General features: G+C 66.5%; 49 protein-coding genes and 1 tRNA gene (1 of these 50 only partly in view). 20 read left to right on the forward strand and 30 right to left on the reverse strand.

Features of this window, described 5'->3' with window-relative positions; translation table 11 throughout:
• Nucleotides 1–171: 171 nt before the first annotated feature.
• Nucleotides 172–597, reverse strand: a complete 426-nt coding sequence (locus FG91_RS16130; RefSeq protein WP_037516884.1) for a CBS domain-containing protein — start codon at nt 595–597, stop codon at nt 172–174.
• A 122-nt stretch (nt 598–719) separates the two neighbouring features.
• Here FG91_RS16130 and FG91_RS16135 point away from each other — a divergent pair, with 122 nt between their 5' ends.
• Both FG91_RS16135 and FG91_RS16140 read left to right on the forward strand, forming a co-directional pair.
• Nucleotides 720–1,028: a hypothetical protein gene (locus tag FG91_RS16135; protein WP_037517312.1), complete on the forward strand. Its 309-nt coding sequence runs from the start codon at nt 720–722 to the stop codon at nt 1,026–1,028.
• Complete coding sequence (locus tag FG91_RS16140) at nt 1,018–1,410, forward strand: acyl-CoA thioesterase (RefSeq protein WP_037516887.1); 393 nt, start codon at nt 1,018–1,020, stop codon at nt 1,408–1,410. Before FG91_RS16135 ends, FG91_RS16140 begins: the two co-directional genes overlap by 11 nt.
• Nucleotides 1,411–1,418: 8 nt before the next feature.
• On the opposite strand, the gene FG91_RS16145 is transcribed toward FG91_RS16140, so the two are convergent.
• The 6 genes from FG91_RS16145 to hisS all read right to left on the reverse strand — a co-directional run bounded on the left by FG91_RS16145 (nt 1,419) and on the right by hisS (nt 8,813).
• Nucleotides 1,419–3,002 (reverse strand): DUF4139 domain-containing protein, encoded by a 1,584-nt coding sequence (locus FG91_RS16145; protein ID WP_037516891.1) that lies wholly within the window; start codon nt 3,000–3,002, stop codon nt 1,419–1,421.
• A gap of 10 nt (nt 3,003–3,012) precedes the next feature.
• Nucleotides 3,013–4,398 (reverse strand): DUF4139 domain-containing protein, encoded by a 1,386-nt coding sequence (locus FG91_RS16150; RefSeq protein WP_037516894.1) that lies wholly within the window; start codon nt 4,396–4,398, stop codon nt 3,013–3,015.
• A 76-nt stretch (nt 4,399–4,474) separates the two neighbouring features.
• Nucleotides 4,475–5,392 carry a DUF4167 domain-containing protein gene (locus FG91_RS16155; protein ID WP_037516896.1) on the reverse strand — a complete coding sequence of 306 codons (918 nt, stop codon included), beginning with the start codon at nt 5,390–5,392 and terminating at the stop codon, nt 4,475–4,477.
• Between the two features lie 276 nt (nt 5,393–5,668).
• Nucleotides 5,669–6,493 (reverse strand): peptide chain release factor N(5)-glutamine methyltransferase, encoded by an 825-nt coding sequence (prmC, locus tag FG91_RS16160; protein ID WP_037516898.1) that lies wholly within the window; start codon nt 6,491–6,493, stop codon nt 5,669–5,671.
• Nucleotides 6,486–7,553, reverse strand: a complete 1,068-nt coding sequence (gene prfA / locus FG91_RS16165; protein WP_037516900.1) for a peptide chain release factor 1 — start codon at nt 7,551–7,553, stop codon at nt 6,486–6,488. Before prfA ends, prmC begins: the two co-directional genes overlap by 8 nt.
• Nucleotides 7,554–7,556: 3 nt before the next feature.
• On the reverse strand, nt 7,557–8,813 hold the full coding sequence (hisS, locus tag FG91_RS16170) for a histidine--tRNA ligase (protein ID WP_037516903.1): 1,257 nt from the start codon (nt 8,811–8,813) through the stop codon (nt 7,557–7,559).
• Nucleotides 8,814–8,908: 95 nt separating this feature from the next.
• Here hisS and FG91_RS16175 point away from each other — a divergent pair, with 95 nt between their 5' ends.
• Nucleotides 8,909–10,843, forward strand: coding sequence for a M61 family metallopeptidase (locus FG91_RS16175; RefSeq protein ID WP_037516906.1), 1,935 nt, complete (start codon nt 8,909–8,911; stop codon nt 10,841–10,843).
• Between the two features lie 210 nt (nt 10,844–11,053).
• On the forward strand, nt 11,054–11,590 hold the full coding sequence (ppa, locus tag FG91_RS16180; protein WP_037516908.1) for an inorganic diphosphatase: 537 nt from the start codon (nt 11,054–11,056) through the stop codon (nt 11,588–11,590).
• On the opposite strand, the gene FG91_RS16185 is transcribed toward ppa, so the two are convergent.
• The 4 genes from FG91_RS16185 to FG91_RS16200 form a co-directional block, all read right to left on the reverse strand.
• A complete protein-coding gene (locus FG91_RS16185; RefSeq protein ID WP_052187763.1) occupies nt 11,587–12,519 on the reverse strand; it encodes a mechanosensitive ion channel family protein in 933 nt (310 codons plus the stop codon). The genes ppa and FG91_RS16185 overlap by 4 nt on opposite strands.
• A gap of 4 nt (nt 12,520–12,523) precedes the next feature.
• On the reverse strand, nt 12,524–13,729 hold the full coding sequence (gene metC, locus FG91_RS16190; protein ID WP_037516910.1) for a cystathionine beta-lyase: 1,206 nt from the start codon (nt 13,727–13,729) through the stop codon (nt 12,524–12,526).
• A 69-nt stretch (nt 13,730–13,798) separates the two neighbouring features.
• Complete coding sequence (sseA, locus tag FG91_RS16195; protein WP_037517317.1) at nt 13,799–14,641, reverse strand: 3-mercaptopyruvate sulfurtransferase; 843 nt, start codon at nt 14,639–14,641, stop codon at nt 13,799–13,801.
• A 187-nt stretch (nt 14,642–14,828) separates the two neighbouring features.
• On the reverse strand, nt 14,829–16,169 hold the full coding sequence (locus FG91_RS16200) for a hypothetical protein (protein ID WP_037516912.1): 1,341 nt from the start codon (nt 16,167–16,169) through the stop codon (nt 14,829–14,831).
• Nucleotides 16,170–16,300: 131 nt separating this feature from the next.
• Between FG91_RS16200 and queF the strand changes: the two genes are divergently transcribed.
• Both queF and FG91_RS16210 read left to right on the forward strand, forming a co-directional pair.
• Nucleotides 16,301–16,771 carry a preQ(1) synthase gene (gene queF, locus FG91_RS16205; protein WP_037516914.1) on the forward strand — a complete coding sequence of 157 codons (471 nt, stop codon included), beginning with the start codon at nt 16,301–16,303 and terminating at the stop codon, nt 16,769–16,771.
• 46 nt (nt 16,772–16,817) lie between these two features.
• A complete protein-coding gene (locus FG91_RS16210) occupies nt 16,818–17,228 on the forward strand; it encodes an acyl-CoA thioesterase (RefSeq protein WP_037516918.1) in 411 nt (136 codons plus the stop codon).
• Between the two features lie 58 nt (nt 17,229–17,286).
• On the opposite strand, the gene FG91_RS16215 is transcribed toward FG91_RS16210, so the two are convergent.
• On the reverse strand, nt 17,287–17,523 hold the full coding sequence (locus tag FG91_RS16215; protein ID WP_037516920.1) for a hypothetical protein: 237 nt from the start codon (nt 17,521–17,523) through the stop codon (nt 17,287–17,289).
• A 75-nt stretch (nt 17,524–17,598) separates the two neighbouring features.
• Nucleotides 17,599–18,885, reverse strand: a complete 1,287-nt coding sequence (locus FG91_RS16220) for a cytochrome P450 (RefSeq protein ID WP_037516924.1) — start codon at nt 18,883–18,885, stop codon at nt 17,599–17,601.
• A 125-nt stretch (nt 18,886–19,010) separates the two neighbouring features.
• Between FG91_RS16220 and FG91_RS16225 the strand changes: the two genes are divergently transcribed.
• Entirely contained in the window at nt 19,011–21,710 is a 2,700-nt protein-coding gene (locus tag FG91_RS16225; RefSeq protein WP_081940642.1) for a M1 family metallopeptidase, read from the forward strand.
• Nucleotides 21,711–21,727: 17 nt separating this feature from the next.
• On the opposite strand, the gene FG91_RS16230 is transcribed toward FG91_RS16225, so the two are convergent.
• The 7 genes from FG91_RS16230 to hflK all read right to left on the reverse strand — a co-directional run bounded on the left by FG91_RS16230 (nt 21,728) and on the right by hflK (nt 28,432).
• Nucleotides 21,728–22,180 (reverse strand): hypothetical protein, encoded by a 453-nt coding sequence (locus FG91_RS16230; protein ID WP_037516926.1) that lies wholly within the window; start codon nt 22,178–22,180, stop codon nt 21,728–21,730.
• Nucleotides 22,177–23,772, reverse strand: a complete 1,596-nt coding sequence (locus FG91_RS16235; RefSeq protein ID WP_037516929.1) for a helicase HerA-like domain-containing protein — start codon at nt 23,770–23,772, stop codon at nt 22,177–22,179. The genes FG91_RS16230 and FG91_RS16235 overlap by 4 nt, the downstream gene beginning before the upstream one ends.
• Nucleotides 23,773–23,877: 105 nt before the next feature.
• Nucleotides 23,878–24,255, reverse strand: a complete 378-nt coding sequence (locus FG91_RS16240) for a RidA family protein (protein WP_037516931.1) — start codon at nt 24,253–24,255, stop codon at nt 23,878–23,880.
• A gap of 57 nt (nt 24,256–24,312) precedes the next feature.
• Complete coding sequence (locus FG91_RS16245; protein WP_037517322.1) at nt 24,313–24,681, reverse strand: VOC family protein; 369 nt, start codon at nt 24,679–24,681, stop codon at nt 24,313–24,315.
• A gap of 120 nt (nt 24,682–24,801) precedes the next feature.
• Nucleotides 24,802–26,295, reverse strand: a complete 1,494-nt coding sequence (locus FG91_RS16250; RefSeq protein WP_037516933.1) for a trypsin-like peptidase domain-containing protein — start codon at nt 26,293–26,295, stop codon at nt 24,802–24,804.
• Nucleotides 26,296–26,423: 128 nt separating this feature from the next.
• Complete coding sequence (gene hflC, locus FG91_RS16255) at nt 26,424–27,275, reverse strand: protease modulator HflC (protein ID WP_037516935.1); 852 nt, start codon at nt 27,273–27,275, stop codon at nt 26,424–26,426.
• Nucleotides 27,275–28,432: a protease modulator HflK gene (gene hflK / locus FG91_RS16260; protein WP_081940643.1), complete on the reverse strand. Its 1,158-nt coding sequence runs from the start codon at nt 28,430–28,432 to the stop codon at nt 27,275–27,277. The genes hflC and hflK overlap by 1 nt, the downstream gene beginning before the upstream one ends.
• A gap of 91 nt (nt 28,433–28,523) precedes the next feature.
• On the opposite strand from hflK, the gene FG91_RS16265 reads away from it, so the two are divergent.
• From FG91_RS16265 to phbB, 8 genes are all read left to right on the forward strand, one after another.
• Nucleotides 28,524–29,513 (forward strand): Mrp/NBP35 family ATP-binding protein, encoded by a 990-nt coding sequence (locus FG91_RS16265; protein WP_037516937.1) that lies wholly within the window; start codon nt 28,524–28,526, stop codon nt 29,511–29,513.
• The gene (locus tag FG91_RS16270; protein WP_037516940.1) at nt 29,513–29,935 is read left to right on the forward strand and encodes a CoA-binding protein; all 423 of its coding nucleotides are present in this window, start codon (nt 29,513–29,515) and stop codon (nt 29,933–29,935) included. Before FG91_RS16265 ends, FG91_RS16270 begins: the two co-directional genes overlap by 1 nt.
• The gene (locus FG91_RS16275) at nt 29,932–30,528 is read left to right on the forward strand and encodes a hypothetical protein (protein WP_037516943.1); all 597 of its coding nucleotides are present in this window, start codon (nt 29,932–29,934) and stop codon (nt 30,526–30,528) included. Before FG91_RS16270 ends, FG91_RS16275 begins: the two co-directional genes overlap by 4 nt.
• A 50-nt stretch (nt 30,529–30,578) precedes the next feature.
• The gene (locus FG91_RS16280; RefSeq protein WP_037516945.1) at nt 30,579–31,292 is read left to right on the forward strand and encodes an SIMPL domain-containing protein; all 714 of its coding nucleotides are present in this window, start codon (nt 30,579–30,581) and stop codon (nt 31,290–31,292) included.
• A gap of 89 nt (nt 31,293–31,381) precedes the next feature.
• Nucleotides 31,382–33,670: a xanthine dehydrogenase family protein molybdopterin-binding subunit gene (locus FG91_RS16285; protein ID WP_052187765.1), complete on the forward strand. Its 2,289-nt coding sequence runs from the start codon at nt 31,382–31,384 to the stop codon at nt 33,668–33,670.
• On the forward strand, nt 33,667–34,638 hold the full coding sequence (gene hemH / locus FG91_RS16290; RefSeq protein ID WP_037516948.1) for a ferrochelatase: 972 nt from the start codon (nt 33,667–33,669) through the stop codon (nt 34,636–34,638). The genes FG91_RS16285 and hemH overlap by 4 nt, the downstream gene beginning before the upstream one ends.
• A gap of 94 nt (nt 34,639–34,732) precedes the next feature.
• Nucleotides 34,733–36,277, forward strand: a complete 1,545-nt coding sequence (locus FG91_RS16295; RefSeq protein ID WP_037516951.1) for a DUF1963 domain-containing protein — start codon at nt 34,733–34,735, stop codon at nt 36,275–36,277.
• Between the two features lie 104 nt (nt 36,278–36,381).
• Nucleotides 36,382–37,104 (forward strand): acetoacetyl-CoA reductase, encoded by a 723-nt coding sequence (gene phbB / locus FG91_RS16300; protein ID WP_037516954.1) that lies wholly within the window; start codon nt 36,382–36,384, stop codon nt 37,102–37,104.
• Between the two features lie 194 nt (nt 37,105–37,298).
• Here phbB and FG91_RS16305 read toward each other — a convergent pair whose 3' ends face one another.
• Nucleotides 37,299–38,054, reverse strand: a complete 756-nt coding sequence (locus FG91_RS16305; protein ID WP_037516956.1) for a helix-turn-helix domain-containing protein — start codon at nt 38,052–38,054, stop codon at nt 37,299–37,301.
• 112 nt (nt 38,055–38,166) lie between these two features.
• Between FG91_RS16305 and FG91_RS16310 the strand changes: the two genes are divergently transcribed.
• Nucleotides 38,167–38,412, forward strand: coding sequence for a ribbon-helix-helix domain-containing protein (locus FG91_RS16310; protein WP_037516958.1), 246 nt, complete (start codon nt 38,167–38,169; stop codon nt 38,410–38,412).
• On the opposite strand, the gene FG91_RS16315 is transcribed toward FG91_RS16310, so the two are convergent.
• The 3 genes from FG91_RS16315 to FG91_RS16325 form a co-directional block, all read right to left on the reverse strand.
• Nucleotides 38,397–39,254 (reverse strand): ATP-grasp domain-containing protein, encoded by an 858-nt coding sequence (locus tag FG91_RS16315; protein WP_037516960.1) that lies wholly within the window; start codon nt 39,252–39,254, stop codon nt 38,397–38,399. The genes FG91_RS16310 and FG91_RS16315 overlap by 16 nt on opposite strands.
• Nucleotides 39,254–43,951 carry an NAD-glutamate dehydrogenase gene (locus FG91_RS16320; RefSeq protein WP_052187767.1) on the reverse strand — a complete coding sequence of 1,566 codons (4,698 nt, stop codon included), beginning with the start codon at nt 43,949–43,951 and terminating at the stop codon, nt 39,254–39,256. Before FG91_RS16320 ends, FG91_RS16315 begins: the two co-directional genes overlap by 1 nt.
• A gap of 175 nt (nt 43,952–44,126) precedes the next feature.
• Nucleotides 44,127–45,476, reverse strand: a complete 1,350-nt coding sequence (locus FG91_RS16325) for a hypothetical protein (RefSeq protein ID WP_235212069.1) — start codon at nt 45,474–45,476, stop codon at nt 44,127–44,129.
• Between the two features lie 374 nt (nt 45,477–45,850).
• Here FG91_RS16325 and FG91_RS16330 point away from each other — a divergent pair, with 374 nt between their 5' ends.
• On the forward strand, nt 45,851–46,291 hold the full coding sequence (locus FG91_RS16330; RefSeq protein WP_037516963.1) for a DUF983 domain-containing protein: 441 nt from the start codon (nt 45,851–45,853) through the stop codon (nt 46,289–46,291).
• On the forward strand, nt 46,248–47,651 hold the full coding sequence (locus FG91_RS16335) for an aminotransferase-like domain-containing protein (RefSeq protein ID WP_052187769.1): 1,404 nt from the start codon (nt 46,248–46,250) through the stop codon (nt 47,649–47,651). The genes FG91_RS16330 and FG91_RS16335 overlap by 44 nt, the downstream gene beginning before the upstream one ends.
• On the opposite strand, the gene FG91_RS16340 is transcribed toward FG91_RS16335, so the two are convergent.
• From FG91_RS16340 to FG91_RS16365, 6 genes are all read right to left on the reverse strand, one after another.
• Nucleotides 47,648–49,057: an efflux transporter outer membrane subunit gene (locus FG91_RS16340; protein ID WP_037516964.1), complete on the reverse strand. Its 1,410-nt coding sequence runs from the start codon at nt 49,055–49,057 to the stop codon at nt 47,648–47,650. The genes FG91_RS16335 and FG91_RS16340 overlap by 4 nt on opposite strands.
• A gap of 153 nt (nt 49,058–49,210) precedes the next feature.
• Entirely contained in the window at nt 49,211–52,402 is a 3,192-nt protein-coding gene (locus FG91_RS16345) for an efflux RND transporter permease subunit (protein WP_037516966.1), read from the reverse strand.
• A 164-nt stretch (nt 52,403–52,566) separates the two neighbouring features.
• Nucleotides 52,567–53,838, reverse strand: coding sequence for an efflux RND transporter periplasmic adaptor subunit (locus FG91_RS16350; RefSeq protein ID WP_037516968.1), 1,272 nt, complete (start codon nt 53,836–53,838; stop codon nt 52,567–52,569).
• 462 nt (nt 53,839–54,300) lie between these two features.
• On the reverse strand, nt 54,301–54,921 hold the full coding sequence (locus FG91_RS16355; protein WP_037516971.1) for a TetR/AcrR family transcriptional regulator: 621 nt from the start codon (nt 54,919–54,921) through the stop codon (nt 54,301–54,303).
• A gap of 63 nt (nt 54,922–54,984) precedes the next feature.
• Nucleotides 54,985–55,365 carry an OsmC family protein gene (locus FG91_RS16360; protein WP_037517334.1) on the reverse strand — a complete coding sequence of 127 codons (381 nt, stop codon included), beginning with the start codon at nt 55,363–55,365 and terminating at the stop codon, nt 54,985–54,987.
• A gap of 406 nt (nt 55,366–55,771) precedes the next feature.
• A tRNA-Cys gene (locus FG91_RS16365) sits at nt 55,772–55,845 on the reverse strand.
• A 266-nt stretch (nt 55,846–56,111) separates the two neighbouring features.
• Here FG91_RS16365 and FG91_RS16370 point away from each other — a divergent pair.
• Complete coding sequence (locus tag FG91_RS16370; protein ID WP_037516972.1) at nt 56,112–56,774, forward strand: protein-L-isoaspartate O-methyltransferase family protein; 663 nt, start codon at nt 56,112–56,114, stop codon at nt 56,772–56,774.
• Between the two features lie 36 nt (nt 56,775–56,810).
• A protein-coding gene (locus FG91_RS16375) for a TolC family outer membrane protein (protein ID WP_037516975.1) crosses the window boundary here: on the forward strand, nt 56,811–57,516 show its 5' portion. Its footprint extends 791 nt past the window's final position; 706 of the gene's 1,497 nt are visible here — the first part of the coding sequence; its start codon is at nt 56,811–56,813; its stop codon lies off the right edge, out of view.

A 57,516-nucleotide genomic window follows, 5' to 3' on the forward strand; every position in this document is an offset into this window, starting at 1 on the left:
ATTCGGGTGCGAATCTGGCCGACGAGGGCGTTGTTGCCGGCGTTCGGACACCAATCCCGGCGATTCGACTCAGCGGATAGTCATCCGGGGCAGATCGGAGTCTCCGCCGGTCACCGACGGAGCCTCCTATATATAGAAGAAGGGAAAGGGCGGCCCGGCAGCGCGCGGCTGTTACGACGCTATATAGTCGCGCATCGCCGCGGCCTCGGCCTCGATCCGGTCAATGCGATATTTGACCAGATCGCCGATCGATATGAATCCGACGAGTCGGCCGCCGTCGACCACGGGCAGGTGGCGAATGCGCTTTTGCGTCATCTGTGAGAGCGCGCCGATCACCGCCATGCTCGGATCGCACGTCACCGGCGATTTGGTCATCACCTCGTCGAGGCTGCGGTCGAGCGTTTCGGGACCATAGGAAGAAAGAAGCCGCACGATGTCGCGTTCGGAAAAGATGCCGACGATCGAATCGCCCTCGACCACCGGCACTGCGCCGATTCGATTCTGCGCGAGCAGGTCGACCACCGTCCGCACCGTGTCGCGCGGCCCCGCCGAGATGATTGCCCCGGTCCGTCCCTGAAGAATCGCTCCGATCGTCATAGGTGCCGCTCCCGTCTCTATCTGTTGCGGGGTCAGCCTAACATGATTCGCTTGGCGAACGAAACGCCCCGGCGCCCGCGATGGCGCTTGGCCGCGGCAGCGGCTTGGTTCATGGAAGCACCATGGTCAAACGCTCTCCCCTCGACAATCGCGACACATCGAATGTCGCCTGGGCGCGCTATCGCCGCCTGATGAAGGGCATGGCGCTGGTCTCGCTGCTCGCCGTCGTCGGCGCGCTCGGCTGGCTGCGATTTACGATGGGCGAGGCGCTCACCATTCATATGATCATCGCGACCGCGGCCGGCGTCGGCCTGTCGGTCATGCTCGGCGCCGCGCTTATGGGACTCGTCTTCCTGTCGAGCGGCAGCGGCCACGACGAATCGATCGAAGACCCTTTTGAAAACGACCCGGATATGAACAATGACCGATAAGCCTGAATCCGACTGCCCGCGCGACCCGATATTGCGCGTCGTCCCCCGCCCCGCCGACATCAACGCCAACGGCCATATCTTCGGCGGCTGGGTATTGAGCCAAATGGACATCGCGGGCGGTATCGTCGCCGGACGCGAAGCGCAGGGCGCGGTCGCGACCGTCGCGATCGAGACGATGGAATTTATCGCCCCGATCCTGCTGCGCGACATCATCTCGGTCTATGCGCACCTCGAGCGGCGCGGGCGCACGTCGATGGGTATACGAATCGAAGTGATCGCGACGCGCGACGGCGGCCGGACCGAGGAGCGTGTGACCGAGGGGCTGTTCACCTTCGTCGCGCTCGACGAGAATCACCGGCCGCGGGCGCTGCCGCCGATCTGAACGGCGGCTCAGCCGCCTTTCATCTTTTGCCGGAAAGTCTGAACGAGGCTGTCGTTCGCGGGAACGCGCACGCGCCACACCCAGCTGCTGCCCCGCCGTTCCCACCCTTCGGGCGCGGGATCGAGCGCGAAGGGAATCAGAATCTCGATCTCCGCATCGAAGGGCCGGGCGTTGGTTATCTTGACCTGCCAGAGCTTGTAATCCGGATCGGAGTCATTCTTCACAACGGTCAGATACTGCACCGCCGGACTTAGGCCGAGGTCATAATCGACGCGTTCGTCCTTTGCCTTGTCGCCGATTTTTGCCTCACCGACGAGCAGGCGTCGCCCGCCGATCGTTTCAAAAACCGTTACCGCACCGGCGGGCAGCGCAAGGCCCAATCCATCGGACTCGCGGTTCTGCACACGCAATTGCATGGAGAGGGGCTGAAGCCGGTTCGCCATGAAATCATGGAGCGTCGCCGCATAAAGCTGCTCGACCGCGACCTTGTCCTTCGCGAGCAGCGCGACCTGCTTCTGCCCCTTCGCCGACACATCGACGCGAAAGGGGATGCGATAGAATTTGAGGTCGCCCAGATCCTCGGCCGGCGGCGGGGGGGGTGGAGGCGGCGCCGGGGCGGCCATCATCGGCGGTGGAGGCATCCCCCGCCGATCGCGGCGCGGCGCCGTTACGATCACCTCGGCGGCGGCACTCTCATCATAGCTCTGCTCATACTCGATGATCGGCGGCAGCTCCCACAGGGGATGCGTGCTCGTGATGTCCATCGGCCAGCATTTGAGCACCAGCGGCCCCGGGGTGCTGCGCGGCAGCGGCGGGCTGTACATCTTGTTGAGGCGGCCCGCGATCACGTTGAGCTGCGCGCCCGGAAAACTCGTCACCCCGCCGTTCGCGACAGTGATCCAGCCGGTCAGCCCCAGCGTCTTTCCGTCGGTGCCGCGATCGGCGACATAATTGGCGGCCCAGTCGAACCCTTCGGCGAGATAGAGGAGCTGCACCTTCACCGTCCGCGCCGCCTTGCTCTCGACGAGCACCGACAACGTCGGCTTGGCCGAAAGATCCCTGGGCACGCGAGGATAGAGCATCCGTTCGGGAAGGCCCGAACAGGCGAGCGCCTCGACCCCGGCCGCGGTCTGGACGATCACCCCGCCGTTCGGCCCCGACTGGATCACCGCGTCCTGTTCGACGACCTTTCCGGTGGCGAGGCTGGTGCGCCGCAAGGTGACGCTACGCTTGAGATAGGCATCGACGAGCCCCGCGGGCGACAGCAGCCGCGCATCGCGATTCTTTTCAACGACGCCATCAGGCAAGCCGCTGAGCACCGCGGTTTCGGGCAGCAACCCCTCGGCCACGCCTTCGAATCGCAGCACCGACATCCCGGCGGGCAGCGTGACGGTGCGCGTCTCGGTGATGAAGGCGAAACCCTGCGGCCAGTTGGGGTCGATCGGCCCGCCGCCGCGCGACGGCGCGCGATAGACGGTGACCGCGGCATCGTCGATTTTGGTCGACACGGCGATCGGAGCCGAAGCCTGTGCAAACAAAGGCGCCGGCGCCAGCAGCGCCGCGACCCACAGCAGCAGCGGCCAGGCCCGCATCGCTTGGACCTCAGTAACGCGAATCGAATGTGACGGTCAGGTCGACCTTGCCGTTCGCGGGCACAGGCACCTGCCATTCGACGCGGTCGGCCGAAATGCGTTCGCCCTTCAGGCTTTCGTCGCTGATCCGGACGTCGCCATAGAGCCCGTCCTGTGCAAGCAGCACCGTCACCGGCGAAGGCCGCGCGTTGCTGACGATGTACTTCATCTTGGTCACCCAGCGCGAATCGCCCTTGCGCGTGCGCGACACGACGGTGGGCTGGACCTTCACGTCGAAGGCATCGCCGGTGCGCAGCGACATGGCCGAGCCCATCGGGGTATGACCGATGGCATTTTCGCCGATGAACTGCGGATCGCCGCGCGCGTCGCGCATATAGACGCGAATCGTGCCCGCGGGCAGCTGGTCGCCGAGCCCGCCCTGCCGTGAGGTCGAGAAGCGCAGCACGCTTGCGGTGCTGACCGGCTCGTTGTTGCTGCCGAGCCAGCGATTGACATATTCATAGGTCGAGCGCGCGGGCGCGCCCTTCACGTCGAGGAAACTCACCTGCTTCTGCTGCGCGTTGGCGATCGTCGTCCGCTGCGCGAGCGGATAGAGATAATAGTCGCCGAGCCGTTCGCGGTCGTTCGATTCGGTGCCCGCCGAATCCATCGCGCCGCTCATCTGGCGGAAACCGCCGCCCCCGCCCGGACTGCCCGCGACAAGCAAGGTGCGTGCATTGCTGAAGGTTGTGCCGGTGCTGTTGGTCAGCGTCACCCAGCCCTGAATATCCATCGCGCCCTTCGCGGCGTCGAACAGCGCGACATAGTCGGCGGTCCAGCCAAGGTTCGGGGTGAGATAGGACAGCCGCGCCGGGACGGTTCCCGCATTGGCGGCATCGACCGTCACCGACAGCGTCGGGCGCGCGCGCAAATTGGGCGGCAGCCGGTCGAACACCGCGCGCACCGGCAGGCCGTCGTCGCGCAGCACCTCGATCCGCTCGCCAATCTGGAGCACGATGCCGCCGTTCGCCGCGAGCACCTTTGCGCGCTCGGTCCGTTCGGCACCCGTCGCGGGGTTGGTGCGCACGAGGGTGATCGACTGGCCGACCGCCTTGTCCATCAACTTGTCGGGGGTGAGCAGGTCGAAATCGAAATTCTGTTCGACGATCCCGATGCCGGGGCCCGAGAGCGTCACCGTTTCGGGGCGGATGCGCGCCGACACGTCGGGGAATTCGATGCGGTTGCGCCCGGCGGTGACGCTGAGCTGGCGATCGTCCTGCACAAGCGACTGGCCATTATTATAGATGGTGACCGCGACATCGCCCTGCGCATTGCCGGTCGCGGCGTCCTGCGCGAGGAGAGGAGACGACGTCCCGCCGACGAGCAGCGGCAAACAGGCCAAGCCCAACACGCGCATAAAAAACCTCCCCGCAGGATATCCCGCGGGGAGGCTATGTCATGCGAATCGGAAAAACCAGCGTGAAATCGCTGGCTTATTCGGCCGCTTCAACGTCGGTGTTGCGCGTCGCCAGCGTGCGGCGCGTGCGGCGCGGCTTGGCGGCGGGCGCTTCGTCCGCGGCATCGCTTTCGGCGCTGCGTTCGGGACGGCCGATCGCGGGCGGCAGAACGGCGGTGTCGATTCCGGCATTGCCCCCAAGGTCGCTATTGTCGGCGCTGTCTTCCTGACGCGGGCGGCGGGCCGGGCGGCGCGCGGGACGCGGAGCGGGTTCCTGCTCGGCGGCTTCTTCGCGCACGGCGGGAGCCTCGCTACGATCGTTCCGGTCGTCGCGGGCCTCGTCCTCGTCGCGGTTGCGAGCGGGACGGCTGCGCGCCGGCTGGCGGTTGCCGCGATTGTCATCGTCGCGGTTGCCGCGCGGTTCGCGATTGCCGCGATTGTCGTCGTCGCGGTCGCCGCGCGGTTCGCGGTTGCCGCGATTGTCGCGCTGGCCGCGGTCATTGCGGTCGCCCCGATCGTTACCACGATCGTTCCGCTCGCCGCGGTCGTCGCCATTGTCGCCGTCGTCGCGGCCGGTGTCGGCTTCGAAATCGCTGTCGGTATCGTCGTGGCCGTCGAAATCCTCGACGCCGCGAATCTCGCGGCTGCGGTCGTGGCTGCGTTCCTGTCCGTTCGCCGCGGCCTTTTCTTCCTGCCGGGCGCGGAAATCGCTCACGACGCGGAAATAATGGTCGGCGAACTGCAGATAATATTCGGTCTGGACCCGGTCGCCAGCAAGCTGCGCGTCGCGCGCGAGGTTGCGGTACTTCTCGATCATCTGGGCGCCATTGCCGCGTGCGCGGCTGTCGATGCGGTTGGCCTGGTCGACACCGCCGCGCCCACCCGACTGCGGCCGATTATTGTTGTTGCTGTTGTTGTTACGGCCGCGACGGCGACCGTTCTGTCGGTTGTTCATGTTCAACTGAGACATCCTGTCGATAAGCTAATAAGCTACGCCAACCCCTTTTGGCCGACCGCGCCACCCGCGCGTCGTGCCCGCGCTCCTTGCGCGGTTCTTGCCCTTTACCGCTTGCACCGGACCCCACGGTCCCGCACCAGCATCGTAAGTGGGAAGCAGACCAGCCGGACCAGTATCGATGCTGTTCGCATCGCCAAAGGGACCCCGATCAGGTCTGTGAGCCCGCCCCTACCGCGCTTTTTAGCGGAAACCAAGCAAATTCTTGTAGGGCCGTCAGGCGCGGGTCAGCAAAAGCGCCCTGTCGCGGCCGCCCAGATCCTGTCTGCAGGCGACCATGAATCCCGCGGTTTCGGCGAGCTCACGAACCGAGATATGTTGCGTGTGCCCGATTTCAAGGGCCGCGAGCCCCCCGGGCGCCAAAAGGCGCGGCAAATCGGGAATGATCCGCCGATAGTCGTCGAGCCCGTCGGCCCCGGCGAAAAGCGCGCCCGCGGGCTCGTGACCGGCGACATCGGGCATCAGGGCTTCGGAATCGGCAATATAGGGCGGGTTGCAGAGGATGAGGTCGAACTGGCCATCGATTCCCGCGCCCCAATCGCCGACCCGGAATTCGCTGCGATCCGCCAAACCCAGCGCATCGGCATTGGCGCGCGCATAAGTCAGCGCCACCTCGCTCGCGTCGATCCCCAGCCCCGTCGCGCGCGGCCATTCGGCCAGCGCCGCATGGAGCAGGGTTCCGGGTCCGGTGCCCAGATCGAGCACATGGCGCGGCGCGCCATCTCCGAAATGCCGGGCCGCCGCTTCGATCAACGTCTCGCTATCCGGCCGCGGAATCAGCACGCCAGCGCCAACCGCCAGCCGAATCGTCCAGAAATCGCGGTAGCCGACGATATAGGCGACCGGCTCGTGCCGCAGCCGCCGTTCGATTAGCGCCGCGAAACCCTCGGGCACGGCAAAACGCGCCGGATCGAGCAGCAGCACCTGCCGCTCGGTCCCGAGCGCATGCGCCATCAACAGTTCGGCATCGAGGCGCGGGGTGTCGGACACCGCCGCCAGCCGCTGCGCCGCGTCGCGCAGCGCGGACGCAACGTCAGTCACCCAATCCCGCCAGCCGCTGCGCCTGATCCTCGGCGATCAGCGCGTCGATCAGCTCGTCCATCGCGCCTTCGATGATCTCGGGCAGGCGGTGGAGCGTCAGGTTGATGCGGTGGTCGGTCACGCGCCCCTGCGGGAAATTATAGGTGCGGATGCGTTCGGAGCGGTCGCCCGACCCGACCATCGACTTGCGCGCCGACGCCTCGGCGCTGTGGATCTTCTCGCGCTCGAGGTCATAGAGCCGCGCGCGCAGCACCTGCATCGCTTTCGCGCGGTTCTTGTGCTGGCTGCGCTGGTCCTGCTGGATCACGACAAGGCCCGACGGGATATGCGTGATGCGGATCGCCGAATCGGTCGTATTGACGTGCTGCCCGCCCGCTCCGCTCGCGCGGTAAATATCGATCTTAAGGTCGCTGTCGTTGATCGCGACGTCGACTTCCTCGGCCTCGGGCAGCACCGCGACCGTCGCGGCGCTGGTATGGATGCGGCCCTGACTTTCGGTCGCGGGCACGCGCTGGACGCGATGGACGCCGCTCTCGAACTTCAATTTGGCGAACACGCCCTGCCCCGTCACCGACGCGACGACTTCCTTGTACCCGCCCATTTCGGCCTCGTTCGCCGAAATGACTTCGACCTTCCAGCCCTGCCCGTCGGCGTAGCGGCTGTACATGCGCAGCAGGTCGCCCGCGAACAGCGCCGCCTCGTCGCCGCCGGTCCCGGCGCGGATTTCGAGCATCGCCGCGCGCTCGTCGGCGACGTCCTTGGGGAGCAACCTGATCGCAAGATCATGCTCGGCAGCGGGCAAAGCTTCCTCGACCGCCGCAAGCTCCTCAGCCGCCATCGCCTTCATTTCGGGATCGGCGAGCATTTCGTTCAGCGAGACGATTTCGCCGCGCAGCCGCACGACTTCGCGCGCCGCGGTCGCGACGGGCTCGAGCTCGGAAAACTCCTTCGACGCGGCGACAAAATCGGCGGGCGCCATATCGCCCGTCGCCATACGCGCTTGCAACGCGGCGTGGCGTTCAATGATGGCGTCGATCTGTCTTTCGGAAACATTGGTCATGACTTAGATGTCCGACCAATCGATTCCATCAAGAGCCTTCTCCGCCCGGAATTCATCGTGGGTGTCGCGGAGGCGTTTATTTATCCGGATACCCTCGTTCGATAGATGCACGATCTCATGCGGCCCCATTTTGGCAGCCTTATCGTATCGCTTCTTTGGCGAGCCAGTGACCACCAGCTCCGTCGAAAGGCCATTCGCACGAAGAACGGCCGCTGCTTTAACGGCCCTCATCAAATAGGCGTCGTCTTCAATCACCACAGCCACTTGGAGCTCTGAAAGCTTCGGCTCTTCCAGCAACATCGCCAGCCGCTCGATCCCCGCCGCCCAGCCGACCGCCGGGGTCGGCGGTCCGCCAAGATTCTCGATGAGCCCATCATAGCGTCCGCCGCCGAGCACCGTGCCCTGCGCACCCAGCCGGTCGGTGACGAATTCGAACGCGGTGTGGCGATAATAGTCGAGCCCGCGCACGAGCCGCGCATTGCGCTCCCATGCGACGCCCGCGGCATCGAGGCCCGACGTCACAGCGCCGAAGAAGTCCTGCGCTTCGCTCGTCAGATACGCGTCGATATCGGGCGCGCTGTCGGCGATCGGGCGGTCCTTCGGGTCCTTACTATCGAGAATGCGCAGCGGGTTCTTGTCGAGCCGCGCGAGGCTGTCTTCGCTCAAATCACCGCGATGCGCTTCGAAATGATCGACCAGCGCCCCGCGCCACGCGTCGCGGCTTGCCGCATCACCGAGCGTATTGAGCGTCAGCGTGACGCCCTCGCTGATGCCCAGCTCTTTCAACAGCTGGTCGGCGAACACCAGCAATTCGGCGTCGACGAGCGGGCTGTCGCTGCCGAGCACTTCGGCGTCGAGCTGGTGGAACTGGCGATAGCGCCCCTTTTGCGGGCGTTCGTAGCGGAATAGCGGGCCGTGCATCGCGACCTTCAGCGGCGCGAACTGCTGCCAGCCATTGGTGATATAGGCGCGCGCAACCCCCGCGGTGAATTCGGGGCGCAAGGTGATCGATTCGCCGCCGCGGTCGTCGAACGAATACATTTCCTTCGACACGACGTCGGTGGTCTCACCTAATGACCTCGCGAACACCGCGGTCGGCTCGATCACCGGCACTTCGATGCGCTTGAAGCCATAGAGGCGGCGCACGCGTTCGAACGTGTCGACGACGTGCGCGAAACGGTCGGCGAAATCGCCAAGCATGTCCTGGGTGCCGCGTACCGCCTGCGGCGTCGGGATTTTCGCGCTTTTGTCCTTGCTCATGGCCGGCGCATCTAATGGTTTTTCGTCGAAAGGCAAAGTGCGCTTGCAGAGCCGCCGCTGGACCTCGCCCACGTTTCGCGGCAGAGGTGCTGCCCATGAAAAAAGCACTGTTCGTCGCAGCGGCGGCCATCGCCGCACCCATCGCCTTTTCGCCCGCCACCGCCCAGGACGGCAACAGCCGGCCCCAGCCGGTCGTCCAGCCACTGACGATCCCGCTGCCCGCCGACAAGCCCTATCCGGGCCTAATGCAGCTCAAGGTCGACGCGACCGACTTTGCGCGCGGCATCTTCCATGTGCGACAGACGATCCCCGTCGCGAAGGCGGGCAAGCTCACCCTGCTCTATCCCGAATGGCTGCCCGGCAAGCACGCCCCGCGCGGCGCGATCGCCGAAATGGCGGGATTCAAGGCGAGCGCTGGCGGCAAGCCGCTGATCTGGACGCGCCAGCCGACCGACGTCTACGCCTTCGACGTCGATGTGCCCGCGGGCACGAAGAGCATCGACGTCACCTTCGACTTCCTGTCGCCGACGCGCACGAGCGAAGGCCGCGTCGTCGTGACCCCGGCGATGATGAACCTGCAATGGGAACAGGTCAGCCTCTATCCTGCGGGCTATTTCACCCGCGCGATCCCGGTGCAGCTCGAAGTGACGCTGCCCGATGGCTGGACCGGCGCGTCGGCGCTCGACGGGCTCAAGGTTTCGGGCAACCGCTACAGCTTTGCCCCGACCAATTATGAGGTGCTCGTCGACAGCCCGATGTTCGCGGGGAAATTTTTCCGCAAATGGGACCTCGGCAACAAGGTGACGCTCAACGTCGTCGCCGACGAGCCCAAATATCTCGAGGCGAGCCCTGATCATATCGCGCGCCACGCCGCGCTGGTGTCCGAAGCGATCGCATTGTTCGGGGTGCGGCATTTCGACCGCTACGAATTCCTGCTCGCGCTCACCGAGGAACTCGGCGGCATCGGGCTCGAACATCATCGCAGCAGCGAGAACAGCCGCGCGACCGACTATTTCACCAAATGGAACGACAATGACAGCGAGCGCGGGCTGCTGCCGCACGAGCTGACGCACAGCTGGAACGGCAAATACCGCCGCCCCGACAAGATGTGGACCCCCGACTATCGCACCCCGATGCAGGACAATCTGCTGTGGGTCTACGAAGGCCAGACGAGCTTCTGGGACCTCGTCCTCGCCGGCCGGTCGGGGATGCAGTCGAAGGAGATGGTCCTCGCCGAATGGGCGACGAACGCCGGCAATTACAGCGTCCAGCCGGGGCGCCAGTGGCGTTCGGTCGAGGACACGACGCTCGACCCGATCATCGCGGCGCGCAAACCCAAGCCCTTTGCGAGCTGGTCGCGCAGCGAGGATTATTACAACGAAGGATCGCTGATGTGGCTCGACGCCGACATGCTGATCCGCCAGGCGACGAACAATGGCAAAAGCCTCGACGATTTCGCACGCGCCTTTTTCGGCGGGCGCGAGGGCGACTGGGGGCAGGACACCTATGATTTCGACGATGTCGCCCAGGCGCTGAACGCGGTCCATCCTTATGACTGGGCGAGCTTCCTGCGCGAACGCATGCAGGCGAGCGGGCGGCCGGCACCCACCGGCGGGATCGAGCGCGCGGGATACCGCCTCGTCTGGCGCGACGCGCCCAATATCTATGACCGCGACCGCATGGCGCAGGCGAAAAATGCCGACCTCACCCATTCGTTGGGGCTGACGATCGACAAGGACGGCGTCGCGACCGGCATCTTGTGGGACGGCCCGGCGTTCAAGGCCGACATCGTGGGCGGCACGAAGATCGTCGCGGTCGACGGGCTGAGCTATAGCCGCGAGCGGATCGAGGCCGCGATTCGCGTCGCAACCGACGCCAAGACCCCGGTGCGGCTGCTCGTCGAACGCGGCGGGCGCTATCGCAACATCGAGATCGGCTATCACGCCGGGCTGCGCTGGCCGCATCTCGAGAAAACCGGGAGTGGCCCCGACTGGTTCGACCGGCTGCTGGCGGCGAAGCGCCAACTCTGAAATCCTCCCTGCCGCGCAGCGGTGGGGAGGGGGACCGTTCGCGAAGCGAATGGTGGAGGGGGGGCGCCATACCCCCTCCGTCAGCGCTTCGCGCTGCCACCTCTCCATGCCTGCGGCACAGGGAGGATCTTGCACGCCCTTCGCCCCTCGACTTTTGGCTCTTTCCGGCGCTAAAGGCGCGCGCGATTCAAAAACACAAAAGGATCTCCCATGCGCATCGACCTGATTCCCGCCGGCGACAGCCCGCCCGACAGCCTCAACGTCCTGATCGAAGTTCCGATCGGCGGCGAGCCGGTGAAATATGAATTCGACAAGGCGAGCGGCGCGCTGTTCGTCGACCGCTTCCTGCACACCCCGATGCGCTATCCCGCCAATTATGGCTTCGTGCCGCACACGCTGGGCGAGGACGGAGATCCGCTCGATGCGCTCGTCGTCGCGCGTTCGCCGATCGTCGCGGGCGCGGTGGTCAAGTGCCGCCCGATCGGCGTGCTGATGATGGAAGACGATGCCGGCGGCGATGAGAAACTGCTCTGCGTGCCCGTCAACAAGACCTTTCCTTATTATGCCGATGTCGCGAGCTACACCGACATGCCGCCGATCGTGCTCCAGCAGATCGAGCATTTCTTCACCCACTATAAGGATCTCGAACCCGGCAAATGGGCGAAGCTCAACGGCTGGGGCGATGTGAACGAGGCGAAGCGCATCATCGTCGAGTGCATCGAGCGCGCGAAGAAGATCGGTTTCTAATTCTTGTCCGTGGGCGCCGGGTCCATATCCGGCGCCCCGACAATGTGCACGTCCTGCCGCGGATAGGGGATGCGAATTCCCACTTCCTTGAACCGATCCCAGATCCCCAGGAACACCTCGCCCTGGATATTGCCGAGTCCCGCCTCGGGGTCCGAAATCCAGTAGCGCAGCTCGTGCTCGACCGCGCGTTCCCCAAATGCCGTGATCCACACCGCCGGTTCGGGCTCGTTCAAAATGCGCGGGTTCGTCATGGCGGTTTCGACGATCAGCCGCTGCGCGCGCCTGAGGTCGCAGTCATAGGGAACCGGCACGCGCATCCGCACGCGCACCTCGGGGCTCGCATAGCTCCAATTTTCGACCGGCTGCGTCATCAGCAGTTCGTTCGGGATCAGATGTTTCTTGCCGTCGCGGGTGACGACATTGACCGCGCGCACGCCGATCTTCGCAACGCGGCCGACATTGGGCACCCCGCCGGGCAGCGCCGATCCGCCCATCGAGCTCCCGTCGCCGACGACGATGATGTCGCCCGGCTTGATCGACCGGTCCATCAGCAGGATGATCCCCGCGATCAGATTGCCGACGGTCTTCTGCAGCCCGAAACCGATCGCGAGGCCCGCCGCGCCCGAAAAGACCGCGAGCGCGGTGAGGTCGATGCCGAGCAGGTCGATGCCGAAAAGCAGCGCAAAGACGAACAGCGCGATCGCGATCAGCTTTTCGGCGAGCAGCCGCTGCGTCGCATCGATCTGGGTATTGCGGCGGAGCAGCCATTTGATCGAGCGCAAGATGATTCGGACCGCCAGATACAGCAGCACCGCGACGACGATCGTCGAGAACAGCCCATAGAGCGACAGCCGGTACGAGCCGACATCGATGCCGATCGCCTTCAGCGCCTCGATCGTGCGGAGAACGCCCTCGGGCAGCCCGTCCATCAGCTTATCCGGCCATCGCGGCAAAGCCGCGTTCGAGATCGGCGATCAGGTCGGCCGGATCCTCGAGCCCGATCGACAGGCGGACGAGCGGATCGGAATCGGTCCATGTCGTCGCGGTGCGGATAGTCTCGGGGTTGCTCGGCACGACCAGGCTTTCATAGCCGCCCCAGCTGAAGCCGATGCCGAAATGGACGAGCGAATCGATGAAACGCGTCCGCGCGGCCTCGTCGACGCCCTTCAGCGTGAAGCCGAACAGCCCGCTCGTGCCGGCGAAATCGCGCGCCCAGATCGCATGGCCGGGATCGCCGGGCCGCGCGGGATGGAGCACGCGGCCGACCTCGCTCCGCGCCGCGAGCCAGTTCGCGACCGCCAGCCCATTCGCACCGTGGCGCTGCATCCGCACGTCGAGCGTGCGCAGCCCGCGCAGCATCAGCGCGCAATCGTCGGGCGAAACCGCCTGCCCAAGCTGATACGCCGCCTGCCGCAGCCGCGGCCACACCGCCTTCGTCGCGGTCAGCGAGCCCATCATCGCGTCGCTGTGCCCGCCGACATATTTGGTGAGGCTCATCATCGTCACGTCGACGCCGTGCGCCAGCGCCGGAAACAGCAAGGGCGTCGCCCAGGTATTGTCGAGCATCGTCAGCACGCCGCGCGCGCGCGCAACGCGGGTGATTGCGGGAATATCCTGCACCTCGAAGGTCAGGCTGCCCGGCGATTCGAGGAAGATCAGTTTCGTCTCGGGCCGAATCAGCTCGGCGATTCCCGCGCCGACGAGCGGGTCATAATAGGTCGTCTCGATACCGAGGCGCGCGAGCATGCCGTTGCACAAGGCGCGCGTCGGCTCATACGCGCTGTCGACCATCAGCAGGTGATCGCCCGGCGACAAGAGCGCGAGCAGCCCCGCCGAATTGGCCGCGACCCCCGACGGATAGAGCAGGGTGCCCTCGCCCCCCGGCTCCATCCCGGTCAACGCATCGGCGAGCGCCCACACCGTCGGCGTCCCGCGCCGGCCGTAATAGAGCTTGTCGTGCGTCGCGTGGCCGCGCGCCTTCAGGTCGGCGATATTGTCGTAGAGGATCGTCGAGGCGCGCCACACCGGCGGATTGACGACGCCGCCGCCCAGCCGCGGATCGCCGGTCCATTCGGGGCGCCGCCCGCCCTGCACGAGTTTCGTCGCAGGGCGGAGGCTGTCATCGTCGTTTTTGCTCATCCCCGCCTTGTTAGCGGAGCACCGGCCAAAATCCACCCTTCGACACGAAGGATATCGGGGCCGGGTCGGTCAGGCCGCGCCGGTCGCCTTGGGCGTCGCGGGGTCGGCGCCCCATTCGACCCAGCTGCCGTCGTAAACCGCTACGTCATCCTTGCCGAGCAGGTGCGCGCCGAAGGCGACGACGGTCGCGGTCATGCCGCTGCCGCAGGTGGTGATGACCGGCTTGTCGAGATCGACCCCGGCGGCGTCGAACGCGGCCTTCAGATCGTCGCCGCGCTTCCACGTGCCGTCGGCGTTGAACAGCTCGCCGTGCGGCAGGCTGCGCGAATTCGGAATATGGCCGGGCGCGACGCCCGGACGCGGGTCGCGCTCCTCACCGGTGAAGCGCGCCGCGGGACGCGCATCGACGACCTGTTCGGCGCCGCTGTCGAGGTTCGCCAGCATCTGGTCCTTGGTGCGCACCGCCTTCGCATCGCGCCACACGGTGAAGTGGCGGTGGCGCAGCGTCTGCTTGCCCATCTCGAGCCCGCGGCCTTCGGCCTTCCACTTGGCGAGGCCGCCGTCGAGCAGCGCGACGTCATGCGCGCCGAACAGCTTGAGCAGCCACCAGCCGCGCGCCGCGCTCTTGAGCGGGCTGTCGTCGTAAAGCACGATGCGGCTGCCATCACCAAGGCCGAGCGACTGCATGCGGCTCGCAAATTTCTCGGCCTGCGGCGCCATATTATCGACGTCGCTCGACGGATCGGTCAGTTCGGCGAGGTCCATGAACACCGCGCCGGGGATGTGGCCCGCCTCATATTCGGCGCGCGCGTCGCGTCCCTCGTCGGCAAGGAATTTCGTCGCATCGACGACCCGCAAGTCCGATGCCCCCAGTTCGCGTTCCAGCCAGTCGGTTGAGACCAAGGCGTCCATGTCATGCTCCTGTTGCGACCGGCCGGGAACTTGTTTTTCCTGTCCCTCGCCGGCCATCCTGCTGTGGCTCTGTTCTTTTCTGGGGGAATAGCAGCCTATGCCCCCACCCGCGCTTTTTCAAGCGCAGTCGATCCTGCCCCAGCCGATGCTGCACCGCAACAAAAAAGCAGTGCCGTTTTGAGCCAGACTATTGGGCGCGCTTAATGGCGGTCGCGCGCGCGCCGGGACGATCGACGGCGTAAGCGGCGCGGTCGAGCGGCAGCGGCGCGAGCTTTTCGCTCCCGCTCGCACCCTGTTCGCGGCCGATGACAAAGCTGCCGGCATTCTGGCCGAAGGCGTCGCCCTCGCCATCCCAATGATAGGTCACGTCGAACGCGATGACGGGGACGAGCATCGGCTTGCCACCGATCATCAGCGGCTCGATCGCGGCGCGCGGCAGCATGACCTCGGTCGACAATTCCTCGCCCGCGCCCGGCGCGAGCATCATATCGTCGCGCAGCACGCTGCCGCCCGCGCCGTCGAAGAAGCGGGCCAGCACTGGTTCGGTCATCGCCGATCCCTGGTTGAGCGCGATGCGGACCATCAGGCCGGTCGCCGCGGTCGCCCCTTGATTCACAAGGTGAAGCGCAAAGCCGACCGCCACATGATCGGCGGCGAAGCGGATGCTGCGGATGTCGAGCGCCATGCTGATGATCGCACGCTTTTCGGCCGCGGGACGCGTGACAAGCGGCGAAGGCGCGGGCCGCTCGGGCGGCGCAAGCGGCGCGCGCGCAGGCTGGGGTGCGGCCGGGCGCGGCGCCACCGGCTGCATTGGCTTCGGCGCGGCGGGCTTTGGCGAAACGGGCGACGCGGCACGCTGAACCGGCGGGGTCGGCGCCGGGCGCGGCGTCTCGGGCGTTTCGTCGATGGCCGGGCCGGCCGGCGCGGCGCGGCGGCGCCAGTACCAGAAACCGGCGCCCGCCGCTGCCAATAAGGCAAGCACCCACGCCCAGACCGGCGTGCCCGACGGCGCATTCGCGGGAGCCGCCGCGACCGGCGTTTCGTCGGCGGTGACGGGCGCGGCGTCCGTCGCCGTGGCAGCGGGCGGCGCGGCGGTCTCAAGCGGCGGTAATGTCGGATTGTCGGTCGCGGCGGGCGGCGCCGGGCTTGCGGTTTCCGGCGCGGTCGTGCGCGGAGCCGCGATCGCGGGGGTATCGCGCCGCGTCGGCGCCGGCGCGGGTGTCGGGGTGGCCGTCGCGGGCTGGGTCGGGGCTACGCGCGGCGGCGCCATCGGCTGCGTCGGTGTCGGCGCGGGGGTCGGCGTCGGCTGGCCGCGGCGCTCGCCCGGCGCCACCGGCGGCAGGCCATTGTCCGACGGGCCCTGCACGCCCGGCGTCCGCCCGTCGTCGGCGGGCGGCGGCAGGCGGAAGTCGATCGGGCGGGGCGAGGTTGTGGTGTCTTGCGCGCGCGCGGGCACCGCCGCGCTCAGCATCGCCGCCACCAGCGCGAGCGTCGCCACCTGTTCTCGCCCGAAGTTACGCACCGTCATCTTGTCCGCGATCCCACACTACCCATATCTCGCACACGCCGCTGAATTGGCGCTGAACCCTGCCGCCAGCCGTCGCCCTTGGACAATTGGTCCCGGATGACATCGGCCGCGCTGCGCACTAGAGCCTTTCCATGACCGATTCCACCCCTACCCCGCTCGCGCCGAAACATCTCGGCCAGTCCAGCGAACTTCCTGCCTCGCCCGAGGCCGCGGTTCTCGACTATGTCCCCAATCCGCGCGCCGGCGAGCTCTATCTCGTCCGTTTCGCCGCACCCGAGTTCACCTCGCTCTGCCCGGTGACCGGCCAGCCCGATTTCGCGCATCTCGTGATCGATTATGCGCCCGGCGAAACGATCGTCGAATCGAAGAGCCTGAAGCTGTTCCTCGGCAGTTTCCGCAACCATGCGGGGTTCCACGAGGATTGCACCGTCGGCATCGGGCGCCGCCTGTTCGACGAAATGCAGCCCCGCTGGCTGCGCATCGGCGGTTACTGGTATCCGCGCGGCGGCATCCCGATCGACGTCTTCTGGCAATCGAGCGCGCCGCCCGCCGACCTGTGGCTCCCCGACCAGGGCGTCGCGCCCTATCGCGGGCGCGGGTGAAAGATTCATCTTTCCGTCACAAAATATTGACATTAGTGTCAGCGATATGACCGCCGCTTCCCTTCCGCACGACCATGCGATCGCCGTTGGTGCCGACCAGATCGATTTCATGGGACATGTGAACAACGCCCACTATTTGAGCTGGGTGCAGGAAGCGGTGCTCTCGCACTGGCGACACATCGCACCGCCCGACGCGGTCGCGGCGCATCTGTGGGTCGCGCTGAAGCACGAGATCACCTATCGCCGCCCCGCCTTCCTCGACGATCAGGTCATCGCGACCGTCATCCTCGAAAAGGTGCAGGGCGCGCGCGCCTTTTACGAAACGATCATCAAGCGCGGCGAGGATGTGCTGGCCGAGGTCAAATCCTCATGGTGCTGCATCGACGCCGAAACGCTGCGTCCCGCGCGGCTCGCGAGCGACGTCATCGCGCGCTTTTTCCCGAGCGAGAAGGTCTAGGCTTCGGGCGTGAAAAGGCCCCCTCCTTGCGGGGAGAGGGCCATTCCCTGCCGCGAATTTACGGGCTTACCGGCTCGTCGTCATCGTTGCCATCGACCACCAGCCAGATACCGCCGGCAATGATCGCAAGCCCGAGCAGGATCGCAATCCAGCTCGCGCCTTCGAGTTCGTTCTGACCCTCGGTAACGGACCCCGCACGGGCAGCGTCCAGCGCGGGCGCAGCCGACGCGGCCACCGGCGCAAAGACCATCGACGTCGCCGCGAACGAGATCGCGGCCTTCTTTAAGAGATTCATCGCAAACTCCTTTTTTGACCGGGCTTGAAACGCCGGCCAACGGGCAATGGTTCCGCGGTACCGCGCCAGATGGAGCTAGGCGGCCGCGAACCGGATCGGCAGACGCTTCAATCCGCCGACGAAAACCGATTCGACGCGTGCGGGCTCGCCCGCCAGTTCGAGGCTTTTCAGCCGCGGCAAAAGCTCTTCCATCAATATGCGCATCTCCATGCGCGCGAGATGTTGGCCAAGGCAGACATGCGCACCGAAACCAAAGGCGATCTGCTGATTCTTCTCGCGGTCGGGGTCGAAGGCGAAGGGACTGCCGAACACCGCCTCGTCGCGGTTGCCCGAGACATAATTGAGCATCAGCCAGTCGCCCTCGCGAATCGTCTGCCCGCCGATTTCGACATCTTCCCTGGCGCTGCGCATGAAATGCTGGACCGGCGTGGTCCAGCGGATCGCTTCCTCGATCAGTCCCGCCTTGTCGCTGTCGGCGGCGCGAAAACGCTCGAAGAGCGCCGGGTTCTTCGCGAGCTCCATCATCGCGCCAGCGGTCGACGCGCTGGTCGTGTCGTGCCCCGCGGTCGCGACGATCATATAATAGCCGGCGAGTTCGCGGTCGGGGATCTGCTCGCCATTGATCGTCGCATTGGCGATCACCGTCGCGATATCCTCGCGCGGGTTGGCGCGGCGTTCGGCGGTGAGCGCGCCGAAATAATTTTCGAAATCGGCGATAACGTAATTGAGCATCGCGATCGCCTGTTCGGCGCTGGTGATCGCCTCGCGGCTGCGGTTCAGCTCGGGGTCGGTCGGGCCGAACAATTGCTGCGTCAGCATCAGCATGCGCGGCTCGTCCTCGGGCGGGACACCCAAAATGTCCATGATGACGCGCAGCGGATAATGCGCCGCGACGTCGCGCGCGAAATCGCATTCTCCGCCCGCTTCGAGCATATGATCGACGGTTTCGCGCGCCAGTTGGCGGATGCGATCCTCGACGATCTTCAAATTCTTCGGCATGAACCAGCTCTGCGTCAGCAGCCGATATTTCATATGGTCGGGGGCATCCATCTGGACGAGTGAGCGAATGAGATGCCCGTCATTGTTCGGCGTCGCCGCGCGCGCCAGCGCCTCACCGTCGCGGTTGGTGAGCACCGTCGGACGGATGCCGTTCGCGAAACGCTGCGGGTCGCGGCTGATCGCCATGATGTCGGCATGGCGCGTCACCAGCCAGAAAGGGTCGTGGTCGCGATTCTCGGCGACGCCGAGCGGCATGTTCGCGCGCGCCCAGGCGAGCTGTTCGTGCAGCGGATCCCAATTGCCGTATGCGACGGGGTCGACAACGGCGGCGGCTACCTCTCCAGGCAATATAGGTTTTGTCATGAAACCAAAGCTGCCTGATCGCGTGCCGTCTGTCGAGCCTCGACGACCGCCTGCCGAAAGGGGGCGTTGCGGGGGCTGGCGCATGCGCCTAGCCCGGACCGCAAATCAAACCGGGGATCGCAATCATGAAATATTCGACTCGCCATTTGCTTGTTGCCGCCGTGTCGTCGCTCAGCCTTGCCGCCTGCGCCGCGCAGCCGGGGATTGAATCCCCTTCACCCATCGCCGCGGCGCCCGCGCTCACCGGCGCGCCGCTCGACACGAGCGTGCCGAGCCAGCTGCCGCGGATCGCGCGCGCGGTCCATTACGACATCAGCGTCACGCCCGACGCCAAGGCGCTGCGCTTTACCGGCGAGGCGGGAATCGACCTCGAACTTTACGAACCCTCGGCGACGCTGACGCTGAACGCACTCGACCTCAGCTTCGCGAGCGCGAGCCTGACCGACGCCGACGGCAAGGCGATTCCGCTGACCGTCGCGATCGACGCCGCCACGCAAACGGCGAGCTTCACCGCCCCCGCGCCGCTCGTGCCAGGCAAGTATCGCCTGGCAACGCGCTACACCGGGGTGATCAACACGCAGGCGAACGGACTTTTCGCGCTCGACTATCCCGACAAGGTCACCGGTAATGAGGTGCGCGGGCTGTTCACCCAGTTCGAGGCGCCGGACGCGCGGCGCTTCGTCCCGAGCTTCGACGAGCCGAGCTACAAGGCGACCTTCACCCTCGCGGCGACCGTTCCCGCGGGCGATCTCGCGGTGAGCAACATGCCCGTGGCGAGCGAAACCCCCGTCGAGGGCGGCAAAAAGAAGGTCACTTTCCAGATCTCGCCCAAAATGTCGTCCTATCTCCTCTTCTTCGCGACCGGCGATTTCGAGCGGCTCGCGGCAAAGAGCGCGAGCGGCGCCGAAGTCGGCATCGTCGCGCCCAAGGGGTCGGGCGAGCAGGCGCGCTTCGCGCTCGACAGCCTCGGCCCCCTGCTCGGCTATTTCAGCGACTATTTCGGCCAGCCCTATCCGCTGCCCAAGCTCGACAATGTCGCGGGGCCCGGCCAGTCGCAATTCTTCGGCGCGATGGAAAATTGGGGCGCGATCTTCACCTTCGAACGCATCCTGCTCGACGATCCGAAGATCACCAGCGATGCGACCCGCCAGCAAATCTACTCGACGCAGGCGCACGAGGTCGCGCACCAATGGTTCGGCGATCTCGTCACCATGGCATGGTGGGACGACCTCTGGCTCAACGAAGGCTTCGCGAGCTGGATCGAAACCAAGGCGAGCGACCATTTCCATCCCGACTGGCAGCCTTTGCTCGACCGTGTCGACGGCCGCGAACGCGCGATGGGGCTCGACGCCTTTGCGACGACGCACCCGATCGTCCAGACGATCCGCACCGTCGAGGATACCAATCAGGCGTTCGACGCGATCACCTATCAGAAGGGCGAGGCGGTGATCACGATGCTCGAAGCCTATGCCGGCGAGGACGTGTGGCGCGATGGCCTCCGCAGCTACATGGCAAAGCATAAATATGCGAACACGCGCACCGACGACCTGTGGAACGCGGTCGAGGCCGCGGGCGCGAAAGGGCTGACCGCGATCGCGCATGATTTCACCAACCAGCCGGGCATCCCGCTGCTCCGCGTGGGCGGTGTGACCTGCGCCGGTAGCAACACGACCGTCCAGCTGACGCAGGGCGAATTTTCGCGCGATCGCCGGCAGAGCATCGACGCCGAGGGCCGCCGCTGGCAGGTGCCCGTCCTCGCGCGCGCCGGCAATGGTGCGGTGGCGCGGCAGGTGATCGCGGGCGGCACCGGCACGCTCACCCTGCCCGGCTGCGGCGCGGTGCTGCTCAACGCCGGCCAAGCGGGCTATTACCGCACCCTTTATTCGCCCGCCGCGCTCGCCGCGCTCCGCGGCGATTTCGCAAAGCTGGCACCGATCGACCAGCTCGGGCTGCTCGGCGACAATTTCGCGCTCGCTTATGCCGGCTACCAGCCGATGGGCGCCGCGCTCGACCTACTGGCGGCTGTGCCGCGGGATGGGAACCAGAAGCTGCTCGGCGACGTCGCGGGGCGTTATGCGGCCCTCTACGACATGTTCGACGACCAGCCGGCGGTACAGAAACAGATCGCCGCGCGCGGCACCGCGGCGCTGAGCCCGGCGATGCAGCGGCTCGGCTTCGACGCGCGCGCGGGCGAGCCCGCGCTCGACAGCATCCTCCGCTCCGATCTGCTCAAGGCGCTCGGGACGCTCGGCGATGCGAAACTGCTCGCCGAGGCGCGGCGCCGCTTTGCGCTGCTCGACCGCGATCCCGCTGCGCTCGACGGCCCGCTGAAGTCGCGCTGGCTCGGCATCGTCGCGGCGAATGCGAGCGACGCCGAATGGACCAAGCTGCGCGGGCTCGCGAAGGGGTCGAAATCGGCGGTCGAGCGGATCGCCTTCTATACCCTGCTCGGATCGGCGAAGGACGAAGCCCTTGCCAGGCGCGCACTCGCCCTCGCGCTCACCGACGAACCGGGCAAGACGGTCAGCGCCGGGATCATCGATGCGGTCGCCCGCAATCACGCCGAACTGGCGGTCGATTTCGCGCAGGCGAATCAGGCCGCGGTCGACCGGCTGATCGACGCCTCGGCGCGCGCGCGTTTCCTCGCGGGATTGGCGGCATCATCGAACGATCCCGCGATGATCGCGAAACTCGAGCGGATCGCGGCGCCGCTACCCGCCGACGTCCGCAAGCCCTATGACAAGACACTCGCCAGCCTGAAGGAGCGCAGCATCAGCCGCCCGCGCATCAAGGGCGAAATCGCCAGCTGGCTGAAGGCGAAGTAACGAAAGGCCGCGGCCGGTCAGTCGGCCGGCTGCGGCGTTCCGACCGGCATCGCGCTTTCCCATTCGGCGCGCGCGCGGCGGATCATCGCCTTGAGCGCCCCGGCGTGGCGCTGCCACGCAGCGGCGGCCTCGCCGTTCCAGGTTGTCCCCGCTGCGGCGCCCAACTCTGCGACCGTCATGTCGATGAAGGCGTCATATTCGGCGATCGGCAGCGGCCCATAGGCGCGGTGGGTGAAGACAAGCTCGGCGACGAGCGGCCACACCCAGCCTTCGCCCTTCGCCAGCCCGAACATCATCTGAAGCGTCTCGTCGGTCATCCGCCGCGACGAGGCGTCGACAACCATGAAGCTCGCGCGGCGTTCGGGGAAGGCGGCGAAGAAGCGCTCGAACAGCGCGTGGCGAATGTCGATGCCGGCGTCGGCGACGGCCGTCAGGCTCGCCTCCATCCGCGCGGCATCGGCTTCGCTCACTTGAACAGGCTGCCCAATATCCCGCGCATCAGCTGGCCGCCGAACTTGCCCGCAACCTGCCGCCCGAGGCTGGTCGCCGCCGAGCGCGCCGCCGACTGGACCATTTTTTCGGTCATCGACGGCTTCGCGGCTTCGCGCGCCGCGGCCTTTTCGAGCCGCAGCCGCTCGCGTTCCTCGGCCGCCTTGCGCTTCGCCTCTTCCTTTGCGGCGATCGCCGCCTGCTTGTCGGCCTCGACCTGCGCCTTCGCCTCGATCGCCGCCGCCTGCGCCTGCTCGGCCTTGACGGCGAGCAGTTCCTCGGCGCTCTCGCGGTCGACGGCGGTGTCATATTTGCCCTCGACGGGCGAAATCGACTTGATGATCGCGCGCTCCTTGGCGTCAAGCGGGCCCGCGCGCGAGCAGGGCGGCTTGATCAAGGTGCGTTCGACCGGCGACGGCGCGCCGTCGGCCATCAACAGCGACACCAGCGCCTCGCCGACTTTCAGCTCGGTGATCTCGCGCGCGACATCGACCTTGGGATTGGGGCGGAAGGTTTCGGCCGCCGCTTTCACGGCCTTCTGGTCGCGCGGAGTGAAGGCGCGCAGCGCGTGCTGGACACGGTTGCCAAGCTGGCCCGCGACATCCTCGGGAATGTCGATCGGGTTCTGCGTGACGAAATAGACGCCGACGCCCTTCGAGCGGATCAGGCGCACGACCTGCTCGATCTTTTCGGCGAGCGCGGGCGGCGCGTCATCGAACAGCAGATGCGCCTCGTCGAAGAAGAAGACGAGCTTCGGCTTGTCGGGGTCGCCGACCTCGGGAAGCGTCTCGAACATCTCGCTGAGCATCCAGAGGAGGAAGGTAGCGTAAAGCTTGGGGCTCGCCATCAGCTTGTCGGCGGCGAGGATGTTCACATAACCGCGCCCATTTTCATCGGTGCGGATCATGTCCTGGATGTCGAGCGCGGGCTCGCCGAAGAAATTGGCCCCGCCCTGGCTTTCGAGCGTCAGCAATTGGCGCTGGATCGTGCCGACGGTCGCCTTCGACACATTGCCATATTTGGTCGTAAGCTCATCGGCATTCTCGGCGCACCACGACAGCATCGCCTGCAAATCGCCAAGGTCGAGCAGCAGCAGATTCTGTTCGTCTGCGACGCGGAAGGCAATCGCGAGCACGCCCTCCTGCACCTCGTTGAGCCCCATCAGCCGCGCGAGCAGCAGCGGGCCCATTTCGGAAATCGTCGTGCGCACGGGATGCCCCTGCTCGCCGAACAGATCCCAGAAGATCACCGGATTGTCGCGATAGGCCCATGTCGCATCGCCGATCTCGGCGGCGCGCGCGGCGAAAATCTCGTGCGTCTTCGCGGTCGGGCTGCCCGCCATCGCCATGCCGGCAAGGTCGCCCTTCACATCGGCGACAAACACGGGGACCCCGACCGCCGAAAAACCCTCGGCCAGACCCTGCAAGGTCACCGTCTTGCCGGTGCCGGTCGCGCCGGCGATCAACCCGTGGCGGTTCGCACGCTTGAGCACCAGCGACTGGCGCGGACCATCGGGCGCACCACCCCCGCCAAGGCCGATATAGATTTCGCTTGCCGTGCTGCCGTCGCTCACCCGCTGTCCTCCATTGATACGTCGGGAGGAGGTTAGAGCGGCAGGGCAGGTCAGGCAATCGGCAAACCCCCTCCGCCACCGATCGCCCACCGATCGCCATAGCGGCTAGGGTCTTTCCCCCGCCGCCAGCGCAATTGCGTCGATCTCGATGCGAAAGCCGAAATGCAGTGGCCCCGAGGGCACCACGGTCCGTGCCGGACGCGCGGCACCAAAAAAACGGCCATAGACCGCATCGAGTTCGCCCCAATCGTCGATGTCGGCGAGATAGACCGTCGTCTTGACCACCTGCTCCAGCTCGGCCCCTGCATCGGCCAGCACGGCTTTCAAATTGCCCAGCGCCTGCTCGGCCTGCGACGCGAAGGGGGCGGCCGCCAGCGACGTGTCGCGCCCGGGTAGCAGCGGGAGCTGCCCCGACACGAAGATGAAACCATTGCCGACAACGAAGGGCGAATAATGCGGTCCGCCAGCCTTTTGTGAATTCATCCGCCACTCTCCAAACAGGATGCGGCGCGCAATATCACGGCTGGCGGCCGTCGCCCATCATCCCATGATGAAGGCGTTGAGCTTGTTGCCGTCGGGATCGCGGAAATAGCCGGCGTAGAATCCCTCGCCGCGCGGTCCCGGAGGGCCTTCGCACGTCCCGCCGTTGGCGAGCGCGATGTCGTAAAGACGGTGGACCTGTTCCTGGTCCTTCGCCTGCAGCGCGACCATCACGCCGTTGCCGACGGTCGCTTCGTTGCCGTCGAACGGCTTGGTCAGGCCGATGCCCGCACCGCCGCCCGGCTTGCCCCACGCGATGAAGCTTTCATATTCCATCATCCGCGGCGTTTCGAGTTCGGCGGCGATCGCGTCATAGAAGGCCGCGGCCTTCGCCAGATCCTTCGTGCCCAGCGTCACATAACCAATCATCATCTTTCTCCCGACTCGTTCTTATGAGAACATAATATGAACAAGAAGTGCGGCACGCAAACAAAAAGGGCGCCGGACCCGAAGGTGCGGCGCCCCGATTGATAGCTACGAAGCCGAAGCCTATTTCACGCGAATCGCGATAAAGGCCGACGGCTGGCCGCGGCGCTGGATTTCGAGCAGAACCGCATCGCGGCCCGCCTTCTTCGCATCGGCGATGGTCTTGGCGAGCGCCTCGCTCGTCGTGACCGGGGTGCGGTTCGCGCTGAGGATCACGTCGCCGCGGCGCAGACCCTTGCGGCCCGCATCGCTGTTCGCCGACGCGGCGCCGATCACCAGACCCTTGGTCCCGGCATCGACCCCCACCGCGCGCGCGATATCGGGGGTCACCACCTGCACCGAAAGGCCGAGCTCGTCCTGGATCGCCTTGTCGGCCGCACCCGTCGGATCCTCGGGCTCTGCCTGCTCGGCCTCGGGATCGAAATTGGCGCCCGCCAGCTCTTCCTCGGGCGGACGCGTGCCGACGAGGACATTGAGCGTCATCGCCTTGCCGTCGCGGATGATCTCCAGCGGGATGCGCGTGCCCGGCTTGGTGTTCGAGACGATATAGGACAGCGTCTGCTGCGGCGTGACGTCTTTGCCGTTGACCTTGGTCACGACGTCGCCGCGCTTCAGCCCGGCCTTTTCGCCCGCCTGTGCGGGTTCGACGCGCTGGATGAACTCGCCGCGATCCTTGGGCAGGCCGAGCGCCGCCGCCAGATCCTCGTCGACCGGCGCGATGCCGATGCCCAGATAGCCGCGTTGGACCTTTTCGCCGGCGCGCAGCGCGTTGATCACCGGGATCGCCGCATCGGAAGGAATCGCGAAGTTGACGCCGATGTTCGCGCCGACGGGCGAGATCAGCATATTGTTGATGCCGACGACATTGCCCTGAAGGTCGAACAACGGACCGCCCGAATTGCCGCGGTTGATCGCGGTATCGGTCTGGATATAGCGGTCATAGGCGCCGCCCTGCCCGATGTTGCGCTGCACCGCCGAGATGATGCCCGCGGTGACGGTCGAGCCGAGGCCGAGCGGGTTCCCGATCGCGACGACCCAGTCGCCGACGCGCGCGGTCCCGCCGTCGGCGAATTTCACGAACGGCAGGCCGGTCGCGTCGATCTTGAGCAGCGCGAGGTCGGATGCGGCATCGCGGCCGACGATCGTGGCGCGATATTCCTTCTGGTTGGTCAGCGTCACCGTGACCTGGTTCACCGCCTCGCCGCGCGGACCGCCCGAGATGACATGGTTGTTGGTGACGATATAGCCGTCGGCCGAGATCAGGAAGCCCGAGCCGCCGCCCTGCTGTTCCTGCGTGATCGGCTCGCGCGTGCCGGCAAAGGGGTTCAGCCGGACGCCGAGCGTGACTTCCTGCTTGGTCGAGATGTTGACGACCGCGGGCTGCAGCTGCTCGACCAGGTCGGCGAAGCTTTCGGGCGCGCCCGAACGCGGAACGACCTTGGCGATTTCGCTCTTCTCATTCTGCGCGACCTGCGCGCCGACGGGAGACTGGGTGACCAGCGCCAGCGCGGTGCCACCCGCCAGCAAGGCCGAAGTGATGCCATAAACATAACGCACGATCGAAATTCCTCTTCTCTTACGAAAACTCTCAGACCCCGGCCGCGGCTATCTGCGGCGCGGCGGCTGAACGCCATTTGAACATGAACAAGCGCTGCAAGTTCCGTTCAACCGGCAGACGGCCCGCATCAACCGCCGCTGAACCGTTTCAGATATTCATTGTCGGGCGACATGATGATCGACGTCCCGCCCGTGTTGTTTTCACCCAGGAAGGTCTGCCGATAGCTCTGCATCGCGCGGTAGAAATCGTAAAACTCCGGGTCCTTGCCAAAGCTGGCGGCATAGATACGCGCCGCTTCACCGTCGGCGCTGCCGCGGATGATCTGCGCTTCCTTCTGCCCTTCGGCGCGGATCGAGATCGCTTCCTGCTGGCGCGCGGTGCGCATGCGGTTGTACGCCGCCTCGAGCGTCGCGCCTTCGGGAAGGTCGGCGCGCTTGATCCGGACGTCGATGATCTCGGCGCCATATTTGTTCGCCTCGCGGTTCAGCGCGACCTGGATATTGTCCATCACCGCGCCGCGTTCGGCCGAAAGCAAGGTTGCGAAGGTCCGCTTGCCCAACTCGTTGCGCAGCGACGAGCCGAGGATCGTCGCAAGCTGCGCCTGCAACTTATCCTCGGTGCGGATCGCGGTGTACATGCGCACCGGGTTGGTGATGCGGAAGCGCGCGAAGGCGTCGACCTGCAACCGCTGCTGGTCGGTCGAAAGCACCTGCTGACGCTCCATGTTCACGCCGAGGATGCGCTTGTCGATATATTCGATGCCGTCGGTGAACGGCACGCGCAGGACAAGCCCGGCGCCCGAACGCCCGAATTCCTCGTTCGGCTTATAGCGGTTCACCGTCCGCTCGATCTCGCCGAAGCGCAGGATCAGCGCCTGCTTGTCCTCGGGCACGATCGCGAGCGACTGCGACAGGATGACGAGGAGGACGACGACGCCAAACAGCAGCCGCATCGGGTTCTGGAACAGCGAATTGAACATCATTCGCCTCCCTTCGTGGTCGCTTCGGGCGCCTTGAGACGCTTCTGCACTTCGTTGAGCGGCAGATAGGGGGTCACCCCGCGCGCTTCGACAATCGTCTTGTCGACGTTCGACAACACCGTCTCCATCGTTTCATAATAGAGGCGCTGGCGGGTCACCGCCGGTGCCAGCTTATACTGCTCGTAAATCTTGTCGAACGCCGCGGTGTCACCGCGCGCGCGTTCGAGCACCTGTTGCTGATAGGCGCGCGCTAGGTTGATCGCCGATTCGCGTTCCTGCCGCGACGCGGTGACTTCCTTGAACGCCTCGTCGACCTGGTTCGGCGGATCGGCCTGGCGGATCGCGATGCCCTGGATCATCACGCCGGCGCGATACTGGTTGAGCAATTCCTGCATGCGCTGCTGGACCTGCGCCTCGATCTCGACGCGGCCGGGGCCGATCGCCTGGACGAGGTCGAAGTTCGCGACCGTCGCGCGCATCGCGCTTTCGGCGACTTCGCGGATCGTGCCTTCGGGGTCGGCGAGCTGGAAGAAGAAAAGCTCGGGATCGCGCACCGACCAGCGGACCTCATAGGCAAGGTCGACGATGCTCTGGTCGCGCGTCAGGACGAAATTCTCGTCGGTCGCGTTCGGCGAGCCGACCGCCATCGTGCGGATCGCACGGACGTCCTCGAGCCGGATGCGCTCCACCGGCGCTGGCCAGGTGAGTTTCACGCCGGGCCCGACGGTGCGCGAATAGCTGCCGAGGCGCGTGACGACGCCTTCCTTTTCGGGCGGCACGATGTGGAAGGAGGAGAAAAGCACCCATGCGGCGACGAGCGCGAGCACCACCCATTTCCAGAGCTTCGCCGAATCGCCAAAATTGAACTGGCCGCCGCCGCCCGAGCCGCCGCCGCCGAAACCGCCCCGTCCCTTGCGCAGCAATTCGTCGAGCGCCGAAGGGCCGCGCGGCTTTTGCGCGCGCCGCTGGTCGGTGGGATCGGGGGTTACCCACGGATTGCGCGGGCCGGGCTTTTTGCCGTCGCCCTTTCCGTCGTCATCCCCCTTGCCCGGCCCACTGCCCCACGGACTGTTGGCCATCTGGCTGATCTGATGGAAAAATTGCCGCAATCCTCTCGGGCTGCGGCGTCCCATGCTGCCGTCAATCTTGTCGTTCATAAGGCTTTTATAGGGTCGGCGGGCGCGATTAACAGGGGGTGCGCACGAAAATGGCTGGCAAACCGACCGATCATGCCTATCTGGCGCGGACATGACCGAACAAAGCGCCGATATCGCCCGCCTGACCGCCGCCGCCGCCGACCTCAGTGGAGGACGGTCGTCAGGACTGCGAATGCTCGACGATTCGGGATTGCTCGCGGTGGTGCTCGATGTGTCGGGGCTTGCCGTCGAAGAGCGCCAGCCGCTCGAGGACAAGCTCCGCGCCGGCCTGCTCGCCGAAGCGGGCGTCCGCGAGGTCCGCATCGCGATGACCGCCGAAAAGAAAGCGATGACGATCATCGCGGTCGGCAGCGGCAAGGGCGGGGTCGGCAAATCGACCCTCGCCGCGAACCTCGCCGTCGCGCTCCGCCGTCTCGGCGTGAAGGTCGGGCTGGTCGACGCCGATATTTACGGACCTTCCCAACCCCGATTGATGGACAGCGAGGGCGTGAAGCCCGAAGCGCGCGGGTCGAAACTCGCCCCCGTCCCCAATGCCTATGGCGTGCCGATGCTGTCGACCGGCCAGATCGCGGCGCCGGGACAGGCGATCGCGTGGCGCGGGCCGATGGCGGGCAAGGCGCTCGAACAGCTCGTCGATGCAAGCTGGGGCGATATCGACACGCTTGTCGTCGACCTGCCCCCCGGCACCGGCGACGTCCAGCTGACGATGATCCAGCGGCACAAGCCCGCGGGCGCGGTGATCGTATCCACCCCGCAGGACCTCGCGCTGATGGACGCGACGCGCGCGGTCAGCCTGTTCGAACAGGCCGATGTGCCGATCATCGGGCTTGTCGAGAATATGGCGGGCTATGCCTGCCCGCATTGCGGCGAGGTCAGCGACCCGTTCGGGTGCGGCGGCGCCGAGGCGGCGGCGGGGACGATGGGGCTCGACTTTCTCGGGCGCGTGCCGCTGTCGATGGGCATCCGCCTCGCGAGCGACGGCGGGGTTCCGCCCGCGGCGGGAACCGATCCCGCAGGCGAGCCATTCCATGCGATAGCGGCGAAGGTCGCCGACTGGCTGAACACGCGAAAGGGGCGATGATGGCGATCAACGACGAAGGCGAAATCCGCGAGTTGCTCGGGCAGAAACGCCGCATCGCGGTCGTTGGCGCATCGCCCAACCCGGCACGCCCGTCGAACGGCGTCCTCGCCTTTCTCGTGGGCCAAGGCCATGATGTGATCGCGGTGAACCCCGGCCATGCCGGCAAGACGATCCACGGCGCGCCCGTCGTCGCGACGCTCGCCGATGTCGAACCGCCCGCCGAGCTCGTCGACATCTTCCGCAACAGCGCCGACGCCGGCACCGCGGTCGACGAGGCGATCGTTCATGGCGCGAAGGCGGTGTGGATGCAGATCGGCGTCATCGACGAGGCCGCGGCGAAACGCGCCGAGGCCGCGGGACTGACCGTGGTCATGGACCGCTGCCCCAAGGTCGAGATCCCGCGACTCGGCCTGCTGAAGTGAAGGCCGCGCTTTCGCTGCTCACCGCGACCATGCTCGCGGGATACGCCACGACGTCCGTCGCCAATAGCCCGCAGGATGCGTTCTTCGCGTCACTCTCCGCACGCTGCGGCCAAGCCTATGCCGGCCGCCTCGCGAGCGATCAGGAGGCCGATTCCGAGATGCGGGGCAAGGCGATGGTGATGCACATCCGCCATTGCACACCCGACCGGATCGAAATTCCTTTCCACATCGATGGGCTGGCCGAAAACGGCGGCTGGGACCGCTCGCGGACGTGGATCATCAGCCGGACGCCCACGGGCCTCCGCTTCAAGCACGACCATCGCCACGCCGACGGCAAGCCCGACGCGGTCACCCTCTATGGCGGCGACACGACCGATGGCGGGACGGCGACGCGCCAGACCTTCCCCGTCGACGCCGAATCGATCGCGATGTTCACCGCAACCGGCCGCAGCGTTTCGAATAGCAATATCTGGTCGGCCGAAACGACCGACGCGGGCTTCACCTACGGCCTCGACCGGCAGGGTCGGCATTTTCGCGTCGTCTTCGACTATGCAAAGCCGGTGACGCCGCCGCCCGCGCCCTGGGGTTGGTAAGGAACCGATTCACCCGCCATGCGCTAGGTCGCATCGACGGGAGAAAATATATGCGCACCCAGACCCTTATGCTGATCCCGCTGCTCGCGCTCGGCGCGTGTAGTGAAAAGGCGCCTGACCCGCGCGGCGTCGGGCACGACGAAACCCTGCTCTCGGTCTCGGCGACCGGCCGCTCCGAAACGCGGCCCGACGAGGCGCGCTTCACCGCCGGCGTGAGCACGATCGCCGCATCGGCCGAGGCCGCGACGCAGCGCAACAATGAAACGATGACCAAGGTGACCGAGGCGCTCAAAGCCTTTGGTGTCGCGGGCAAGGATCTGCAGACGCGCCAGCTGACCGTGAACCGGATCGACTGGGGCGCCAACAAGGGCAAGTTTGAAGCCGTCAATCAGGTCGAGGTCCGCATGCGCGCGGTCGACAAGGCGGGCGAGGCCGTCGCCGCGACCACAGAGGCGGGCGCCAATGTCCTGTCGGGGCCGACGCTGCGCGTCTCCGATCAGGAAGCCGCGACCAAATCGGCCTATGCCGCCGCCTATCGCGCCGCCCGCGCCCGCGCCGACGCCTATGCCGGCGCCGCGGGGCTCAAGATCGACCGGGTGCTGACGATCCGCGACGGCGGCGACAGCGCGCCGCCGATGCCTTATGTCGGCGGGGTCGCTTATGAGACAGCCGCACAGTCGGCCAACGCCGCCCCGCCGTTCAATCCGGGCGTCAGCGAATCGCAGGTTTCGGTGCGCGTCGACTTCGCTTTGTCGGAGAAATAGGGGACACCATATCCATCGCCCCTACGAAGGCGACGCGGAGAACCAAAAGGCTTTGCGTCGCCGACTCACGCCGCTTATCAGCGTCGTCGATGGCCGGCATTCGCGACACTGTGGGGAAAAGCAAATCGCGCCTGCCGCACGTCAGTCGCCGCTCGCTGCTCGTCGGCGCGATCGCGGCGGGCGGACTCGCCATCGCGTGGAGCCTGTGGCCGCGCGACTATCAGCCCAACCTCACCGCCGCCCCCGACGAACATATCTTCAACGCCTTCCTGAAGATCGGCGACGACGGCCACATCAGCGCGATCGTGCCGCAATGCGAAATGGGCCAGGGCGTCACCACGCTGCTGCCGCAGATCATGGCCGACGAGCTCGGCGCCGACTGGCGCACGATCGCGGTCGAGAGCGCGCCGATCAACCCGCTCTACACCAACACGCTGCTCGTCGACGAAGATAGCGCGGTCTTCACCCCGCGCGCGGGCGTTCCCGATTTCGTGTCCGACGTGCGCAGCTGGGCGCGCCGCGAATGGGCGGTGCGCCACGCGGTGATGCTCACCGCCAACAGCTCGTCGGTGCGCATGTTCGAAGCGCCGTGCCGCGCGGCGGCGGCGCAGGCACGCGCGCTGCTGATGATGGCCGCCGCCAATCGCTGGGACGCCGATTGGGAAGAATGCGACACGCAGGACGGCTTTGTCGTCCATGGCAAGAAGCGCCTGCGCTTTGGCGACGTCGCGGCGGCCGCGGCGCTGCTCGAACCGCCCGCCGAGCCCGTCTATCGCGCGAGCAGCTCGGACCCGCTTTATGGCAAGGAACTGACCCGGCTCGACCTGCCTGCCAAGATCGACGGGTCGGCCAATTATGCGGGCGACATTCGCCTGCCCGACATGGTGTTCGCGGCGATCCGCCAGGGCCCGCTCGGTGCGACGCGGCTGAAAAACATCGACCGTAAAAAGGGACTCGCCTCGCCCGGCCTGTTGCATGTCGTCACGCACGAACGCTGGGTCGCGGCGGTCGCGCGCAACTGGTGGGCCGCGAACCGCGCGCTCGACCGCTTCGCGCCCACCTTCGAAACCGAAGGCACGCCGATTTCAACGGGCCGGATCGACACGGCGCTGAAATCGGCGCTGAAGGACGACGGCTATCGCATCGCGAGCGAAGGCGATGTCGCCGGGGCGATGGAAGGACGGCAGAAAATCGCCGCCGAATATGCCGTCGCCCCCGCGCTCCACGCCGCCATCGAAACGCGCACCGCGACCGCGGCGCCCGATCGCGGCGGGCTGCGCGTCTGGGTCGCGACACAAGCCCCCACGCAATGCCGCGACGCCATCGCCAGAGCGACCGGGCTGGCGCCCGCCAATGTCACTTTGTTCCCGATGATGGCGGGCGGATCGTTCGACGCGTGCCTCGACCACAGCGCCGCGGTGCAGGCGGCGATCATCGCGCTTCAGATCAAGCGTCCGGTCCAGCTCGCCTGGTCGCGCGCTGAAGAGATTATGCGCCTGCCGCCGCGCGCGCCCGCGCGCGCCAAGCTGACCGCGACACTCAACGCCGCCGGCGGGATCGACGCGCTGGTGACGCGCATCGCCGTCCCCTCGACCAACCATGAGTTTCGCGACCGGCTGTTCGATAACACGCCGCCGGACGTCGCGCAGCGCGCGGCCGCAGGCAACCCCGATGCCGCCGCGGTCGAGGGCGCGGCGAGCGGCTATGCGATCCCGCACATCGCGGTCGATCATTGCCCCGCCGACATCGGTCTGCCGACAGGCCGCTGGCGCGGCAACGCCGACAGCTACACCGCCTTTTTCACCGAATGTTTCGTCGACGAAATGGCGGCGCGCGCCGGGACCGACGCGCTCTCCTATCGCATGGCGATGCTCGGCAATTCGCCGCTGCTCGCGCGCTGTCTGCTCACCGCGACCAGCCTTGGCGGCTGGGAGGGCGGATTGTCGGGGACCGCGCAGGGGCTCGCGTGCCATGCCATGCGCGGCAGCCATATCGCGTTGATGGCGACCGCGCGGCCAAGCGAGCGCGGGCTGCAGGTCGAGCAATTGGTCGCGGTGGTCGATGCCGGGCGCCTCGTGAACCCGGTGATTGCGCGGCAACAGATCGAGGGCGGGTTGATCTTCGGCCTCGCCGCCGCCGTGGGCGCGACGACCGACTATGAGGGCGGCCTCGCGACCGCGCGCAAATTGGGCCAGCTCGGCCTGCCCGACCTGTCGCAAACGCCGCAGATATTGGTCGAGTTCGTCGAAAGCGACCGCGAGCCCGGCGGGCTCGGCGAAATCGGCGTTCCCGTCGTCGCCCCCGCCATCGCTAATGCGATGTTCGCCGCGACGGGCCGCCGCATCCGCCGTATCCCGCTTTCGGCGCACCCGCTGTGAGCGCGCCGCCGCAAATCGGCGTGCTGCTGGTCAACCTCGGCACCCCCGATGCCCCCGATGCGCGCTCGGTACGGCGCTACCTTGCCGAATTCCTGTCCGACCGCCGCGTCGTCGAAATCCCGCAGATCCTGTGGCAGCCGATCCTGCGCGGGATCATCCTGACCACCCGCCCGAAGAAATCGGCGCATGCCTACGCGCAAGTGTGGACCGACGAAGGCTCGCCGCTCGCTACGATCACGCGCCGTCAGGCCGAAGCCTTGCAGGCGGCGTTCGGTGAAACGGTACAGGTCGCTTATGCGATGCGCTACGGCGAACCCGCGATCGGCCCCGCAATCGATGCGCTGAAGGCGGCGGGATGCGACCGCATCCTCGTCGCGCCGCTTTATCCGCAATATTGCGCCGCTACGACCGCAACCGTCGTCGATGCCGTCGGTGCGCATCTGCAGACGCTGCGCTGGCAACCGGCGCTTCGCTTCCTGCCGCCCTATCATGCCGATGCCGCCTATCTCGGCGCCTTGAAGACTTCGGTGGAGGAGGGACTGGCCGCGCTCGACTTCACCCCCGACGTCCTGCTCGCCAGCTTCCACGGCATGCCCGAACGCACGCGGACGCTCGGCGACCCCTATCACGACCAGTGCCAGGCGACCGCGCGCCGGCTGTCGGACGCGCTCGGCAGGCCGGTCGAGGTCGCCTTCCAGTCGCGCTTCGGGCGCGCCAAATGGCTCGAACCCGCGACCGATACGCGCCTCGAACAGCTCGGCCGCGAGGGACGCAGTGTCGCGATCTTCGCGCCCGGTTTTGCCGCCGACTGTCTCGAAACGCTCGAGGAGCTCGCGATTCGCGGCAAGCGGCAGTTCGAAGACGCGGGCGGCAAGAATTTCGCCTATCTCCCGTGCCTCAACGCCGAGGCGCCGGGGATGGCGATGCTGGAGAGCCTGACGCGCCGCGAGCTCGCGGGCTGGCTCTGATCGCGGCCGCTTACCAACTGTTTAGGTCCATGCGCTAAATTGGTCCAAGGTGGCGCCGAAAAGGCCCGGCCCCGCACGAATTTGGAGGTACGTCATGAGCCAGCTCGAATCGGCAGCGCTGACGCTGGCCGGGGTCACGCTGGCCTTTCTGGCGGTCGTCTTCGCCATATGGTGGCTTCGCCGTCCGCGCACCGCCCCCGCCGCGCCGCGCCAACCGCGAGCGCCGGGCGAAAGCCGCCTGCCAAAGCTGTCGCGTCGAGCGGAGCCAAAGCTGGAAGAAGTCGAAATCTCCCCGTCGCGGCTCGCGCGGATCAGCCGCAAGACCCCGCTCGAAATACCGGCCGAGCCCGAATATGAAACCGACCCCCAACCGGCCGCCGATATCGAACCCGTCGAAACCGCACTCGAATCGATGATTTCCGAGGTCGAGGAAGAAGCCCAGCGGATCGAGACGGTCGATGCCGAGGAGGTGACGCTTCGCCTCGTTCCCCAGATTCCGCCGCGCGACGCCATATCGACGAACAGCTGGCTCGGCGGCCGTCCGCACCCCCCCGCCGGCATGGAATGGCCGAGGATCGACGATCAGCCGGCGGATTTTCTGGCGCAGATCGGCTGCGCCGACCTGCCGCGGGATTTGTGGGGCGGGCTGGGGCCGCGCGACGGCGCGCTCGCCTTCTTCATCCACCGCCGCAAGCATGAGCTGCGCGTCCTGCACCTGCGCGATACCGGCATGCCGGTTACGCCGCCCTTCACGCTCAACGATCCCGAGGGCTGGTTTGGCCCGCATGGCGGCCTCGCTTCGGGCGATCTCGGCGCCTTCGCCGTGCGTGCCTTTCCCGAATGGCCCGTCGACCTCGTCGCCGTCCGCCCCGGCGATGCCGATCCGCGCAGCGAAGGCGATCCGAACGAGCCCGGCGCCGCGCTCCATGATCGCGGCTACGACATCGCCGACCCCGCCTTCCACCCGTTCGACTGGGGCAGCATGACCGCGATGGTCGCGTTGCTCGAACAGCGGCTCGACCGGCTGATGACCGAAACGCCTCCCGGGGCCGATGCCGACAATTCCGGCGAAATGGAACAATGCGCCGCACTCAACCGCGAAGCGCGCGCGCGCACCGAAGAGATTATCGCGATTGTCCGCGACAGCGCGGCGCGCGCCGATTTCTCGGCCAGCGACGCAACGGCGGTGATGGCGGGGCTGCACGCGATCCGCTGGGTCAAGGTGATCCGCTCGGCCGACCCCGAAACGGGCGCCGAACAGATCGAGACGATCACCCTGCCGCTGACGACGCACCGCGCCGATGCGAATCTGTGGGTTCACGATTATCAGACGATCCTGTTCGATCGCGCAAAACATGCCTGGTGCGCCAATCCCGACAATCTGTCGGCGCCGGCGCGCGCCCTTTTCGAGCCCTGGTGGCGCACGCTGGCCGAGCGCGAAATGGCAGCGATGGGGCATGAGCCCTTTCGCCACGTCCCCGACTATGACGAGGAACGCGACGCGGTTTTGCTCGAACTGCCGACCAGCGGATTGATGAGCCGTATCTTTGGCGACCGCGACAATCTGGTGGTGACGATCGACAAGGCCGACCTTGCGATCGGCGACTTTTCAAAACTGCGCGTACAGATGAGCAGCTAACCCCCTACCCCTTGAATAGCTTTGCGATTGACGTTCCGGTAAACTTGCGGCGGCCGCTTGCGCGGCCTAGTCATGGTCCATAACTCTGTGGGAGAGCTGGATTTATGACACGCGTAGCAATCGTTACCGGTGGCAGCCGCGGCATCGGGGAAGCGATTTCCTTGAAACTGAAGGAACAGGGCGTCACCGTCGTCGCCAACTATGGCGGCAATGACGAAAAAGCGCGCGAATTCACCGGCCGCACCGGCATCGCGGCGATCAAGTGGGACGTCGGCGACCATCAGGCATGCCTCGACAGCTGCGCGCGCATCGCCGAGGAATTCGGCCCTATCGATATCGTCGTCAACAACGCCGGCATCACCCGCGACGGCACGCTTGCGCGGATGAGCTACGACGACTGGAACGATGTGATGCGCGTCAACCTCGGCGGCTGTTTCAACATGGCGAAGGCGACCTTTGGCGGCATGGTCGAGCGCGGCTGGGGCCGCATCGTCAACATCGGGTCGATCAACGGCCAGGCCGGCCAGTACGGCCAGGTCAACTACGCCGCCGCGAAATCGGGCATCCACGGCTTTACCAAGGCGCTGGCGCAGGAAGGCGCCAAGAAGGGCGTGACGGTCAACGCGATCGCGCCGGGCTATATCGACACCGACATGGTCGCCGCGGTCCCGCCGCAGGTGCTGGAAAAGATCGTCGCGAAGATTCCGGTCGGGCGTCTGGGCCAGGCCGATGAGATCGCGCGCGGCGTCGCGTTCCTGTGCAGCGAGGATGCGGGGTTCGTGACCGGGTCGACGATGTCGATCAATGGCGGGCAGCATATGTACTGACGATGGCAGGCGCGTAACCGAGACGTTCGCGAAGCGAACGACAAGGTTAGGCGCCGGTGCCGCGAAGCGGCAGCCATCGGCACGGCCAGCGGGGCGGCGATCCCGAAAGATCCCCGAACCCGTCTGACCCCCGCCTTCGCGGGGGCAGGCTCAGGCGGCGGCTTTGCCGTCGCCCACCAAGCCGCCGCGGGCCTCTACTCGATCGTACACCCAACCACGCGCCACTCACCGCCTTCGCGAACCAGCGACAGCGTTTCGATCGCCCCCGCCTTGTTCGCATAGCTCGTCCGGAACTTGACGAGCTGATAGCCATAGGGCGGCGCGGGCACATTTTCCTCGCTGACAAGTTCGCGCGAGACGACCGCGCCGAGCGGCGTGCGCACCGCCTCCGACACTTCGGCCCACCGCTCGCTGGTATTGAGCGACTTGAACGCCTGTCCCGTGGCATTCCAGCTGCTGTTCCAGTCGCCCTTGTCGACAAGCGCGAGCCACTGGCGTGCCGCCTGTACCGCGGCGGTTTCGGCGGCCGGCGCCGCGGAAGCGGCCGGCTTCGGCGCGGCGGGCGCGCCGGCGGTCCCGGGCAAGGACGCGAGAGCAAAAAGGGCAAGGCTGATCGACATGAATATTCCTCCGGCTATCCAGCCGAAGCGGCGCGATATGCGCCGCGTCCCGGCCGGTGCCCGAAGCTCTTCCATGTCCGTGGCGGCGGCCGCATCCCCCAATCCCCTGTCCGCCAGAAATTGGGGGTCCTGCCTTTCGATCTCGCGCAGCTGCCGCGCCGCCTCGCGGCTGCTCGACGCCGACATCTTGCGCCGCGCGTCGCGCAGCCGTTCGTTGATCGTGTGGACCGACAGCCCCAGATGCCGCGCCATCGATTTCGCGTCATGGCCATCGACCAGCAGGCGCAACGTCTCTTTTTCTTTTTCGGTGAGCGCCTGAAGTCCTGTCATAAGCCTGTCTGCATTCGCGCCGGATCGGCTGATCGGTTTAGGGGGCGCCCGAATGCCGAGCTACCCCAAATAAATCGTACCTGATTTGAGGTTCACGCTGTAGGCCGCGAACATGCCCCCCGCCTATCGCCCCCCCGTCAAACGCTCGGTGACCATCGCCGGTCACCCGACCTCGATCAGCCTCGAGCCGATGTTCTGGGATGCATTGGAAGCCGAAGCCGCGCGGCAGGCGCTCCCCGTCAACGCGCTCGTCGCGCGGATCGATGTCGAGCGGATGGAAGCGGACGATCCGCCTAATCTGACCTCGGCGATCCGGCAATGGCTCTGGCGGAGCCGGCCGGGTCAAATCGCGCCGTAAACGGCCGATCCGAACGCCGCGCCCTTGTCGGGTGCGTGATGCAGGAACAGCGACGGCTCGATCAGTTCGAGTTCCATGATGTGGAGCGTGCCCGCGGCATCGCCAACCATGTCGACGCGCGCGTAAACCGGCGGCGCCGGAGCCGCCGCCAACGCCTGCGCCGCAAGCGCCTGCGCGGCGTCGCTCGCGTCCCACGGTTCTTCGCGTCCGCCGAATTGCTCCTGCACGCGGAAGTCGCCCGAAGCCGGACGCTTGACGATCGCGTGACTGAACTTGCCGGCGAAGAAGAAGAGCGAATATTCGCCATCGGTCAGGATGCCGGGCATCAGCGGCTGGACCAGCCGGCGCGCACCCAAGGCATCGGCGGGAATCGGCGCGCCCGGCGCGATGCGATGCGTGCCATCGGCGCCGCCCGAGATCGCCGGCTTGATCACAACCTCGTCGGTCGCGAGCTCGGCCACCGCGTCAGCTAGGCTCGCGTCGTCGAGCGCCGCGACCTCGACCGTCGGTACGACCGCGACGCCCTTTGCACCGAGTTCGCCGAGATAGGCCTTGTCGCTGTTCCAGCGCAGCACCGGCACCGGATTGGCGACCGGCAGGCCGGCTTCCTCCAGCCGGTCGAGCAGCGCGTACCAGCCCGCGACATCGCGCTGATAGCCCCACGCGAAGAGCGGCAGGACCAGATCATAACCCGACAAATCGCCCGGATCGGTCCATACGCGCTGTTCCACGATCAGCCCGGCCGCGGTCAGCGCCGTCGCCTTGCGGGCAAAGGCGGGCTGCCACTTCTCGTAATAGTCGGGCGCCGGGACGAGGATCGCGACGCGAGGCTGGAACGGCATTACCGTCCCAAGAGCCCGCGCGCCTGCCCCGCGATATGCGACAGCATCGCCCCATTCGGGCTCGGAATCATCCGCGCCCGGTCGACCGTGGCGCGGAACTGCTCGACGCGCGGCGCATGATCGGCGAGCCATTTGGTCACCGCCGCGTCGAGATCGCCCTTCGGCAGCCCCGCGAGGAAGGTCAGCCGCATTTGCTGGAAATCGCGCGCGAGGCTGTTGACGAGCAGGCGTTCCCACGGATCGGCGGGACTCATATGCGCCGCCAGCGTCTGCGCCCAGTCGAGCCCCAGGGCTTCGCCCAGATGCGTGAAGGCGCTGGTCACCGCGACCTCGTCGTCGCCGCGCCGTTCGGCAAGGTCGACGATGCCGATCGCACCGTCGGTCTTGAACAGCCGCACGACCGACGCGGTCAGCGCCTCGGGCGCGCCCGCGTCGAGCAATTGCTGCGTCAGCATGTCCCACTGATGCTTGACCGACGGGCTGAGCAGCGCGTCGACGCTCGCGTTGAGGCGATCGACCCCGGGTTCGAGCCGCGCGACGACCGGACCCGGCTGCGACAATGTCTGCGTCACGCGGAGCAGGTCCGCCATTTGCGAGGTCATCGCCGACGCCGCCTGCGCGAACAGCGACAGGCGGATGCTCTCGTCGATCTTTGCCGCGTCGAGCGCGTCCCAGATCGCCGGCATTTCGAGCAGGCGCTCGACCGCGACGAACGCCGCGGCGATGTCGCCGAGCGCGCAGCCTTCCTCTTCGACGAGTTCGAAGGGATGGACGATGCCCATGCGGTTGATGATGCGGTTCGCGATCTTCGTCGCGATGATTTCGCGGCGCAGCTGATGATCGGCGATCGCAGCCGCGAAATCGCGCTGCATCTCGTCGGGGAAGGCCGCGGCAAGGTCGCTGCCGAGCGCCGGATCGTCGGGCAGGTCGCTATTCTCGATCGCATCCTGCAGCGCGAGCTTCGCGGTCGACAGCAGCACCGCGAGTTCGGGGCGCGTCAGCCCGCGCCCTTCGGCAGCGCGGCGGAGCAGTTCGTCGTTCGCGGCGAGCCCCTCGACCTTGCGGTCGAGCCGGCCCGACGCCTCGAACGTCTCCATCAGCCGGACGAGCGACGGCACCGCCGCCGATCCGCCCTTTTCGGCGATCGACAGCGCGAGCGCCTGCAGCCGGTTGTCCTCGAGCACCAGCTCGGAGACATTGTCGGTCATGCGCACGAGCAGCGCGTCGCGGTCTTCCTGCGACAAGCGCCCTTCGGCCATCTCGCGGTTCAGCGCGATCTTGATATTGACCTCATTATCCGAGCAGTCGACGCCCGCGCTGTTATCGATGAAGTCGGTGTTGATCCGCCCGCCCTTCGCCGAGAAGGCGATGCGCGCCGCCTGCGTCGTGCCGAGGTTCGCACCCTCGCCCACCGCCTTCACGCGCAGATCCTCGGCATCGACGCGCAGCGCGTCGTTCGCGGGGTCACCGACCTCGGCATTATTCTGGCTCGCGGCCTTCACATAGGTGCCGATGCCGCCGAACCACAGCAGGTCGACCGGCGCCTTGAGGATCGCCGAGATCAGCGAAATCGGGTCGATTTCGGACACCGACAGCCCGAGCAACGCCTGCACTTCAGGGGTCAGCGGAATGCTCTTCTGGCTGCGCGGGAAGATGCCGCCGCCCTTCGAGATGAGCTTCTCGTTATAGTCCGCCCAGCTCGACCGCGGCAGATTGAACATCCGCTCGCGTTCCTTCCAGCTTTTCGCCGGATCGGGATTGGGGTCGAGGAAGATGTGGCGATGGTCGAACGCCGCGGTCAGCTGGATCGCCTTCGACAGCAGCATGCCGTTGCCGAACACGTCGCCCGACATATCGCCGCAGCCGGCGACGCGGATCGTGTCACTCTGCACATCGACGCCCATTTCGGCGAAGTGGCGTCGGACCGAAAGCCACGCGCCCTTGGCGGTGATGCCCATCGCCTTATGGTCATAACCCTTCGACCCGCCGCTCGCGAACGCGTCGCCGAGCCAGAAGTCGCGCTCCATCGCGAGCCCATTGGCGACGTCGGAGAAGGTCGCGGTGCCCTTGTCGGCGGCGACGACGAAATAGGGATCGTCGCCGTCGTGGATTACGACGCCCTTCGGATGCACGACCTTGCCCGCGACCAGATTGTCGGTGATCGACAGCAAGGAGCGGATGAAGATGCGATAGCATTCGGTGCCCTCGGCGAACCACGCATCGCGGTCGAGCGACACGTCGGGCAATGCCTTGGGATAGAAGCCGCCCTTCGCGCCGGTCGGCACGATGACGGCATTCTTGACGCGCTGCGCCTTCATCAGCCCGAGGATTTCGGTGCGGAAGTCGTCGCGGCGGTCGGACCAGCGAAGCCCGCCGCGCGCGACCGGACCGGCGCGGAGGTGAATACCCTCGACGCGCGGCGAATAGACCCACACTTCGCGCCAGGGCAGCGGCTTCGGCAGGCCGGGGACCTGCGCGCTGTCGATCTTGAACGCGAGCGCTTCTTCGGCGGCGGGCGCGAAGGCATTGGTGCGCAGCGTCGCGCCGATCACCGCGTGGAAGAGGCGGAGGATGCGATCCTCATCAATCGACTTGATGTCGGCAAAGCCCGCCATGATGTCGGCTTCGAGCGCCTCGGCGCGCTTCGCATCGCGCGCCTTCGGATCGTGAAGAGCACGGAAACGCTCGATCAGCGCGGCGGTCAGCGTGGGCGCGTGGCGCAGCGCGCTGACCACCGTGTCCATGCCGTAAGCCGAGCCGCCCTGGCGCAAATAGCGGAACCAGGCGCGCAGCCACACGATCGCGCGCGGGGCGGTCTGGTTGGTGAGCACCAGCTCGTTGAACGCGTCATTCTCGGCGCGCCCATCGAGCACCGCCGCGATCGCGCCCTCGATCACTTCGGCATGGGGAAGCAGCGCGAGTTCGTCGACGTTGGCGGGCAGGCGCAGCGTGAAATCGTGGATCACGATCGCCTGCTCGTCTTCGCCCTCGGCGCCGGGGACGCGATTCTGCAGCGCGGTCGGGATTTCCTCGAGTACCTCGAAGCCGAAATGTTCGAGCGCGGGGACGACCGCGGACAGCGCGAGCGGGCCGGCCGCGCTATAGACTTTGAGCCGCAGCCGGTCGTCGCCGTCGAGGCTCTTGCGCGCGAGGCGGACGCTGCGCGGGTTGGCGGCGTCGAGATCGCGCAGGCGCAGAATGTCGCGCGCCGCTTCCTCGGGATTATAGAGGTTGCGGTAATTGGGCGGGAAGGTCGGCGCAAAGCGCGCCGCCAGCGCCGCCGCGCGGCCGGGGTCGCCGCGCTTCGCCAGCGCCGCCTCGACCTCGGGCTGCCAGCCGCGCACCATCTGTTCGAGCTGGGCGTTGAGCGCCTCGGTATCGGGCACGACGCCGCCGCTGCGCAGGTCGAGCGTGTAGCGCAGCAGCGCCGCGCCGCCGTCTTCGAGCACCATCGTCCAGCCGATCACGCCGGCCTTCGCTTCGCGCACCAGCAGCGATTCGACCGCGAGGCGACGACCGGTCGAGACCTCGTCGCGCGGCAACCAGACGAAGGCGAACAGGTGGCGGCCTAGCGCGCTCTGCACGGTCACCACCTTCGGCCGCGGCCGGTCGGTGATCGACATCGAAGTCAGCACCAGCTCTTCGAGCGAGGCGGCGTCGAACGCGATCAGCAAGTCGTGCGGCAGCGCGGTCAGCGCATGCGCGAGCGCCTTGCCGGCGTGACCCGTGGGGTCGAAACCGAACTTCGCCATCAACGCTTCGAGCTGCGCGCGCAGCATTGGCACCTTCGCCGGCGGCGCCGACAGCGCTTGGCTCGTCCACAGGCCGGCGTGAATCGACAGGCGCTCGACCTTCTTGCCCTTGAGTTCGGGCACGATGACGAGGTCGAGCAGCACGCGGCGGTGGACCGCCGACAAGCGGTTTGACTTGATCAGCAGCGGGGCATGGCCTCCCTTGTCGAACCAGGCGAAGGCGGCTTCGAGCGCGGCGGGCGACAGCAGCTGGCTTTCGCTGCTCTCGCTGATCCCCAGCGAATCCTGAACCTTGCCATCGCGGGTGCGCCATTCGTGGCCAAGCTGGGTCATCGAGCCGCCCTCGAACCAGCGCAGCAGTTCGGCGGCTTCGCCCTCGACGCGCATCGCCGCGTCGGCGAGCATCGCGGCGCGCATCGCGCGCCAGTCGCGCACCGCCGCACGCACATCGCGCAGCGCGGCTTCGAGCCCGTCGAGCAGGCGCCGGCGCGCGCGGGCGTCGCCGCGCTCGAGTTCGATATAGATGACCGACTCGCGGGTTCCTCCCTCGCCCGCTTCCTGCAGATGCCCCTTGGCATCGCGCTTCACCGCGACGACGGGGTGAAGGATGCGGTGGACCGCCAGCCCCTGCGCCGCGACCGCCTGCGAGGTCGAATCGACGAGGAAGGGCATGTCGTCGTTGATGATGACCAGCCGCATCCGGCGGTCGGTGCCGTCGGCAGCGATCGGTTCGAGCAGCAGCGACGGCGTTTCGGGCGCACGATCGAGCGCGGCGCGCGCGGCGAACTGGCTCGCATCGGCGAGCGCAGCCTTGTCCATATCGTCGCCCTCGCCCGGCAGCGCGCTGCCACGCAGCGCGGCGAGATAGGCGGCGGCTATTTTCGAAGGAATTTTGGCGGTGGTGGTGGTGTCCGTTTCCGGCGTGTCGGACAAATTCTGAGACATAAAGTGCAGCATCCCGAACCAAAGAGGGGGATCCCAGCCGACGATCGGCGGGGGCCCGTTCGCTGCCGCCCCCTATGCGCCTCAGCGGCGCGCGGCTCAAGCCCTCGTTCGCCCGCCGACGTTAAAAAATTTCAATTTTCGGATTTTCTGTTGCGTGAACGCTCTCAGACGGCCCTCAGGCGCCGGGCGTGATCGGGACCGCCTTCTTCGCCAGCTTCGCCACCAACGCCGGATCGTCGGCCGCTTTGGCGACGATCCCGATGTGCCCGCCCGGCATCGCGCGCGCGATCAGCACGACGAATTCGGCGTCGCCCGCGTCATGTTCGAGGATGAGCGCGGGATGCGCGAGGCGCAATGCGTCGAGCTTGTCGTCGGGTCGCTCAACTGCATCGGCCGGCTTGCGGCGCGCACGCGCGTCCTTGACCAGCCCCTTGAGCCCGCCCGGATAGCGATCGAGATAGGCGCTGAGTTCGCCGCGGCCGACGCCCTCGTCCTTGGCATGGCCGAGCACACAGGCATATTCGGCGAGGCGTGTCTTGTCATAGGTCGCGCCGAAAACCAGCTTCACGACCGGGGTCATCGGCGCACGGTCTTGCACCGCCAGCCCGGCGTCGTCGAGCAGCGCGGCAAATTCTTCGGGCTGCTCCTCGGCGGCGAGCGCGAAATCCCACGCCTTGCCGACCGCCTGATAGAGCGCACCGCGACTGCGGCTGTCGGCCGCGATCGCGCGCTCGGCGGTTTCGCGCGCAAGCGCCAGCCAGTCCGCGAGTTCGGCATCCTGCCCCGGATCGACCGGCACCTCGTCCTCGTCCCCGTCGTCTTCGTCGGTCCCGACCTCGGCATCCAGCCAGAGCTCCGTGTCGTCGCCCAGCGCGGCGAAACCGGGGGCGGCATCGACCACGACATCGTCGTCGAGATGCTCCGAGTCGGGGCCGTCGGCCCACACGGGCACCGGCGCGGTCAACGGCGCGGCACTGCGCAGCGCCTGTTCGACCGAAAGCTGCAATTCCTCGGCCTGGTCGGCGGTGACCACCTCTTTCCAGTTGATCACGCCCATGATGAAATCGATCGTGTCGTCGTCGGACGAAAAGGGCAGCAAGATGCCGCGGTACATGATCGTCGTGCCGCGATCGTTGACGAACTCGGCCTCGAAGCCGATCGGCGCGCGGTTGGCGATGATCTGGAGATAATGGTCGGTGAGGCGCGACAGCAAGGATCGGCCGGGAATCTGGCTGATATAATGGACGTCCTCGTCGATCTGCGATTCTTCGCGCAGCGTGTCGCCGAGGAAGGCGAGACCCGGGTTCTCGACCCCCGCGGTGAAGTCGAGCAATACCGAATGCGATCCGAAATCGGCACCGTCGAGATCGAGGTCCTCGACCGACGGATAAGCGCGGTCGGCGAGCAGCGAGGCCCAGTAATTATAGGCCCGCACCTGCATCCGCCGTTCGTCGACGCCGACGGACGCGGGCGCATCGATCGCCCCATCATCCTGGTCGTGGCTGCCCGAAAGCAGTCCGCGCATGCTGTCCATCATTTGTCCCCAGTCGCAAACATCGGTAAATCTTATGCACCGGGACTGGTAAAAGCGGCGTAAACGATGGCCGCGGTGACCCGAAACCCCGCCGGCCGCCCCTATATTCTCCATTCCTCCCGCCGGTTTTAGCCGCAAGCACGCGCCGCAAGCGATTGTCCGGCAAAAAGCGGATCCAAATGCGATTTCGACCTGAAATTCCATCGTCATGCATGGATTAGATATCGAAAACCCCCATGCTATAAATCTCTCCAAGAACGATATATGTTCTATTTCATATGTTTAACTTACATATTCATTTGTCCGCTCTTCCGCATCATATGCCTCTTGCATGGCATTCGATATGCCTTCTGTTGGAGTCGGATATGACGAGCGGTGATGTTGGCAACGAAAAGCTGCGCTGGATCCTGTGGGCGGGATGGCACGGCAAATGCCCCGAATGCGGCAAGGGACATATGTTTCGCTCGTGGCTGAAACTCGCCGATCGCTGCGAGAATTGCGGGCTCGACTTCAGCTTTGCGGCGCCCGACGACGGCCCCGCCTTTTTCTCGCAATGCATCGTCGCCTTTCCGCTGACCTTCGTGATCGTGTGGCTGCAGATCGCCTACAGCCCGCCGCTGTGGGTCCATCTGGTCTTTTCGATCCCGATCATGGTCATCGGCTGCGTGCTGCCGCTGCGCCCGATCAAGGGCTGGTTGGTCGCCTCGCAATATGTGAACAAGGCGCAGGAATCGGGGACCGAGCATCTGTGGGCGAAGCTGAATGCGCGCGAAAAACACGAAGCGGACGAACGGCGTGGCGGGTGACGCATGGCTCCCCGACATCGCGGGCGCGGCGGGCCCCAAATATAAGGCGGTGACCGCCGCGATATCGGCCGCCGTCGCGCGCGGCGAGCTTCGCCACGGCGATCGCCTGCCGCCGCAGCGCGACCTCGCCGCGAAACTCGGCATCGACCTCACCACGGTGACCAAGGCCTATGATCTGGCACGCCAGCGCGGGCTGATCGTCGCGCGCGGCCGCGCGGGCAGCTTTATCAGCGAGGATGTGCGGACCGGCGAGGTCGCGACGGCGGCGCAGAGCGACATCGCGATGAACAGCCCGCCGATCCCGATCGAGAGCCGGTTGACCGATGCGATGGCATCGGCGCTCGGCACGCTGGCGCGCGCCGACGGGTTTGCGCGGCTGCATTACCAGCGGCCGGGCGGCGCCGCGGCGGATCGCGAAAGCGGCGCCGAACTGCTCGCGCGCACCGGCTTGTCGTCTTCGGTCGAGCAGATCGTCGTCACCGCCGGCGGTCAAAATGGGCTGCACGCGGTTGCGTCGGCGATCCTGAAGCCCGGCGACCGCGTCGCGTGCGGACGCTTCGTCTATCCGGGCTTCGCCGCGATTGCGCGGCGCACGGGGGTCACGCTCGTCCCGCTCGCCGAAATGACCGCCGAAGCCTTGGAGGCGGCACACGCCGCCGCGCCGCTGCGCGCGCTCTACGTTGTCCCGACCAACGACAATCCGACCACCGCGACGATCGGGATCGGCGAACGGCGGGCCATTGCCGCGTGGGCCGAGGAAACGGGCGTCCAGATTATCGAGGACGATGCCTATGGCCTGCTCCCCGACACGCCGATTCCCGCGATCGCGAGCTTCGCGCCGCGGGTCGGCTGGTATGTCACAAGCATGGCCAAAATCGTCTCGCCCGCGCTGCGCGTCGGTTTTGTCCGCGCGCCGGGGGTGACCGAGGCCCTGCAAATCGCGGCGTGCCAGCATGAAAGCGCGGTGATGGCGCCGCCGCTCAACGTCGCGATGGTGTCGCTATGGCTCGCCGACGGAACGCTCGACGCGTTGATCGACGCGGTGCGCAAGGAGGCGAGCTGGCGGCAGCGGCTGGCGCACAGCGTGCTCGGCGACGGGCGCCACGCCGCACATCCGCAAGGCTATCACCTGTGGCTGCCGCTGGCGGTCGATATCCAGCCCGACACGCTCGCCGCCGCGCTCGCGCTTGACGGGCTGTCGGCGGTGCAATCGGACCGCTTCGCCGTCGCGGCCGACGCCCCCAAGGCGATGCGCATCTCGCTCGGCGGGACGATCGACCGCCGCGGGCTTTCGCGCGCGCTGCACCGGCTCGCAGCGCAGCTATGGACGCCGGGCGGCACAGCGAGCCATATCGTCTAGGTCGACCAGCCGCCCGCGAGCGCGCGGAACAGCGCGATCTGACGCCGCGAAATCTGGCCGTCCTGCGCAGCGAGAACCGCTTCGGTCTCGGCAAAGGTCCGTTCGGCATCGAGCCATTCGAGCGAATCCGATGCGCCCTCCTGCCGCTTCGCGCGCACGATCCGCGCCGCGCGTTCGGCCTGATCGCGCGCGGCGCGCAGCGCCTGCCGCTGTTCGAGCGAACGCGCGTAAGACGACAGCGCCGTCTCGGTTTCCTCGAGCGCGCGCAGCACCGTGCCGTCGAATTCGGCAAGCGACGCCTGCGTATCAGCCTCGGCCGCCGCGATCCGCGCCCGCGCGGGTTCCTGATTGGGGAAAGCCCAGTTGAGCAGCGGCCCGAGCAGCCAGCGGAGCGGACCGCCACCGAACACATCGCCAAAGCCCGTGCCCGTCGACCCGGCCGAACCGCCCAAGGTGATGCGCGGATAAAGATCCGCGGTCGCGACGCCGATGCGCGCGGTGTCGGCGGCAAGGCGGCGCTCGGCGGCGCGAATATCGGGACGGCGCTTGAGCAGCGCCGCCCCATCACCGACTGGGATGGGGTCGGTGATTTCGAGGCTGATGTTGCGATCCGCCGCGATCGCGGGGAGCGCGACGGGGGCACGACCGGTCAGAGTCGCGAGGCGGAACAAAGCCGCCTGCCGCTCAGCCTCGATGGAGGGAATGTCGGCCGAACGCTGATCGCGCAGCGTCGTGATGCGCGCGAGGTCGAGCCCCGTCGCCATCCCGACCTCCTTGCGGCGTTCGGTAAGTTTCACCTGCTGGTCGAGCAGCCCGACGATGCGCCGCGCGACGTCGAGCCGCGCCGCGCCAGAGGCGGCATCGGCATAGGCCTGCGTCGTATCGGCGGCGACGATCACGCGCACCGCGTCGGCATTCGCCTCGGCGGCGGCGGCATCACCGCGCGCGGCCTCGATCGAGCGGCTGACGCGGCCGAACAGGTCGACTTCGTAAGAGACATTGATCCCGACATCGACCGCCCAATCCTCGCGGTCGGCGCCGGGCAGACGCTGCCCTTCAGGGCTGCGGCCGTAATTGGCGCCGGCGCCGATCTGTCCCTGCGGCAGCCGATCCGCACGCGCGCCGCGCAAGGATGCACGGGCGCGGGCGATGTTCGCGACAGCGACGCGGACGTCAGTGTTGTTCGCCAGCGCATCGCCGACGAGCCCGTCGAGGACGGGATCGTCATAAAGGCGCCACCAGTCGCCCGCGACCGGTGCGAGCGACACCGCGGAGCTGTTCGCCGAAACAAACGGCCCGGTGGCGACGGGCGCCGACGCGGATTTGGGTTCGGCATAGTTGGGGCCGACCGCACAGGCGGCGAGCGCCAGCGCCGAGGCGGCGGTGAGGATATTGCGGAGGATCATGATTGCTCTCCTGAAATTATTGCATTCAAAAAGGCCGTGTATCCCCGCGAAGGCGGGGACCCATCTCCGGCCGGTTCAAAATAGCGCCAGCCGGAGATGGGCTCCCGCCTTCGCGGGAGCACAGAGTGATTTGGTTTCGTCACTTGCCGATCGTTATTCCGCCGGTACGGGCAGCGCCGTCCCGTGGTCGTCCGACCCGCGCCGCGCGCGCCGCTCAGCCGACCATATGCTGAGCGCGCGTGCGACGACGTAGAAGGTCGGGGTGAAGATGAGGCCGAACGCCGTCACGCCGAGCATGCCGAAGAAAACCGCGGTGCCGAGCGCCTGCCGCAGCTCCGCCCCCGCCCCGCTCGCGATCAAGAGCGGCACCGCGCCGAGGATGAAGGCAAAGCTGGTCATCAGGATCGGGCGCAGACGGTCGCGCGCGGCACGCACCGCGGCTTCGATCGGCGACAGACCATCCTCTTCCTCGGCCTGCTTGGCGAATTCGACGATCAGGATCGCGTTCTTCGCGGCGAGCGCGATGAGCACGACGAGCCCGATCTGCGTCAGCACATTATTGTCCATGCCGCGCAAATTCACGCCGACCATCGCCGCGAGCAGACACATTGGGACGATGAAGATGATCGCCAGCGGCAGCATCAGGCTTTCATATTGCGCCGCGAGCACGAGGAAGACGAAGACCACCGCGAGCGCGAAGACGATGCCCGCGGTGTTCGCCGCCGCCTTTTGCTGGAAGGCGATGCCCGTCCATTCGGTGCCATAGCCCGCCGGGAGCGTGTCCGAGGCGAGCTTTTCCATCGTCGTCAGCGACGCACCCGACGACGAGCCCGGCGCGGTATCGCCGTCGATCTCGACCGCGGGGAAGAGGTTGTAGCGCGTGACGCGGTACGGCCCCGTGCGGTCCTCGAAGTTCGCGACCGACCCGATCGGCACCATCGCGCCCGAGTCCGACCGGGTGCGAAGATTCGCGATGTCGGCGACGGTCTGGCGATAGGGCGCGTCGGCCTGTGCGGTGACGCGATAGGTGCGGCCGAGCAGGTTGAAGTCGTTGACGAACGCCGAGCCGAGATAGACCTGCAGCGCCTCGAACACGCGCTCGGGCGGAACGCCGAGCATATTCGCCTTCGCCCGGTCGATGTCGGCATAGACGCGCGGGTTCGACGGATCGAAGAAAGTGAAGACGTTCGCGAGCCCCGGGGTCTCGTTCGCCTTGCCGATCAGATTGTTCGTCTCGTTCGCGAGCGCGGCATAGCCGTTCCCGCCACGATCCTGCACGATCATCCGGTAACCGCCCGCCGAACCGATGCCCTGGATCAGCGGCGGCGGGATGATCACGATCTGCGCCTCGGTGATGTCGGCGGTGTTCGCGCGTGCCTGATTCATGATGTCCTCGAAATTGACCCCGAGCTTCCCGCGCTCCTCGAACGACTTGAGCGGGAAGTAAGCGGCGGCCGAGTTCGGCGCGAGCGTCTGCGATGGTCCGTCGAAGCCCGCGAGCATCACCGATCCGAGGACCCCCTCGATCGGCAGCACGCGCGCGGCAACCTTCTTCAGCACCGCGTCGGTGCGTTCGACCGAAGCGCCCGAGGGCAGCTTGGCGACGACGAGGAAATAGCCCTGATCCTGCGCGGGAATGAAGCCCGTCGGCGTCGCCCAGAACAGCCCCGCGGTCGCGGCGATCAGCCCGGCATAGGTGACCATCATCTTTTTCGGCGCGCGCACCAGCCGGTCGGTCAGGCGCGCATAGCCATTGCTCAATTTCTCGAAGCCCTCGTTGAAGCGTTCGCCGGCGCGGTGGATACGCGCCATGAGCCATCCGTCGGCCTGCGCGGGAGCGTGCGGTTTGAGCAGGATCGCCGCGAGCGCGGGCGACAGGGTGAGCGAGAGCACGAGCGAGATGATCGTCGCGGTCGAGATCGTCACCGCGAACTGCTGATAGAAAGCACCCGACAGCCCGGTGAGGAACAAGGTCGGCACGAACACCGCGCAGAGCACGAGCACGATCGCGACGAGCGCACCCGACACTTCATCCATCGATGTGCGCGCGGCTTCGAGCGCGCTCATCCCTTTCTCGAGGTTGCGTTCGACATTCTCGACGACGACGATCGCGTCATCGACGACGATACCGATCGCGAGGACGAGCCCGAACAGCGACAAATTGTTGAGGCTGTAACCGAACGCCGCGAGCACCACGAAGGTGCCGATCAGCGACACCGGGATCGCGAGCACGGGAATGATCGCCGCGCGCCATTTCTGGAGGAACACCAGAATGACGATGACGACGAGGATGACGGCTTCGAACAGGGTTTCCATCACCGCGTCGATCGACTGGGCGATGAATTCTGTGGGGTTATAGATGACGCGATATTCGAGTCCCTTGGGGAAGCTTTTCGACGCTGCCGCCATTTCGGCCTCGACCGCCTTCGCCGCGGCAAGCGCGTTCGAACCCGGACGCTGGAACGTCGCGAGAATGACCGTCGGATCGCCCGACAAATAGGTGTTCGAATTATAGTCCGACGCGCCGAGCTCGACGCGCGCGACGTCCGACACCCGCACCTGCCGCCCGTCGGCATCGCTGCGAATGACGATGTTGGCGAAATCCTTGGGGTCGGTCAGGCGGCCCTGCGTCTCGACGCTGAGCTGGAAGCTGCTGCCATTGGCATGCGGCGGCTGGCCGAGCGAGCCTGCGGCGACCTGCACATTCTCACGCCGCAGCGCGGTGACGATCTCGCCCGCGGTGAGGTCGAGCGCGGCGGCGCGGCCGGGATCGATCCACACGCGCATCGCGTAATCGCGGCTGCCGAACAGGCGCACGTCGCCGACGCCGTCGATGCGGCTGAGGCGATCGCGGAGCTGGGTCAGCGCATAGTTGGAGATGTACGCGCGATCGAGCGACTTGTCGGGGGAGACGAGGTTCACGATCAGCAGGAAGTCTGGCGACGTCTTGCGCGTGACGACACCCAGCCGCTGCACCGTTTCGGGCAGGCGCGGGGTCGCGATCGCGACGCGGTTCTGCACCAGCACCTGCGCGGCATCGAGGTCGGTGCCGATCTTGAAGGTCACGGTGATCGTGACGACGCCGTCGCCGGTCGACTGGCTGCTCATATAGAGCATATTGTCGACGCCGTTGATTTCCTGCTCGATCGGCGCCGCGACCGTGTCGGCGACGGTTTCGGCCGACGCACCCGGATAGGTTGCGGTCACGGTCACCGTCGGCGGGACGATGTCGGGATATTGCGAGACGGGCAGGCCGATATAGGCGACCGCGCCGATGATGGTGATGATGACAGCGAGCACGGCGGCAAAGATCGGCCGGTCGATGAAAAAGCGGGATAGGCGCATGGGAGAGCCCCTGTTCTATGTCTAAATCCGAATCTCCCCCTTCCACTTTCGGTAGGGGCAGCGATCCCCGGACGGAGCCGAGGGGGGTGGAGCCATCGGGCTAGACGGGAGGTCGCGAGACCCCACCCCAACCCCTTCCTCAAAAGGAAGGGGCTTTATTCAACTCACTTCGAAAAAGTCGCCTGCGCCGACACCGGTTCGACTGCGGCGGCCGCACCCTTGGGGGGTGCCACGGCGGCAATCTTTCCAGCCTTGGCCACCGCCTTTTCGCCGGGACGCGCGAACTGATAGCCGTTGATGACGACGCGGTCGGTCGGCGTCAGGCCCGAACGGATGACGCGCAGGCCATCGACTTCGGGGCCAAGCTCGACCGGCTTCGCCGCGACCATCCCGTCCTTGCCGACGACATAGACGATCTTGCGCGCCTGATCGGTCTGCACCGCGGCGGCGGGGATCAGCAGCGCGCGCGCCGTCTGGCCGGTCGTCAGGCGCATATTGCCGAACATGCCGGGGGTCAGGAACATTTCCGGATTACTGAAGCTGGCGCGGGCGCGGATCGTGCCCGAACGCGGGTCGAGGCCGTTGTCGGTAAAGTCGAGCTGCCCCTTCCAGCGATAATCGCTTTCGTCCTGCAGGCGGACTTCGACCGCCGCGCCCTTATCGCCGCCCTCGCGCTTGGTCTTGAGGAACAAAGCTTCGGATCCCTGGAAGGTGAAGTACACGGGATCGAGCGCATTGATCGTCGTCAGCAGCGTGCCCCCGGCATCGCCCGCCGACACGAGGTTGCCCGCGTCGATCTGGCGGTCCGAAATGCGGCCGCTCAAGGGCGCACGGACGGTCGTGAATTCGACGTCGAGCGAACGCGCCGCGATGCGGGCATCAGCCCCGGCCAGCGCGGCATTCGCAGCGTTGACGCGCGCACGGAGCCGGTCGATCTCGCTCTGCGACACCGCCTCGACATCGACGAGCCGCCCGGCGCGTTCGAGTTCGAGGCGTGCGAGCGCCAGGTCGCTGCGCGCGCTGGCAGCCGAGGCGCGCGCTTCGGCGAGCGCGGCGCGATAGGGGCGCGGATCGATGGTGAAGAGCGGCTGCCCCTGACGCACGATCTGGCCGTCGGTGAAGTGGATGCCCGTGATCGCACCCGAAACGCGCGGGCGCACTTCGACCGCTTTCGACGCCTCGAAGCGGCCGATATATTCGTCCCACAGCGTTACATCGCGCGCGATCGGCGTCGCGACGGTGAGCACGGGCGCGGGCGCCGCGGCGGCCTGCGGCGGACCGTCGCGGAGCAGCCACCAGGCACCGACAATGAGCACGAGGAATGCACCGATCCACGCGGCGCGGCGGCCGCGGCCGGGGTGGAGCAAGGTCTTGAGTTCGCGGCGGACCTTCGCGTCGGCGGGGTCGATCTTTTCGATGGGGGTGTGGACGGTCATGGATATGCCCTCTTCTCTTCGTTCGTTTTGGCCGCCTGCGCCCCCGGGGGAGGGGGAGGGAGGCGCAGGCGGCCAGCGCCGGAAGCGCATGCCTCCGACTGATGTCGCAAATGGTCCTTGTTGCCAGAGGGCCCTCATCGAAGAGGACGGCCGCCCTGTCCCGTCACGCGCATCCCATGCGCGCGCGGGGTCCCTGTTTATATCTTGCGGGCAAGCACCTTTGGGCGCCCGACCGGAGCAAGACCCGCTCCCGGGAAATATTCGATGGTGAAACTTCCGGCCGCAGCATGATCTTTGTCACGCCGCGGCCGGTCTCGGGGGAGAGCCTATCGTTGTGTACTATGTGGTATATAAGTCATGTTGCGCTGCGTCAACACCATTCTGTACCGGGCAGTAAGATTTTTCTTTCAGGGCACTTACCGAAAAAATGGGCGCCGGTTTTTCGGCCGGCAAATGCTCAGATCAACGCCCGGGCCACAGCTTCAGGCTGGTTTCGACGAGCCGTTCGAGTTCCGCGCGCGTCGCACCGGCGCCAGCCTGCACCGACATGCCCTGGTTCACCGCGGTCAGGAAAGCGGCAAGGCCTGCGGCATCGGTGTCGGGCGGGAAATCGCCCTCTTCCTTGGCGCGCGCGAAGCGTTCGAGCATCGCGCGTTTCGCCGCCGCGCCGCGTTCGAGCACGGCCTGGCGAATACATTCGGCTTCCGCGCCGCACGCGACCGAGGTGATCACGCCCAGGCAGCCGTTCGGATTCTCGGGACAGGTGTACATGTCGAGCGCGCCGTACATCAGCCGCTCGGCGACGCCGCGCGCGGTCGGCGCTTCGAGCGCAGCATGCATATAGTCGGCTTTTTCGCGCTCATAGAGATCGAGCGCCTTGTTGAAGAGCGCTTCCTTATTGCCGAAGGCCGCGTACAAACTCGGCTTGGTAATCCCCATCGCCTCGGTCAGATCGGCCATCGAGGCGCCTTCATAGCCCTTCGACCAGAAGACGCGCAGCGCCGATGCCAGAGCGGCATCGACGCAAAATTCGCGCGGACGGCCCTTGTGCGGTGTGACAGCGGTGGCGGTTTCGATTTCCATAACGGCTGGTATATAAGTGGTAGATCGCAACTTGTCCAGTGGCGCGCCGATCAGGGTCAGGACCTAAGCAAGCCGCGTGTCGATCGGCAGTCCGCCCTTCAGCGTCAGCGTCACCGGCGTCCGCTCGGCAATATCGGCGAGCCGCGCCTTCTGCTCGTCGTCGAGCCCCGCGATCGTCAGCACGCGATCGACCCGGAGGCCGTCCTTGCTGAGCAATCGTAGGCTGACGTCGACCGATTCGAGCGGCCACCCCTTGCGGTCGGCGTACATGCGCAAGGTGATCGCGGTGACCGCGCCGAGGCCCGCGAGCAGGAAGTCATAAGGCGCTGGCCCCAGATTCTGCCCGCCCAGCCCCGGCCCCTCGTCGCCGATCAGGTCATGGCCGCCGACGTTGATCTCGGTGCGATAATGATCCTTGCCGATGCGGGCGGTGCCATGGGCCATATTGCTGTCCTTCATTGAAGCGAGCTTCCAGACACTTCTTTCCCGCTGCGACCGACAAAGGGCAAGGCCCGGTTTTCGCCATCTCTTGAATCGACGACCGAAAACCCTAGATTGAAAACATCGTCAACAAGCGAAAGGAGGTGGTCGAATGTCTCATTGTCACGCGCCGCATGCGGCAGATTTGAGCATGACCTTCCTCGCGGGGGTCCGACTCGGATAATCGTCCGCGAACAGGCACGACAATGGAAGGGCTGCTCCGAAAGGGGCAGCCCTTTGTCCTTGGGGCGGCCGCACGGCCGCGCGTCGTCAGGTTACCGTCAGAAACCGGCGCTACAGATTGCGCGATAGGGGCGACGCCATGGGACCGACGCAAGCGAAGTCTGATTTCGCAACTTTGGGAAAAGTTTGGAGGCCCGAGCCGGAATCGAACCGGCGTGCACGGATTTGCAATCCGCTGCGTCACCACTCCGCCATCGGGCCTCATGCCAAATTACCGCATCCTTTTGGGGACGGGCCGGGTGTTGGACGGCGCCGCTAGTGAGGGGCTTTGGCTGCCTTGTCAAGGATTCGCCGGAACGGCACCGCTCGGGCCGCGGTACAGCGCGCGATGAGGGTTGGCGACACCCCCATTGGCAGCTATGCGACACGCGATGCGGCTGCGGGGCTGTATTACTATTGCAATACAGCATTGCTTCGGCTAAAGCTGCCCCGCAAAGGTTCAAGTTCCAGGGAATTGGAAAAGGCTGATGGCGACGAAGTTTAGCGAAATCACTGCGGCAGAGATGCGCGCTGCCATGATCGACAGCCAGCTCAGGACCAACGATGTCATCGACCCCGCGGTGATCGGCGCGATGGCCGCAGCGCCGCGCGAGGCGCATGTGCCCGCCGCGCTCGCCGGCGTCGCCTATATGGACCGTCCGATCGCGCTCGGCCACGGCCGCGCCTTGAACGCGCCGCTGGTCACCGGCCGGATGCTGGTCGCAGCGGCGGTCCGTCCCGGTCAGCGCGTGCTGCTGATCGGCAGCGCAACGGGCTATACCGCCGGACTGCTCGCGCTGCTCGGCGCCGAGGTTCACGCCGTCGAGGAACAGGGCGAATTGATGGCGACGGCGCAGGCTGCGGTCATCAACGCCAATATCCGCTGGACCCAGGGACCGCTGGCCGCCGGTGCGCCCGATGCGGCGCCGTTCGACCGCATCATCATCGAGGGCGCGATCGAAACGCTGCCCGACGCGCTTGCCCAGCAGCTCGCCGACGGCGGGCGGTTGATCGCGGCGCGGCGCGAAGGTGCGGTGACGCGGCTGGTCGAGGGCGTGAAGACCGGCGGCGCGGTCGCGCTGCGCAGCTTCGCCGACATGGACGTCGCGCCGCTGCCGGGCTTTGCGGCACCGGTCGCTTTTCAGTTTTAAGGCCACTTCCTTCCTTGTTGCGGGGCTGACATCTTTATGAACGATAATAATAATAAGAAACAGCCCCTTCGCCGGTCCAGCTGGCTCACCGGCCTCGCGGTCGGCGCGCTGATGCTGCCCGCGGCGGCAGAGGCCGAAACGCTGCAGGGTGCGCTGGCCAAGGCCTATGAAAACAACCCGACACTGACCGGCGCGCGCGCGGGACAGCGCGCGAACGACGAGAATGTGCCGATCCAGAAAAGCTTCGGCCTTCCCGAGGTCAACACCCGCGCCGATTACGAAGAAAATGTCATCAGGCCGGGCAACAGCTTCAACTCACCGATGCGCTCGGTCACGGGGTCGGGCCAATTGTCGGTGCCGATTTATCAGGGCGGTGCGGTCCGCAACGCCGTGCGCGCCGCAAAATTTCGCGTCGAGGCGGGGCAAGCCGACCTTCGCGCCACCGAAGCGAGCATATTTTCGCAGGTTGTCGGCGCTTATATGGACGTCATCCGCGATCAGGCGATCGTCCAGCTCAATCAAAAGAATGTCTCGGTCCTGCGTACCAATTTGCAGGCGACCAGCGACCGCTTCGAGATCGGCGACCTGACGCGCACCGACGTCGCCCAGTCCGAGGCGCGGCTGGCGCTCGCCGAAGGCGATCTGCGTAACGCCGAGGCGAACCTGATCGGCAGCCGCGAATCCTATATCCGGCTTGTCGGCGATGCCCCGACCGATTTGCAGGCGCCCCCGGCGCTCCCGA

The organism is Sphingopyxis sp. LC81 (genome assembly GCF_000756375.1).
Classification (GTDB): Bacteria; Pseudomonadota; Alphaproteobacteria; order Sphingomonadales; family Sphingomonadaceae; genus Sphingopyxis.

Coding starts and splice junctions, on each gene's coding strand:
- FG91_RS16130 (WP_037516884.1), bottom strand. CDS start 597: ATGACGATCGGAGCGATTCTTCAGGGACGGACCGGGGCAATCATCTCG.
- FG91_RS16135 (WP_037517312.1), top strand. CDS start 720: ATGGTCAAACGCTCTCCCCTCGACAATCGCGACACATCGAATGTCGCC.
- FG91_RS16140 (WP_037516887.1), top strand. CDS start 1,018: ATGACCGATAAGCCTGAATCCGACTGCCCGCGCGACCCGATATTGCGC.
- FG91_RS16145 (WP_037516891.1), bottom strand. CDS start 3,002: ATGCGGGCCTGGCCGCTGCTGCTGTGGGTCGCGGCGCTGCTGGCGCCG.
- FG91_RS16150 (WP_037516894.1), bottom strand. CDS start 4,398: ATGCGCGTGTTGGGCTTGGCCTGTTTGCCGCTGCTCGTCGGCGGGACG.
- FG91_RS16155 (WP_037516896.1), bottom strand. CDS start 5,392: ATGAACAACCGACAGAACGGTCGCCGTCGCGGCCGTAACAACAACAGC.
- prfA (WP_037516900.1), bottom strand. CDS start 7,553: ATGACCAATGTTTCCGAAAGACAGATCGACGCCATCATTGAACGCCAC.
- hisS (WP_037516903.1), bottom strand. CDS start 8,813: ATGAGCAAGGACAAAAGCGCGAAAATCCCGACGCCGCAGGCGGTACGC.
- FG91_RS16175 (WP_037516906.1), top strand. CDS start 8,909: ATGAAAAAAGCACTGTTCGTCGCAGCGGCGGCCATCGCCGCACCCATC.
- ppa (WP_037516908.1), top strand. CDS start 11,054: ATGCGCATCGACCTGATTCCCGCCGGCGACAGCCCGCCCGACAGCCTC.
- FG91_RS16185 (WP_052187763.1), bottom strand. CDS start 12,519: ATGGACGGGCTGCCCGAGGGCGTTCTCCGCACGATCGAGGCGCTGAAG.
- metC (WP_037516910.1), bottom strand. CDS start 13,729: ATGAGCAAAAACGACGATGACAGCCTCCGCCCTGCGACGAAACTCGTG.
- sseA (WP_037517317.1), bottom strand. CDS start 14,641: ATGGACGCCTTGGTCTCAACCGACTGGCTGGAACGCGAACTGGGGGCA.
- FG91_RS16200 (WP_037516912.1), bottom strand. CDS start 16,169: ATGACGGTGCGTAACTTCGGGCGAGAACAGGTGGCGACGCTCGCGCTG.
- queF (WP_037516914.1), top strand. CDS start 16,301: ATGACCGATTCCACCCCTACCCCGCTCGCGCCGAAACATCTCGGCCAG.
- FG91_RS16210 (WP_037516918.1), top strand. CDS start 16,818: ATGACCGCCGCTTCCCTTCCGCACGACCATGCGATCGCCGTTGGTGCC.
- FG91_RS16215 (WP_037516920.1), bottom strand. CDS start 17,523: ATGAATCTCTTAAAGAAGGCCGCGATCTCGTTCGCGGCGACGTCGATG.
- FG91_RS16220 (WP_037516924.1), bottom strand. CDS start 18,885: ATGACAAAACCTATATTGCCTGGAGAGGTAGCCGCCGCCGTTGTCGAC.
- FG91_RS16225 (WP_081940642.1), top strand. CDS start 19,011: ATGAAATATTCGACTCGCCATTTGCTTGTTGCCGCCGTGTCGTCGCTC.
- FG91_RS16240 (WP_037516931.1), bottom strand. CDS start 24,255: ATGAATTCACAAAAGGCTGGCGGACCGCATTATTCGCCCTTCGTTGTC.
- FG91_RS16245 (WP_037517322.1), bottom strand. CDS start 24,681: ATGATTGGTTATGTGACGCTGGGCACGAAGGATCTGGCGAAGGCCGCG.
- hflC (WP_037516935.1), bottom strand. CDS start 27,275: ATGTTCAATTCGCTGTTCCAGAACCCGATGCGGCTGCTGTTTGGCGTC.
- hflK (WP_081940643.1), bottom strand. CDS start 28,432: ATGAACGACAAGATTGACGGCAGCATGGGACGCCGCAGCCCGAGAGGA.
- FG91_RS16265 (WP_037516937.1), top strand. CDS start 28,524: ATGACCGAACAAAGCGCCGATATCGCCCGCCTGACCGCCGCCGCCGCC.
- FG91_RS16270 (WP_037516940.1), top strand. CDS start 29,513: ATGGCGATCAACGACGAAGGCGAAATCCGCGAGTTGCTCGGGCAGAAA.
- FG91_RS16280 (WP_037516945.1), top strand. CDS start 30,579: ATGCGCACCCAGACCCTTATGCTGATCCCGCTGCTCGCGCTCGGCGCG.
- FG91_RS16285 (WP_052187765.1), top strand. CDS start 31,382: ATGGCCGGCATTCGCGACACTGTGGGGAAAAGCAAATCGCGCCTGCCG.
- FG91_RS16295 (WP_037516951.1), top strand. CDS start 34,733: ATGAGCCAGCTCGAATCGGCAGCGCTGACGCTGGCCGGGGTCACGCTG.
- phbB (WP_037516954.1), top strand. CDS start 36,382: ATGACACGCGTAGCAATCGTTACCGGTGGCAGCCGCGGCATCGGGGAA.
- FG91_RS16305 (WP_037516956.1), bottom strand. CDS start 38,054: ATGACAGGACTTCAGGCGCTCACCGAAAAAGAAAAAGAGACGTTGCGC.
- FG91_RS16310 (WP_037516958.1), top strand. CDS start 38,167: ATGCCCCCCGCCTATCGCCCCCCCGTCAAACGCTCGGTGACCATCGCC.
- FG91_RS16315 (WP_037516960.1), bottom strand. CDS start 39,254: ATGCCGTTCCAGCCTCGCGTCGCGATCCTCGTCCCGGCGCCCGACTAT.
- FG91_RS16320 (WP_052187767.1), bottom strand. CDS start 43,951: ATGTCTCAGAATTTGTCCGACACGCCGGAAACGGACACCACCACCACC.
- FG91_RS16325 (WP_235212069.1), bottom strand. CDS start 45,476: ATGCGCGGACTGCTTTCGGGCAGCCACGACCAGGATGATGGGGCGATC.
- FG91_RS16330 (WP_037516963.1), top strand. CDS start 45,851: ATGACGAGCGGTGATGTTGGCAACGAAAAGCTGCGCTGGATCCTGTGG.
- FG91_RS16335 (WP_052187769.1), top strand. CDS start 46,248: ATGCGCGCGAAAAACACGAAGCGGACGAACGGCGTGGCGGGTGACGCA.
- FG91_RS16340 (WP_037516964.1), bottom strand. CDS start 49,057: ATGATCCTCCGCAATATCCTCACCGCCGCCTCGGCGCTGGCGCTCGCC.
- FG91_RS16345 (WP_037516966.1), bottom strand. CDS start 52,402: ATGCGCCTATCCCGCTTTTTCATCGACCGGCCGATCTTTGCCGCCGTG.
- FG91_RS16350 (WP_037516968.1), bottom strand. CDS start 53,838: ATGACCGTCCACACCCCCATCGAAAAGATCGACCCCGCCGACGCGAAG.
- FG91_RS16355 (WP_037516971.1), bottom strand. CDS start 54,921: ATGGAAATCGAAACCGCCACCGCTGTCACACCGCACAAGGGCCGTCCG.
- FG91_RS16360 (WP_037517334.1), bottom strand. CDS start 55,365: ATGGCCCATGGCACCGCCCGCATCGGCAAGGATCATTATCGCACCGAG.
- FG91_RS16370 (WP_037516972.1), top strand. CDS start 56,112: ATGGCGACGAAGTTTAGCGAAATCACTGCGGCAGAGATGCGCGCTGCC.